This is a genomic window from Bacillus cereus group sp. N11 (assembly GCF_016483605.1).
In the GTDB taxonomy this organism is placed as follows: Bacteria; Bacillota; Bacilli; order Bacillales; family Bacillaceae_G; genus Bacillus_A; species Bacillus_A toyonensis.
Window position 1 is genome coordinate 1 of record NZ_JAEHBN010000029.1, and the last position, 55427, is coordinate 55427.

The window sequence follows — 55427 nt, forward strand, 5'->3', positions numbered from 1 at the left end:
ACTTCTTGCGTTCCATTCGTAATGTTTTCCGCTGGCTTTTCTTCTTGTTTTCCTGCTTCTAACTTCACAAACTCTAACGAAACATAGCCTTCTTTTCCTTGATAGCTGATTTTCGCCCAGCCGTTTGCTTTTCCTAGTACTGTTACTTTTTCACCATTTTTTAAGTTTCCTAGAACCGAGCTACTTGTATTCGCCGCGCTTCTTACTCGGAGACTTGTCGCATTGATCGTTCCTACTTCTTGCGTTCCATTCGTAATGTTTTCCGCTGGCTTTTCTTCTTGTTTTCCTGCTTCTAACTTCACAAACTCTAACGAAACATAGCCTTCTTTTCCTTGATAGCTGATTTTCGCCCAGCCGTTTGCTTTTCCTAGTACTGTTACTTTTTCACCATTTTTTAAGTTTCCTAGAACCGAGCTACTTGTATTTGCCGCACTTCTTACTCGTAAGCTTGTCGCGTTAATTGTTCCTACTTCTTGCGTTCCATTTTTAATCGTTGCATCTGATGTTTTCGGTTGTTCCGGCTTTTTTATCTCTTCTGTGTTGCCATCAATTTTCACAAACTCTAACGATACATAACCTTCTTTTCCTTGATAGCTTATTTTTGCCCAACCATTCGCTTTTCCTAGTACTGTTACTTTTTCACCATTTTTTAGGTTCCCTAAAACCGAGCTACTTGTATTCGCTGCGCTTCTTACTCGTAAGCTTGTTGCATTGATTGTTCCTACTTCTTGTGCTCCATTTTTGATTGTTGGTTGCAGTTGCTTTTGGCCAGAAGTGTCAGGTGTTTGAATTGCATCTCCAAATTTTAAAAACTCTAAAGATACATATCCCTCTTTTCCTTTATATTCAATCTTTGCCCAGCCGTTCGCTTTTCCTAATACCGTTACTTTTTCATTTTTTTGAACATAGCCAATCATTGAACTACCTAGAGTTGGACTATTACGTACATTCAAACGAGTTGCCGTAACAATTCCCTCTTCTTTTTGTCCATTATTAATCGTTAATTGTTGTTTTTGTTCAACGTTTGGATTTCCATTCGAAAATCCTAAAAATTGTAATGTGACATACCCCTCTTTTCCATCATGAGAAATTTTAGCCCATTCTTTTTCCTTACTTAAAACTTGTACATTTGTTCCCTTTTTTACTGTTCCTATAACTTTCCCTTGAGTTGTAGGTTGTTCACGTATATTTAAATTTGTTGCATTTACTGTCGCTAAATTATCACTTTCTGCAAAGGCATGCGTCGAAATAAAAGATGTTGCTGTCGCTAGAAATGTACCTGTTATTATTTGTTTTGTTGTTTGTTTCATAATTTTTTATAAGAATATAAGAAATCCTATATTCTTCAGCCCTCCCTTTTTTATTCTTCTTACTATTAATCTTAACATATCATTCCGAAATATTTATTTTGAATATCTAAATATAGCCATAAAATTTGTGAACATCTTATCTATATAGTTTTTTGCATAAAACTATATCTCCTATGAAATATTACAAAGGGATGTATTTTAGATGGAATATTAATTTTTCAGGAGGAAAACAATGACGAAAATCTTCATTTTAGCATCAACACTTTCTTTATCTTTTTTTAGCGGCTTGAATATCGGTAATGCAGCCACGGAAAACTTCTCTCCAACAAACGCTATTGTACAAAACAGCGATCATTTAGCAGAAGGAAACTCAAAAGATAATAATAAACCTCCAGGAAGCAACGGTTCTGATGGCAGCGGTTCTGGTGGCAGTGGTTCTGGTGGCAGCGGCTCTGATGGCAGTGGTTCTGGTGGTAGCGGCTCTGATGGCAACGGTTCTGGCGGTAGCAGTTCTGATGGCAGTGGTTCTGGTGGCAACGGTTCTGGTGGCAACGGTTCTGGTGGCAATCGAGTTAAGGGCGATAGCAGTTTGCAAGATGGCAAAGGCTCCCAAGATGGCAATCGAGTTAAAGGGGATAGCAGTTCACAAGGTGGTAACGTAAAAGATAATGCGACAAAACAAGGTGATAAGTTACCTAATACTGCAGCACATTATCCTGCATCTATTTTAATAGGACTTTCAACATTCCTAATTGGTATGTTATTGTTTATTCGCCGTAAAAATGCAAAATAAAGACCAACATCCTTCCATCTAAAAAATACATGAAACCAATATAAAACTAAAAAGGGCTTTGGATTGCAGTTTATTATGCAACCCAAAGTCCTTTTGGCATCTATCAGAAAGCGTATTAATATGCTTTTCCCCAATAGACCATGTGCTTTGCTTCTTTACTACAGCAAATACATTCGTCAGCTAAATGTTCTTGCTCAAAAGGCATACAACGTGAAGATACTCCAACTTCTTCTTTTAATTTCTCTTCACAAGCTAGTTCTCCACACCACATCGCCTTAATAAACCCTTGCTTTTCATCAGCTGCTTTTTTCATCTCTTCGAAATTCGTCACACTATACGAATTCTCATCGCGAAATACTTTTGCTTTATTAAATAAAGAATGATGAATTTCCTCCAGTAATGATGGAATGCGTTCTTCTAATTGATCCATTGATATACATTCTTTTTCTTTCGTATCTCTTCTTACAAGTACAACTTGATTCTTTTCAATATCCTTTGGACCCACTTCTAATCGAATTGGAATTCCCTTCATTTCATACTCATTAAATTTCCAGCCCGGTGTTTTAGTGCTAGCATCTATTTTTACACGCGCAACCTTCTGAATACGTCCTTGTAACTCTGTTGCTTTTTCTAACACACCTTCTTTATGCTGAGCAATAGGTACAATAACAACTTGTACTGGAGCGACTTTTGGCGGTATTACAAGTCCGTTATTATCACTATGGACCATAATAAGTCCACCTATCATTCTCGTTGATACACCCCACGAAGTCTGGTGTACATATTGCCACTTACCGTTACGATCTAAAAACTTAATATCAAATGCTTCAGAGAAATTCGTTCCAAAGTTATGAGATGTTCCTGTTTGAAGTGCTTTTCCATCATGCATTAAACTTTCAATCGTATAAGTTGCCTTCGCTCCCGCAAACTTTTCTTTTTCTGTTTTTTGTCCTTTAATTACTGGTATCGCTAAGTATTCCTCACAGAAAGAGGCATATAGATTTAAAATATTTAACGTTTCAGCTTGCGATTCTTCTGCCGTTTCATGAATCGTATGGCCTTCTTGCCATAAAAATTCAGTCGTACGAAGGAATGGTCTCGTTGTCTTTTCCCAACGAACTACTGAACACCACTGATTATATAACTTTGGCAAATCATTATATGATTGAACAATCTTTGAGAAATGCTCACAGAATAAAGTTTCCGATGTAGGACGTACACAAAGTCTTTCCGCTAACTTTTCATCCCCGCCATGCGTAACCCATGCTACTTCAGGAGCAAATCCTTCAACATGATCCTTCTCTTTTTGCAATAAACTCTCTGGGATAAACATTGGCATATACACATTCTCATGACCAGTTTCTTTTAACTTTTCATCCATCACTTTCTGCATATTCTCCCATAAGGCATAACCGTACGGACGCAGAATCATACACCCTTTTACACTTGAATAGTCAACAAGTTCAGCTTTTTTTACAATATCGGTATACCACTGCGCAAAGTCCTCTTCCATCTTCGTAATGGCTTGCACTTGTTCTTTTGCCATAGTCAGTCTTCCTCCTTTTAGAAAATACAAAAAAGCCCGCGCCCCTAAATAGGGACCGAGCTTTGCCGGCGTTACCACCCTGATTCATACACAAAAATTGTATATGCTCTCTTTTTGATAACGGGAATTTCCCGCTGCATATGCAGAACTCAAAGGTAGGTTCCATATCGCCCTTTAAGAATCTTTCAGCCAAACGGATTCTCTCTCTGCAAAAAAGGTTGGACATGTACTAGTCCTTTTTCAGCGTTATAACGAAATAAATTTGTTGATTATCATAATACAAATTCTTTTTTAAAACAATAGCTAATTTTCTTATTTTTATATATTCTTTTCATTTTTTGTAGTTTTATACGTAGCTCTTTCGAACGATTTTCACAAGTTGATGTGCAACCATACCGATAAGTGTACCAAGTAGAACGAAGAAACAAATAAATCCATATCCCATTCCTTCCCACCCACCAATAGCTATCATTGTTACAGGAAAGAAAGCTAAACAAAGAAGTACTAAACTAAGTGAAAATATAATATCAAACTGTTTGTCTGGAAAACGTTTCTTTAGTAAATATGAAATAGCAAATACTAGGAGAATCGTGATTCCACCAATGATGTAAAAAATACCAAATCCATCTAGCCAGTCCATAGTATTCCCTCCTTTCATTGAATCCCTTATACTTATTATATGTTTAATTTTTCTGAAAATAAATAATAAATTTTATTCAGAAACATATTTTTATTACTAGGTATTAATAGTAATATATAAGAATAGGTTTTATATAATTAGGAGGATTACTTTATGGATAAAGCATTAACTAATCGTGTCATTATTTTATCATTCGACTGTTTATCAGCTTTAGATTTTCCTATACTACAAAAATTACCTAACTTCCAATCTCTAATAAAAAAGGGCGCGGTTGTAGAAAAAGTAGAACCAATTTATCCTTCTGTAACATATCCAAGCCACTCAACAATCGTTACTGGAAACTACCCTAATAAACATGGTGTTGTTACCAATACTTTACTTCAACCAGGACGTGAATCACCAGATTGGCATTGGTACCGAAAATCGATAAAAGGAACAACATTATATGATGAAGCACGCAAAGCAAATTTAACGACAGCAGCCCTTCTTTGGCCTGTTACTGGAAGAGCAAACATTGATTACAATTTACCGGAAATCTTTCCAAATAGACCGTGGCAAAATCAAATTTTAGTTTCATTATTTAGCGGTAGCCCGCTATACCAATTAGATTTAAATCGACGGTTCGGTCATATACGAAATGGATTATCACAACCTGAACTCGATGATTTCGTTCTTGCTTCTGCTGTACATACAATTCTTACAAAAAGGCCTAATGTCATGTTTGTGCATTTCACTGATTTAGACACACAAAGACACTATCATGGCTTTGAATCTAACGAAACAATAGCAGCTATCCATAGGCACGACGAACGTCTAGGAAAAATTATTCATGCATTAGAAGAAAGTGGAATATACGAAGAAAGTACAATTATTGCCCTTGGTGATCATAGCGCTTTAAGTGAAAACAAATCAATTCAATTAAATGTGCTATTCCATCAAAAAGAGCTTATATCTCTAAATAAAGAAGGTAAATTAGTAGACTGGAAGGCCTACTGTCAAAGTTGCGACGGTTCTGCCTATTTATATGTGAAAGACAAAAACGATACGGATACCATTCGGGAAGTACAACTACTTCTTGAAGAACTGCTTCAAAATAAACAAAATGGCATTGAATTTATACTTCATGATGAAGCGGCGAAAGAATCCGGTGCAGATGGTAATTGTTTATTTATGTTGGAAGCACAAGAGGGGTATTATTTCACTGAAAATTATACCGGTGATTTTATAAAAGAAATTACTAAAAAAGATGTTACTTCTAGTAAAAAATATACATTTGGAACTCATGGTTACTCCCCAACAAAGCCTAACTATGAAACAATTTTTATCGCTGCTGGAAAAGGTATTCAAAGTGGCGTTACAATCCCGTATATGAGACTTATTGATGAAGGTCCGACTATCGCAAGATTACTCGGTTTGCACTTAGGCGAAACAGACGGATCCATTATAGAGGATTTACTACAATTGTAAAGAACTGTGTATATATGTAAAAGTTATGTAAAAATCATCACTGTTTCTCTTTTTATAATTTTTATTTTTGTACACTGTTAGTAGAACAATTTAAGGGGGAACATTATATGAAAAAAATGTCCAGACAAGAAAAAAGCTGGATATTATATGATTGGGCGAATTCGGTATATTCGCTCGTCATTACAACTGCACTATTCCCAATTTACTTTAAAGCAGCTGCAAAAGAAGCTGGACTATCTGGTGCAACTTCAACAGCATATTGGGGATATGCAAACTCATTCGCTACACTTTTAATTTCTATACTTGCTCCTATTCTCGGCACAGTTGCTGATTATAAAGGGTTTAAAAAACGATTTTTCACATTCTTCTTTGGACTCGGCATCGTATTTACAAGTATGCTAGCAGTCGTCCCAACATCCCAGTGGTACTTATTACTAGGTTGCTATATGCTAGCACTAGTCGGTTTTGCTGGAGCAAACATTTTTTATGATGCATTTTTAGTAGATGTTACCTCTAAAGATAGAATGGATCGAATTTCTACACGAGGCTTTGCATTAGGCTATATTGGGAGCACAATTCCTTTTATCGGTTGTATCGCTCTTATTATTCTTGCTCAAAAAGGCACTATCCCTTTATCAGTCGGCATTGCCAGTCAAATTTCATTCGCAATAACAGCTCTTTGGTGGGGATTATTTACAATTCCAATGCTAAAAAACGTAGAGCAAACACATTATATTGAACGCCATCCAAGACCAATTGCAATGAGCTTCAAACGCCTTGCTGATACTTTTAAAAATATTAAAGAATATAAAACAGTCTTTATGTTCCTAATCGCCTATTTCTTCTACATTGACGGGGTCGATACAATTATTACTATGTCTACCGCTTACGGAACAGATCTCGGTATTAGTGCAACGAATCTATTAATCATCTTATTTGTCACACAAATTGTAGCTTGTCCATTCGCTTTATTATACGGAAAATTATCAGAAACATTTACAGGGAAAAAAATGCTATATGTTGGTATTATTATTTATATCATCATTTGCACATATGCTTATTTCTTAAAAACGACACTCGATTTCTGGATTTTAGCAATGTTAGTTGCCACTTCTCAAGGTGGTATTCAAGCACTTAGTCGTTCCTATTTTGCAAAACTAGTACCTAAAGAATCGGCAAATGAATTCTTCGGATTTTATAATATATTTGGCAAGTTTGCCGCGATCATGGGTCCAGTATTAGTCGGTGTTACAACGCAATTAACGGGAAAAACAAACGCTGGTGTCCTTAGTATTATCGTATTGTTTATTATCGGTGGATTCTTATTAACTAGAGTTCCTGAAAATGATACACCCGTTACACCACCTAATCCGAAAACTAAAACGCTATAAAAAGAAGATCCCCTTCACACAAGAAGAGGATCTTTCTTTATTTTTAACGATAACGCTTTACAAGTAAAAACTCTACAGCTGGCTTTACAACTCTAGCAGCACATAACGTAAGTAAAAGCGGTACATCATGAAAATCTATCCATTTATTAAAACCTACCGATGCGAAAAAAAACCAAAAAATAAATACAATGCGTACATAATATGTAACATTTGCACTTGTTTTTCATACATGTTTTTCTAAATCTTTCTTCTCCTCATTTGCCCCTTCAACATTATGCGATGCTACAAATAAATAGTGCATACCAGTTTACTTGAAGTTCAATTAACCAATAGTAAAGTGCAAAATGCTAGCATACTTATAACTACTAATGTCGTAACTAAAAGACTTATTTTCTCTTTCCCCTACAGCTTATACAAAAATAGTTTATCAACAGTTGTTCCCAATACTTCCGCTAAACGAAAAGCTAACGCTAAGCTTGGATCATATTTATTATTCTCAATTGCATTTATCGTCTGTCTTGATACGCTACACTTATCAGCTAATGCACCTTGTGAAATATTATTTTCAGTGCGCAATTCATAGATTTGATTTTTCACATCGTTTCTCCTAACCTGTAAAATTATTTTTACAACATCAGTATATAGTTGGTACATTTCATTGTCAAAAGATTCCCATAGGAAAAGGGAGCAGTTCTGCTCCCTTACAATAGCTATTTCGAAGCGAATGAATTCGTTAGTTCCTCTTTATTAGCAACATCTTCTTTATCTAGTTGCATACGTAAAACCGGTCCTATCGCTAATAAAATAAGTGACATCGCTATACAAAATACAATAACTAATGAAGTCATTTCCTTCAATCCTCCAGCTAGTGATGTTCCAATTAACATTGCCCCCATAAACATTGGTAAAATGGTTCCATTTACTCTTCCAATCATATTTTCTGGTACAAGTTGAATCATAAGCGTACCGACAACGATATTAACACAAGCTAAACAAATACCTGTTCCAAATCGCATCAAACTAGTAATCCAAAATGATGTGGACAACCCTTCGACTAAAAATGAGATTGCTAATATACTCATACCAAATACAAACATCTTTTTCGGGTTTACTTTTGAAGCGAAAACCGCAGCAACAATACCACCGATTAGCATACCTATTCCATCCGCTGCTGCTAAATATTGAACTGCTTCCTTTTCCATTCCAAGACGTTCTATTACAAGAAACACCTCTAACGGATTCGTTAATCCAACAGCTAAGCCCATAATTGTGAAAGTGATCGTAATCATACGTAAATTTTTCGTATGAAGAACGTATTTCCATCCTTCTTTTATATCATTTTTTAATGATTCCTTCACTGCTTGCTCTTGTTCAATCCATTTCGGTAAAAATGAAAGGGCGATAGCAGATAATAAAAATAAAATGATTAAACTATATAGTGACGTAAATAAACCAAGTTGTGTATACACAAGCGATCCTACAACTGGTCCGAAAATCATAAACAATGACTGTAATGTTTGGTTAAATGCAATCGCATTTGCTACCTGTTCTTCCTTTACATAGCGCTTAAATATGCGTGAAGATGAAGGCTGAGAAAACTGACCTACAATTGCGGAAACGAGTGTCGCAAAAAATATTGCCTGCCAGTAATCAATCTTTAACAATAAAACAATCCCTATAATAGACAGTACACTTAACACATCCCCAGCAACCATTGTTCTTTTCGGGTTCCAGCGATCTGCTAAGGCGCCACCAATGAAAGAAAAAATAAAAATAGGTGCATATTCCATGACCGATAATAGTGACACTGAAACTGGATCATTATTCGTCCGCTCCATTATGAAATACAATAGGGCCATATTTCTGATCCAAATCGCAAATTGTTGTAAAATATCGGATGCCATAACGAGCATAAATGCTCGATTTTTAAATAAAGCTTTCATTTCCGCTCCTCCTTTTATAAACCGACCATTCGGTCTAATTCGTTTTAAAAGAAAAGCCGCTGACTTATTATTCAGCTGCCATCCCTTTTAACAATACATCTATTGCCTTTTTATAAACTCGCTTTAACTCGTTATAATCTAGCTCATAGTAAAGCACTCCAAGCCCTGATAATAAGCCATGTACAATATACATCAAATCGCGCGCATTTTCTTCACGAAACTCTCCAGACTGTATACCTGTTTCGATTAATCTCTCAAACATAACATATGATTCTCTAGTTAAAGCTAATAATTCATCTAGAACCTCTTTGCTCACAACTTGGCTCATAGAAAATTCCTCTATTGCACTCGAAATAGGTTGTTGTATATCCTCTACATAATATTCTGCGAGACCATATAATTTTTCAATACTAGTACTATACAACTTCTCTTTTTCATTCCATTTTTCAAGCCAATCATACGTATGCTGTTTTACTACAAATAAAAATAATTCTTCTTTACTTTTAAAATGGTAATAAATACTCCCTTTACTTCGCTCTGTAATTTCACAAATATCTTCCATAGATGTGGCTGCATAGCCTTTTTGTGAAAACAGATTTTCTGCTTTGTATGCAATTTCCTTCTTTATCTCTTCTGCGCTTTTTCTCATACTCACACCTCTTTAAACCGACCGTTCAGTCTAATGATAACAAATGAAAAACCTCTTTCGCAAGAGGCTATATTCCTTATTTACGAAAACGTACTTTCAAACCAAGTTCGGATCATATGTATTGTTCCAAATTTAAATCCAAGTTTAACAAGAAATACACCTCCAGCAACTAATAAAAACAATGCTATTTTCCCTTTATTTTTCACTTTCGGTTCCCTTCCCATTTCTATTCTCCTAATCATGTTAAAAATATTAAACAAACGTTTATTTAACTGTTAGTGTGCGTATGTAAGCCAACTAATCAAACGTTTGTTTAAAAAAGAAATACGCCTATATAAGGCGTATTCTTATCAATCACCGCCACCACCGCAACTACCTCCACTATCTCCTCCAAAAGACCCTCCACAGTCATGTGAACTGCTATCATGTGAGCTGTCATTATTATCAGATCCAGCAAAGAAAAAAAGCGGTGATGAGTTATTAGACGAATTATGTATGTTATTTTGTTTCGTAAGGTTTACTTTCTTTTTATTTGATCGAACAGCTATTACAATTATTCCAATGACAACAAATAATAGTATGACAATAATAAATTCCATATAAAAACCTCCCTAATTCTCGAATAATTGAATGGTTCTCTCTAAATTTTCAAGTGAAATAAAGCGCGATTCACGAAGGATCTCTTTTCCATTATGAAATAACAAAATTGTCGGCCCTGTAAATACTGCATATCGCCCCGCAACTTCTTGCATGTCTTGTAGTAATATCTCTATTTTCTCTACGTAATCATAATTCTCTAATACGTAATTTACTTTCCTTAACATGACATCACAAACACCACAATTTTCTGTTTTAATAAATAGAAGTACTAATTGCTGTTCTTCAATATATGTTGCTAATTCTTCTATCGTTTCAAATGTATTCATCTTATCCCTCTTAACTTAATTTACGAAATGCTGAACTATCTTTCTCTTTTCCATTACCTGCTGAAAACACAACGTTTTTGCTGTTAACCCTTCTTGTAATTTTTTCCTCTCTACTTCATCATAACAGTAAGCAATTAAATCTTCTATTTTTAATATATCTTTTGTAAGTCCATTTCTGCTGGAATCATTCCCGCATTTTTTAAATTTTATAGCTCATCCTTAACTCTAGAGGTACCATTAAAAGATCTTCTAATTGTAGTGGTTTTCCTTTTCCCGAAATATAATCCAAATCACCATTCCAGATTGCTTGTCGAACCTTTTCTTCAGCAATGTTCAAAAACACATCCACACTATCCTCTTTCTTACATATTTTTACTATTATTTTATATGAAATTTCACCATCTTACCACCCCATTACAAGTTGACTTCATACAATTTTTTCTCAAATTTATTTATAATAAGCTATTTTCTTCCTCACCGGTCTTTCATTTTCATATGCAGTTTGTATTAAAGCCTTTTTGTATTGAGAAAGTCTTTCTTCATACAATAAAGCGTTTACACTAAATCTTACATTTGTTACGATTTAATCACCCCAGCTCCCTTGTATAGACTTCGTGATGTCTGATCATTTTTATCTAGACGTTTCATATGTCGAGATTCACTTTGATTTATCGGCAAATGCCTTTAAATATATCTTTTACCTTGAAAGGGGAAATGACTATGAGGTCAAAAAAATTCACATTACTATTGCTATCTCTACTACTCTTCTTACCTCTTTTTCTCGCAAATTTTATTACTCCAAATCTCGCATCAGCAAATTCACCAACGCAAAACCAAAAAATTATTGGGTACTTTCCTTCGTGGGGCATCTACGGACGTAATTATCAAGTTGCAGACATCGATGCATCAAAGCTCACTCATTTAAACTATGCGTTTGCTGATATTTGCTGGAATGGAAAACATGGAAATCCTTCTACACATCCCGATAATCCAAATAAACAAACATGGAACTGTAAAGAATCTGGTGTACCATTGCAAAATAAAGAAGTTCCTAATGGTACTCTCGTATTAGGTGAGCCCTGGGCTGATGTCACAAAATCTTATCCAGGATCAGGTACCACTTGGGAAGATTGTGATAAATATGCCCGTTGTGGCAACTTCGGAGAATTAAAACGACTAAAAGCTAAATACCCTCATTTAAAAACCATTATTTCCGTCGGAGGCTGGACTTGGTCTAATCGATTTTCTGATATGGCAGCTGATGAAAAAACTAGAAAAGTATTCGCAGAATCAACAGTCGATTTCCTACGTGCATACGGATTTGACGGCGTCGATTTAGACTGGGAATATCCAGGTGTTGAAACGATTCCTGGTGGTAGTTACCGTCCTGAAGATAAACAAAATTTCACGCTCCTTCTTCAAGATGTCCGAAATGCTTTAAATAAAGCCGGTACTGAAGATGGAAAACAATATTTATTAACAATTGCTTCAGGGGCAAGTCAACGTTATGCCGATCATACAGAGTTAAAGAAAATCTCTCAAATACTCGATTGGATTAATATTATGACATATGATTTCCACGGCGGTTGGGAAGCAACTTCTAACCATAATGCCGCATTATATAAAGATCCGAATGATCCAGCAGCTGATACGAAATTTTACGTAGATGGAGCTATTGACGTTTATAAAAATGAAGGTGTACCAGCTGATAAACTCGTATTAGGCGTACCATTTTACGGACGTGGTTGGAAAAGTTGTGGAAAAGATAATAATGGGCAATATCAACCATGTAAACCAGGTAGTGATGGCAAACTAGCATCTAAAGGTACTTGGGATGATTATTCTACTGGTGATACGGGTGTTTATGATTACGGTGATTTAGCAGCGAATTACGTAAACAAAAATGGTTTTGTACGCTATTGGAATGATACAGCTAAAGTACCTTATTTATACAATGCTACTACAGGCACATTTATTAGCTACGATGACAATGAATCTATGAAATATAAAACAGATTATATAAAAACGAAAGGTTTAAGTGGAGCAATGTTTTGGGAACTTAGTGGTGACTGTCGCACAAGTCCAAAATATAGCTGTAGTGGTCCAAAATTGCTTGATACGTTAGTAACCGAATTACTTGGTGGACCTATCAGTCAAAAAGATACTGAATCACCAACGAACGTAAAAAACATGGTGGTTACTAATAAAAACTCAAGCTTAGTCCAATTAAGCTGGACTGCATCTACTGATAATGTAGGAGTTACTGAATATGAAGTTACTGCTGGGGAAGAAAAATGGAGTACAACATCAAATAGCATTACAATTAAAAATTTGAAACCTAATACGGAATACACTTTTTCAATACTAGCAAAGGACGCTGCCGGGAATAAATCACAACCTAATTCTATTATTGTAAAAACTGATGATGCTAACACAACGCCTCCTGATGGTAATGGTAAGGCTACATTTTCAGTTACTTCAAATTGGGGAAGTGGCTATAACTTCTCAATTGTAATTAAAAATAACGGCACAAGCCCTATTAAAAACTGGAAGTTAGAATTTGATTATAACGGCAATTTAACACAAGTTTGGGATTCTAAAATTAGTAGTAAAACAAATAATCATTATATAATTACAAATGCCGGATGGAACGGTGAAATTCCTCCTGGTGGATCCATTACAATAGGAGGTGCAGGAACAGGTAACCCTGCCGAACTTTTAAATGCCGTTATTAGCGAAAACTAGACGTAACATTCTTTAATTGTTTCACTAAAGTTTGAATTTAGGTTTGAATAATCTTTCCTAAATTCAAACTTTTAATTTTGCGAAAAATCACAAATTAAAATTACAATAACCGATTATAATTATATTTAGTTTTCAATATGAAGTTTGCGTGAAGTTCATCTGAATTTTACATGAATTTCCTTTAATTTCTATTGTCTTCCCATACTAATCACCTTATTCTTTATATATAGGAATAATTTTCATTCCATTTCAAGCTATCTATATATACAAAAAAGATAGTTGCCTATTAGGGAAAGGCGTCTAATATTATTATAAATATAAACATAATCGCAGAAAAAGCACGCTTATAAGCGCACCATAAGAGTGCTTCTTCATACAATTCTCATGTAAGAGTTCTCGAAAATCATGTTAATCACAAAGAAAAGGCCGTAGCTTATATAAGCTACGGCCTTTTCTTTGTGATTATTTTTAAACGTTCCATTCTTCGATATTCCATACTTTCGTTATCCACGTTTCATAGAAAGAAGCTCATGTGAAACGATTAAAACTGTTAAAAGACTTTTTCTATTTTTTCATATAAGGAGCTAATACACTTAAAATTTCTTCCTTATCCTTCTTTAACTCCAATGATGTTAACATATCCATCGTTCGAGGACGAGGTAATTTCACTTGCACTTCACCAACTATTGATGCTGGTCTTTGAGATAAAATAAATACGCGATCAGAAAGTAAAATTGCTTCATCTAAGTCGTGTGTAACCATAACAATTGTTTGCTTTTCTTGATGCCAAGAATTTAAAAGCCAACTGTGTACTTCCATTTTTGTAAATGCATCTAATTTTCCAAAAGGCTCATCAAGTAGCATAATTGGCTTCTCACATAAGTATGTACGAAGAAAGCTAATTCTTTGGCGCATACCACCAGATAATGCATCAGGATAATGATCCGCATATTCATCTAACTCAAACTGCTTTAATGCTTCCATTCCTTCTGTTAACCTTTGTTTTTTAGATTTCCCCTCAATTTCTAATGGAAGAACAATATTTTGTAAAGCCGATCGCCACGGTAATAATAAATCTTGTTGTGGCATATAGCTTACAACATCTTGTTTTCTCACATGTTCCTCATTATAAAATACCTCTCCACTCGTTGGCTCTTCAACACTCGCAATCATATTTAACAATGTGCTTTTCCCACAACCACTCGGACCGACAAAAGAGACAAACTCTCCCTCCTGTATAGAGGCACTAATATTTGCTAATACATTCTTTCCATCGAAAGATTTCACAATATCTTTTATTTGTAATCCGCTCATTTTTCACTTGGAAGGAATTCATTTGTAAAAGCATCTTTTACATCAATTTTCTTTTTAATAACTTTGTTGTCGTATAAGAAATTCATGTAATTCGTCCAAACTTCTTCCTTCTGTACTCCCCAGGCTTTTGCATCATCTTGATACTTCGTACTTAACCACTTTTGACTTTCTTGTACTAATTCCTTATTCACATCTGGAACAGCTTTAATTAAAATATCAGCAGCTTCTTTCGGCTCTTTAATTGCAAAATTATAACCTTCTGTCGTTGCAGTCATAAACTTTTTCACGAAGTCTTTATCTTGCTTCGTATGTTTTTCACTCGTAATAATAACAGGACTATAGAAATCAAGCGCTGGATCTAAGTCTTTCACCATAATCGTATTTAACTCTTTTCCTTGACGCTTCGCTTCAATGCCATCCCATCCATAATAAATCCATTCAAAGTCCGCATCACGACCGATTGATTTGAAGAAGTCTGTTTGTCCTAAGATGATTTTTTCGACTTTATTAAAATCAGCTTGATGTTTCTCCATAATTGTTTTTAACGTCGCTTCTTCTGCTGGTCCTCCCCAGCCACCATAACGTTTACCTTCAAAGTCTTTCGGTGACGTCATATTCTCTTTTTTTAGTGATGCAAAAGCAGAGGTATTATGCTGAATAATTGCACCAACAGAAACAACTGGGATTCCTTCAACACGAGCTAATGTTACATTTTCCTGTGCGCTTATCGCAAAATCTGCTTTCCCAGAAGCAATCATCTGCTCTGCTGTGACATTATCACCAGGCTGGATAATTTCTACATCAAGCCCTTGTTTTTTGTAATAGTCTTTCGTTTTCGCTACATATAAGCCAGTATGATTCGTATTTGGAAACCAATCTAAAACAACTTTTACTTTTTTATCTTTACTTGCACTTTCTTCTTTCTTCGCCGGATTACACCCAGCCACACTTACTGCTAATAAAGCAGCTAACATAATTTTTAAACCTTTTTTCATTTTCTGCCGTCCTTTCTATATATCCATGGTGCTGTTATTCTTGCCATAAACTCCACGATAAAATACAGGCATAATGTCACCATGACGATAATTGCTGCAACACCAAATACTCGAGCAGTTAAAAAGGATTTTGTAGCTCTCGTAAGCATAACCCCTAACCCTTCACTTGCACCGAGCCATTCTCCGATAATTGCCCCCATCACGCTATATGTAACTGCAATTTTTAAACCCGAGAAAAAGTATGGGAGCACTGCCGGAAACTTTACTTTCTGGTAAATTTGCCATTTCGTTGCTTTCATTGTTTGCAACAATTTCAACATATTTTTATCTACAGTTTGAAAACCTTCTAAAATACTAAGCGCAATTGGGAAGAAACAAACGAGTATGACGACCATTACTTTCGGCAACATCCCATATCCAAACCAAATAATAAATAACGGTGCAAGTACAACGATTGGAATCGTTTGCGAAATAACGAGCAACGGATTTATTAAAATACGAAATAAAGGTATCACGTCCATAATAATTGCAATACTCGTCCCAAGTAAAATCGCAAAAAATAGTCCGATTATAACTTCCTGCAGTGTTTGCATCGTATTTGGTAATAGTAAATCCTTCATTCCAATTAATTCTTGAACAATGGCAGAAGGCTTTGGTAAAATCCACGGTTCGATTTTAAATAATGAAACAGATCCTTCCCATATCGCAATGAGAAGGATAAGCCAAATTGTTGTAATAAGTTTAGATTGCTTCTGGTTTTGCATATTCATCACGGTACTTCCAAACCTTTTCATCTATCGTTACACCAGTGCTTGGACGATAATGGATTTTAATAGAAGTAATCACTTCTTCAGCTCCAGCATCGACGCAAGCTTGCTGCGCACGTTTCACGACATCAAGAAGTACATCTAATTCTCCTTCCAACGTTGTTTCCATTGCTCCTACTTCATAACGAACTCCCGATTGTTGTACAACTTCAATTGCTTTATCAACAACAGAATATACATCTTTTGTTTTTGCTTGCGGTACTACTGAAAATGACATTGTAACTTGTTGTGACATAATAAAAATCCCCCTTATAAAATATGTTTCCAAAAAAAGAAAAGGCTTTCCTACCATGTAGGAAAGCCTTGTATACAAGTTATTCTATAATAACTTATGCTACATCACTTTAAAGTAACTCCCTACGCTGGCATTATCCAGATCAGGTTGAGGGTCGATGTATACTTACATCCTCTCAGCCAATTGGCTCCCCGGTTCTTAATTCGTTCTCATTGTAGCATGATTTATTTTATTGAACAAACAAAAGCGTACATAATCATTTCATTACTTTTGGAAAATATCCAACTTTTTCACCATGAGCTAATAACAGCTGAATAAATTCTTTATTAATCGCTGGCACTATCAGCTCTTTTTTCTTAATCCATTCATTTGTTCTACGAGTACCCATGACAATTTCAGATTGCTGTGCTCCATCTCCTGCAACTTGAGAAGCAATTAACTCTGCTATTTCTTCATTTCCTTTTGCTAATTCAAGCCCGATATTTACATATCCCGAAAGTGGAACCATTTCAAGATTGTATCCACACCCCTCAATTAGCTTTATAAAATGTTCAAATTCAACTTGATGTGGATGACAAATATGTAACGTCTCTCCTACAATTTTTGGATCTTGTAAATACGATACAATCGACTTACTGGCAAAGTCAATTGGTGTAAAATCAACTTTCCACTTCACATTTGGTGCCTTTCCAATTAGAAGCATCGTTTTAATAAGACGATAAAATGCATTTCCTTCAATGTTTTGTTGGAACGAACCCGTTTCTGAATGACATGCTAGGTTACCTGCACGATAAATATTCCCTCGTATGCCGCTCTTCAAAGCTTCACGAACAAGATTTTCCGCCTGTAGTTTACTATCGGAATACACATTCTCTAACTCTACATTATAATTGAAATCACCTGTTTCCATATATGTATCCCATTGCTCTACCGCTAATTCTATCGGAATACCAATTGTAGAAATAAAGTGGAATATAGCACCATTCTCGGCTAACGCTAGCATACGGCTCGTGCCTTGGACGTTCACATTTTTAAATTGTTTTACATCTCCAAAATGTCTTACATCTGCACCGCAATGAATTACCGTATCGACCTTAGAACTAATTAAAATAAATTCCTCTTCGCTCATCCCAAGATACTCTTCTCCCAAATCACCAGGTACAGCCTGTATACGCTGTAACCACTCTTCACATATATCATTAAAGTAGCTTGTTAATGTATCGATAATTCTTTGTTGCACATCTTTTGTCGGTCTTACTAAACAATAAATGGTAGCAGATGTATCTCTCAATAATTCATATAATATGTGCGACCCCAAATAACCAGTAGCTCCTGTTAAAAAGACATTTGAGATGTTAATGTCTTCTAAAACATTCGAATAAGTAATAGTATTCGGTTCGTGAATCACCTTATATTCACGAAATACTTCTTCTGTCTCTACTTTTACTTCTCTCTCAATTCTAGCTAATCCATATATCGTTCTTTCTTTAAAGAAATCTTGAATTGTTAAATGTGAAAAATCTTCTTTTAACAATGTTAAGACTCTCAATACTTTCAACGAATGTCCACCAATTGTAAAGAAATCATCATACACTCCAATTTTTGAAATTCCTAATACCTCTGCCCAAGCTTTTGCTATTTGTTTCTCTGCTTTATTAGAAGGTGCAACATATTCTTGTAGACGAACCGGTTCATACTTTTCTTCTAACTGAGCTAACTTTTTAACATCAACCTTTTTATTTGGTGTAAGTGGTAGTTCATTAATATAAATTAATTTAGATGGTACCATATAATCCGGTAACTGCTCTTGTAACTGATAAACTAATTCTGGTATTTCCTTTTTGTTCAAAGTTGTATAGAATGCGATTAAATATTGGCTACCTTCCTTGCTCTTCTTAGCAAAAACAGCATTTTCTTTTATATTATGATTTTGAGAAATTTTACTTTGGATTTCTCCTAGTTCAATACGATGTCCTCTAATTTTTACTTGATCATCTTTCCGATGTAAAAACTCTATATTTCCATCCTCTAGCAACTTAACGATATCACCTGTTTTATATATATTAACTATAGGATTAAAGAGGTTCGGAATAAAAGCTTCAATTGTTTTATTAGGCTTATTAAAATACCCTTTTGCTAATCCTACTGAATCTATATATAATTCACCAGGTACACCAATTGGACAAAGATTCATATTCTCATCCAAAATCATAACTTGATAATTAGCACATGGTTTACCAATGGGAATACTCGCAACATCCTCATTTAACTGATTAGGTATTTTATAGGTTGTCGTCACTACAGTACATTCTGTCGGTCCGTATACATTATGAATTTCAACATTTGTATTTATTCTTTCTCTCCACAATTTAATAACCTCTACAGGCAACATTTCACCGCCAATCGCAATTCTTTTCAGGGAAGCTAGCTTATATATATCTTCTTCTGCTAAATAAGTTGCTACTTGTCGAACAAAAATTGTCGCTAATGCCAAGATCGAAGTTGCTTTCACTTTATAGATTGCATTTGCAAATGCTTCTACAGACAATCGCTCTTCCTCTAATAATACATACAAGTTTCCTCCGCAGAATAAAGAAGCAAATGACTCCCATACAGAAGCATCGAAACTAAAGGAAGGAAATTGGGCAAATACATCCTCTTCTGTCAATTCATATTGCTTTTGCATCCAAGTGTACAGATTAACAACGCCTCTATGTGCTAACATCGTTCCCTTTGGATTCCCTGTTGAACCAGATGTATAAATCATATAAGCTACATCATCACAATGAATAGACAACTGTACATCTATATCTTCATAAGTTTCACTATCATACATTGAAACTGTTTGAACCCCATCACATGTTATAGGCGTCTCTTTCATCAATATAACTTTCGCTTGGCTATCTTGAATAATGTACTGTATTCTACTTTCCGGATAATCTGGATCAATCGGAACATACGCTGCACCAGCTTTTAATATAGCTACCATACTTACTACTGTGTCTATGCTACGTTTCATAAATATTCCAACATAGTCTCCTAATTGGACGCCGTTTTTCATTAACATATGAGCTATTTGATTACTTTTTTTATTTAGCTCCTCATAAGTTAAAGTACCTTCCCTTGAAGATAAAGCTATACGATTTGGAAATTGAGTAACAGTATTATAGAACATATCGACGATACTTTTCTCAGGATATACTGCTGTCGTATCATTCACTTGACTATAAAGTGCCATCTCGGCCTCTGTAATAATATCAAAATGTTTTATGTGTTTATTCGCATTTTGTGATGAATCAATTAAAATACCTTGTATTTGTTGTGCATAACGAGTAATCGTTGTCTCTTTCCAATTAACACTATTATATATTATTTCTACACTTTGCATATTTTTACCAAATACAAATTGTAATGTATTTGTGTCTTGTAGCTCATAATATGTTTCACCAATAATAATAGGTGACATTTCATATAATGTATTACCGTTTTGAAACTCTTCTATTTCTTCCTCATTCATTTCTTTAATTTGTTCCAGCTGCTCTTCAATCTGCAAATTCAAACTTTCATAGGAGAGAAAATTAGAAACTTCAATAGTAATCGGAAATAAACTTCCTCTTACATGATATAGCACGACAATATGTTTTTCTTTAGAAACATGATATAACCACGTCGCGGCTGCTCCTATTAAATCTACAATATGAGTCAATTTTGGAAATGGTATAGTTTTTCTTTTTATTCCAAACTCTATCTTTTGCGCATCTTTAGGTATTTGAATACTCCCTTCTACTTTCCCTAAAAATTCTTTTACCATCTCATTATAAGAAATCGCTAATTTCATATTTATGTAAATTCCTCTCCTAAATATAATAAAGGTGTGAAAATTCACACCTTTTTTATCCCGTATTAACGGGCAGATTTGTTCAACTCATAATCAAGGGGGCTGCCCCCTTGATTAAAATTTCACTTTTCCTTATTCGCTTTTAAACTCACCAATTAGCTCTTGCAATTCCTGAGAAAGCCAACTTAAAGAAGTCGCTAATTCTGCAATATCTTGTACTGATATTTCTTGCTCCTTCATGCTTTCTTCAACATTACTACTACTATTCGCATAAGTATTTGCAATATGTGATAATTCATTTACGACTTGAACGATATTCTGGCTATTTTGTAAAATATCACTCGAATTGCCAGAAACAGCTTTCACTTGATTTTTAACAGATTGTGCTGATTTTGAAATTTTTTCAAAGAAAGCACCACTACTTTGAACAAGTGAAATTCCAGATTCTACTTCTTTTGAACCTTTTTGCATTGAAACTACAGCCTCTTCTGTTTCAGCTTGTGTTTCACTAATTAATTTTGCTATATCTTTCGCTGACGTTTCAGTTTGTTCTGCTAATTTACGTACTTCATCAGCAACAACTGCAAATCCTCTTCCAGCTGCTCCAGCACGAGAAGCTTCAATAGAAGCATTTAAAGCTAATAAATTTGTTTGATTTGAAATACCTGTAATTACAGTTACAATATCACTAATTTCTTTTGATCTTGTTTCTAACGAATAAATAATAGAAGATAAATCTTTCACTGCATTTTGGATTAAACTCATTTGATTAATAATTTGTCCAATCACTTCATTACCTTCAATTGAATGTTGCTCCATACCTTCTGAGGCAACCGCAACTTGTTTCGCAGCTCCAGTTATCTCTTCTACCTTATCTTCCATTCCATGCACAATTCCTAAGCATTGTTGGACTGAAGTTTCTTGAGACTGTGCCCCTACTCTTAAACCTTCAATAGAACTTGCAATCTCTTGAACTGCCATGCTATTTTCCTCTGTGCTTGCCGACAATTCATGTGAAGAAGAAGAAACTTGCTCAGCGGTCTGCCTAACTTTATCTATAATCCCTTTAAATTTCTCAATTGTATCATTGAAATAAACATTAATAATTCCAATATCATCTGGTCTTTCTTTTAATTTAATACTTAAGTCACCTTCACCAATCTTACGTAATCCCTCTCGTAAATCTTTTAATGGAGCTAACGAGTTACGTACGATAAAGAATTGAGCAATAGTCGCGATTGCTAATGAAATAATAATAAAGAGTAAACCTTGTATCATAAAATTCTTCTTTGTACTAGGAACGATAGAAGCATCTAAATCAGCCGCAACAATTGCAACAATATTGTTTTCTCCATCTTTAATTGGTTCTAATATTGTCACCCACGAACCTAATTCATCTTCATATACTTCTGTCATTTGGGCCTTTTTCGTGTCCATCACTTTATCATATGCATCCATCCAATGAGTCGGTTGTTCATAATAATCTCCCGGCTTTACAGGCACTGCATTTGTTAGCTCTGTAGTCAAACCAACGAGTTGTAATTCTCGTTTTTCATTCGGCTTTGCTCCTGTAACATACGTTTGTCCCACACTTTTTAAACCTTTTGTCACTTCATCTAATTGCTCTGTTAACTTTTCTTTTTTCACTCTTTCGGTTGTAGGATCTTTCGCCATATCTTTAACTAATTCTGTATCCAAGTCATGTACTACTATCTCTCCGGTTTCAATAGACTGCCTTTCAAATAAAGACATCATACTATTTTGAAACAAATTGAAACTTAACGCGCCCATACTTCCAACAAGCGTCAAAATAACTAATACAGTTAATAAGACGTTCTTTTGAAGAAACGATAACTTATGCCAATACTTTTTCATCAATATTCACCTTCCTTAATTACTTAAAACAAAAAAACAAAATATATCAATATTTTGTTTGGAATGATTCTCAATATGTTCGAGAATAAAAAAAGACCAATGTAAAAAGCATTGGTCAAGACCAACCCTATCCGTCCGGTAACTGGCTAGCATAGCCTTTCGACCTTAGCCCCTATAGTTTTGCGCCCTCATGTTTCCATCAGTTTGCCTTTCTCGCTGAACGAGTTGAACGATATGGGAGTTCTATGAGAATTAAATTATTCTCTTTCCAAGGTTACAACATTTAAATTAAAATGTCTACTTATTTAGAGATATAAATATAAAATTCCAATGTATTATTTTTTCGAAATAATTTAACAAAATACGTGAATGTTACTTTTTTTATGTTATATAATAAAAAACGTATATAAATCAAAGATCCCTTCGGATATTTCACTAATTTTCATTTAAATTAAATTATTCGAATATATCTTAACTTATGAATTTCGGAGGTAATTTATCATGTTTTGGCTACAATTTCTTACCTTATTACTCTGCATTTTTATTGGTGCACGCCTAGGCGGAGTTGGCTTAGGAGTAATGGGTGGAGTTGGTATGGCAATACTCGTTTTTGTCTTCCACTTACAACCAACCGCTCCTCCTATCGATGTAATGCTTATGATTTTAGCAGTAATTACTGCCGCTGGTGCTTTGCAAGCCGCTGGAGGAATGGACTATCTTGTTCATCTAGCTGAGAAAGCTTTACGAAAAAATCCAAAGCGCATTACATTTTTCGCTCCAATTGTTACTTATTTGTTCACACTATGTGCTGGCACTGGTCACGTTGCCTATTCTGTACTTCCTGTTATCGCAGAAGTCTCTCGTGAATCAGGAATTAGACCAGAGCGACCAATGTCAATTGCCGTAATCGCTTCTCAACAAGCAATTACAGCTAGTCCCATTTCAGCTGCCACAGTTGCCCTTTTAGCAATGTTAGCTGACTATAAAATTACTTTATTAGATATTTTAAAAGTAAGTATCCCTTCTACTTTCATCGCTTGTATGGTAGCTGCATTCGTTGCTAGTAAAATGGGGAAAGAACTAAATGAAGACCCTGAATACTTAAAACGATTAAAAGAAGGTATGATTCCTAAGCTTGAAAAGAAAAAAGAATTTGTAGGTGTAAAAGGCGCTAAATTATCAGTTATTCTTTTCCTAGTAGGAACTTTCCTTGTCGTACTTCTTGGTTCATTTGAAGCACTTCGTCCGGGATGGATGGTTGACGGGAAGTTAGTTCGTCTTTCCATGCCAAACACAATTGAAATGGTTACGTTAACCATCGCAGCTCTTATTATTATTTTCTGTAAACCAAATGTAGAAAGCATTGTGTCTGGTAACGTCTTTAAAGCTGGAGCAACAGCGGTTGTTGCTATTTTCGGTATCGCTTGGATGGGAGATACTTTCTTTAACGGAAACTTAAATATGATTCAAGGATCAATTCAGCACTTAGTTACAAGTGCACCATGGCTATTTGCTATCGCATTATTCATTCTATCTATTTTACTGTACAGCCAAGCAGCAACAGTTCGTGCCTTAATGCCACTTGGACTATCTCTTGGTATTCCGCCAGCATTACTGATTGCTATGTTCCCTGCAGTAAACGGATACTTCTTCATTCCAAACTATGGAACAATTGTTGCTGCCATTAACTTCGACCGCACTGGTACAACAGGTATCGGTAAATATGTTTTAAATCATAGTTTCATGATTCCCGGCTTAATCGCAACCTTTACTTCTATCGGAATTGGAATGCTCTTAATTTCAATTATGTTTTAAGTAAAAAGCACAAACCTATAATTTAAAAGGGTTTGTGCTTTTTTAATTAAACGTTTGTTTAATTTTTTCAATCAATAACTTCTACAACATACCCTTTCTTTTTTAAACCACTCAATATTTCTTCAATATGATTTCTATCTTTCGTTTCTAATGACAAGTGCAATTGCGCATATCCTGGAAATACCTTTGTACCAATCCGTTCTAAATGTATATTTAATACATTCGCTTCAAAATTTGTTACAATCTCGAGCAAATGGTGCAAATAGCCTGGCTTATCTTTAATCATTGTCGCGATGTGAATGAAGCGTCCTGCTTCAACCATTCCATGCTCAATAATACGCGAAATAAAGTTTACATCGACATTTCCACCACTTAGTACGGATACGACCTTTTTTTCTTTTATTGGGACTTTGTGATAAAGCAAAGAAGCTAATGAGCTCGCACCAGACCCTTCAACCAACAATTTGTTCCGTTCAAGAAGCATTAACATCGTTCGTGCAATTTCCATTTCATCTACACAAAACACATCATCCACATAACGTTGTACAAGTTCAAAAGTCAAATCACCTGGCCTTTTAACCGCGATTCCATCCGCCATAGTTGGCGTCGACTCTACTGTTATTACCTTCTTTTCCTCAAGTGACTGTTTCATTCCCGGACAAGCAAGTGTCTGCACCCCATATATTTTCACTGATGGCTTTTGTTCTTTAATTGCCATCGCAACTCCTGCAATTAGTCCTCCACCTCCAATAGGACAAATAACAGCCTCTACATCTTCCAGCTGTTGTAATATTTCCAGACCGACTGTACCTTGACCAGCAATTACTGCTTCATCATCAAATGGATGTACAAATTTCGCTCCTGTCTTCTCTTTTAAATCTAGTGCATAAGCTAATGCATCATCAAATACATCACCTTGTAATTCTACATGTGCACCGTACCTTTTTGTCGCAAGCACCTTACTTAACGGAGCACCTTTTGGCATCACAATCGTACAAGGAATACTAAGCATATTACTAGAATAAGCGACTCCTTGCGCATGATTTCCAGCAGATGCCGCAACAACACCATTTTCTAAATCACCTTTCTCAAGAGAAACCATTTTATTATAAGAACCACGTACTTTAAAAGAGCCTGTCTTTTGTAAATTCTCCAGCTTTAAATACACTTCATTCTGTGATAACTCACTAAATGTACTTGAATAATCTAATGGGGTCATATGTACAATGCCCTTCATTTTCTCATAAGCAGCTATAATATCCTGAAATACAATCATGCCTTCGCCTCCGAAACAATATATGTTTATACATACTAGTTTAGGCGGCATATTTTGTTTTATACGACAAAAGACCACGTAGTATTTTCATACTACGTGGTCTTTTATCTACAAACACTTATTTACTTCCCGAGCTAATCGCTTCGTACTTTCATACGCAGAATCCGCTAGACTAATTGCAGAAATAACTGAAACACCATCAGCACCCGCTTCTATAACGGCAGCAGTATTTTCAATTGTAATCCCACCGATACCAACAATCGGCACTATAATTCCTTGTTCTCTAAAATGAGCTAATCCTTTCGTTCCTTGAACCGCTTTCGTATCTTTTTTCGTACTTGTTGGAAAAATAGGCCCAACTCCTAAATAATCTGCTCCGTTTTCAATCGCCCATTTTGCTTCTTCAATTGTATGTGTAGATACACCGATAATTTTATCTCCCATCTTTTCACGAACAGATGTAATCCCTTCATCATCTTGTCCCACATGAACACCATCTGCATCTAATTCAATGGCCAATTCTACATCATCATTTACAATGAAAGGAACACCATATCCCTTGCAAAGCGCCTGCAATTTCTTTGCAAAACGCACTCTATCCTCTCCAGTTAAAGCCCCTTCTCCCTTTTCACGAAATTGAAAAAGTGTCACTCCACCGTCTAACGCTTCTTTCAATATAGCTAACGGATCCTTCGTGCAATTATTGCTTCCCATAATAAAATACACTTGTAATAGGTTAGACATTTTCTTGGTTTCAATGCGCATCATGTGTTTCATCCCCTTACTCTAACTCCTCAATCTTCCCATACTTCTCAATATCACCGGAAGTTGTATTCGCTAATTGATTTAAAAATTCAATTTGGAAACTACCAGGCCCTTTTTCTACCGTCTTAGCAGCTGCTAGCTCCGCAGCTACACCATAAAATGTTACTGCTGCTACTGCTGCCTTTACATAATCTTTTTCTACCGCAACAAATGCTCCTATTACAGAAGTTAGTAAACAACCCGTTCCAGTAACCTTTGTTAAAATAGAGTGGCCGTTTCGAATAAGAATCGTTCGCTCTCCATCTGTAACGACATCTTCTTTTCCAGTAATGACCGCAACTGTATTCAATTCCTCTGCTGCCTGTTTTGCAATATTTACAACATTGCCATTTCCAGTACCAGCATCTACCCCTTTAATTTCCCATCTCTCATTAATAACGTTAGCTACTTCAGCTGCATTCCCACGAGTTATCGCTAGATCTATTTCAGCTGGAATATGTCTCGCAACTTCTGTTCGATACGATGTTGCTCCTGCGCCAACAGGATCAAACAATACTGGTACATCATTCGTATTAGCCGACTTACCAGCAAGTAACATCGCTTCTACTTCCTCGGGACGAAGTGTTCCCATATTTAATACTAATGCTCCCGCAATGCTAGCCATTTCTGCTACTTCTTCTTTTGCATACGCCATTACAGGCGATGCCCCTAGTGCTAACAAACCGTTCGCTGTAAAGTTTGTTACAACAACATTTGTAATATTATGAACGAGCGGATTAGATTCCCTCACTAAATCCACTACTTTACTAATTTCTTTCCTATTCATCCTTTTCATCTCCTAACTATAATGATGGGAGATACACAAAAAGGCACTTTGCGCGTATGCAAAGTGCCTGAACATGTGCTTTTACACTCTCCCTACGCTGGCATTATCCAACAGGTTCAAATGGTCAATGACGGATTAGTCATACTCTCAGTTTGCATCCACAAACTCCCATGTGTTTCTTATTCATCTACTTCAAAGTCTACTCTTATTCTAGTAAAATAACAAGTTCTTTACTTTTCCGTATAAAGTGAAACTTTAATCAGTGGGAGTTTTGTTCATTCCACTAAAACAGCTCAAACCTCGAGCGAAACTGAATCTCAAGAAAATGTATGCTATATTTAACTTATGGAAATTTGAAAGGATGTTTTTAATATGTCAAAAAGCGTTGTAATCGCTGAAAAACCTTCCGTTGCGCGAGATATTGCTCGTGTACTGAAGTGTGATAAAAAAGGAAACGGCTATCTTGAAGGTAGTAAATATATTGTAACTTGGGCTTTAGGTCATCTCGTTACATTAGCAGATCCAGAAAGCTATGATGTGAAATATAAAAAATGGAATTTAGAAGACTTACCGATGCTACCGGAGCGTTTGAAATTAACGGTTATTAAACAAACTGGTAAACAGTTTAATGCTGTGAAAAGCCAGCTACTTAGAAAAGATGTAAATGAAATTATTGTAGCGACAGATGCTGGACGTGAAGGCGAATTAGTCGCACGCTGGATTATCGATAAAGTTAAGCTCAATAAACCAATTAAACGTTTATGGATTTCTTCTGTAACCGATAAAGCAATTAAAGATGGTTTTGCAAATTTAAAACCAGGTAAGGCATATGACAATTTATACGCTTCAGCAGTTGCACGTTCAGAAGCTGACTGGTATATCGGCCTTAACGCGACTCGGGCTTTAACAACTCGCTTTAACGCTCAACTAAATTGCGGTCGTGTACAAACGCCTACTGTCGCTATGATCGCTAGTCGTGAAGATGAAATAAAGAACTTTAAGGCTCAAACTTACTATGGTATCGAAGCCCTAACAACTGATAAGTTAAAACTAACTTGGCAAGATGCAAACGGTAATAGCCGTAGTTTTAATAAAGAAAAAATTGATGGTATTGTAAAAAATCTAGATAAACAAAATGCCACTGTTGTGGAAATTGATAAAAAACAGAAGAAGTCATTCTCTCCTGGCCTTTACGATTTAACTGAATTACAACGTGATGCAAATAAAAAGTTTGGTTACTCTGCTAAAGAAACATTAAACATTATGCAGAAATTATATGAACAACATAAAGTGTTGACGTATCCTCGTACAGATTCACGCTACATTTCATCTGATATCGTTGGAACACTTCCAGAACGTCTAAAAGCGTGCGGTGTCGGGGAATATCGTCCGTTAGCACATAAAGTACTACAAAAGCCAATTAAGCCTAATAAATCATTTGTTGATGATAGTAAAGTAAGCGATCATCACGCAATTATTCCAACAGAAGGATACGTTAATTTCTCATCCTTTACAGATAAAGAGCGTAAAATTTATGATTTAGTTGTGAAACGTTTCTTAGCTGTTTTATTCCCAGCATTCGAATACGAGCAACTAACGTTACGCACAAAAGTTGGTAATGAAACGTTCATTGCACGCGGAAAAACGGTTTTACACGCTGGTTGGAAAGAAGTATACGAAAATCGCTTTGAAGACGATGATGTAACTGATGACGTAAAAGAGCAGCTTCTACCTCACATTGAAAAAGGTGATACATTAGCTGTAAAGTTAATTATGCAAACATCAGGTCAAACAAAGCCACCTGCACGATTTAATGAAGCGACTTTACTTTCAGCAATGGAGAATCCTACAAAATATATGGATACGCAAAATAAACAACTTGCTGATACGTTAAAATCGACTGGTGGATTAGGCACTGTAGCGACACGTGCAGATATTATCGACAAACTCTTCAATTCATTTTTACTTGAAAAGCGTGGTAAAGATATTCACATTACATCAAAAGGCCGTCAGTTACTTGATTTAGTACCAGAAGAGTTAAAATCTCCTACACTAACTGGTGAATGGGAACAAAAACTTGAGGCTATCGCAAAAGGTAAACTGAAAAAAGAAGTCTTCATTTCTGAAATGAAGAACTATACGAAAGAAATTGTTTCTGAAATTAAATCGAGCGATAAAAAATATAAACATGACAACATTTCAACAAAGTCTTGTCCAGACTGTGGTAAACCGATGCTAGAAGTAAACGGCAAAAAAGGAAAAATGCTCGTATGCCAAGACCGTGAATGTGGTCATCGTAAAAATGTATCTCGCACAACAAACGCTCGTTGTCCACAATGTAAGAAGAAACTAGAACTACGTGGTGAAGGTGAAGGTCAAATCTTTGCATGTAAATGTGGCTATCGCGAAAAATTATCGACATTCCAGGAGCGACGTAAAAAAGAATCTGGAAACAAAGCTGATAAGCGTGACGTTCAAAAATATTTGAAACAACAGAACAAAGAAGAAGAACCATTAAATAACCCGTTCGCAGAAGCATTAAAGAAATTAAAATTTGATTAAACAAAAAAGGTTCCTACCTCTATCGGTAGGAACCTTTTTTTAGTGAATAATTTTACTTCCTTTTGCATTCTCAACGAATTTTTCGCTTGATTTATTAATTGGCGTTTTCAGTAATAATGCAGCAACAATCATAACTACTACGAAAACACTTAGTACAAGTAAATCTCTTGTTACGATATCCCAAAGCATTCCACCCACTGTTTCACGAATTGCACTAATTGCGTATGTGAATGGTAAGAACGGATAAAGTGCTTGGAAGAACGCCGGTGTCATTTGAATTGGGAATGTTCCGCCCGATCCTGCTACTTGCAGTACAAGTAAAATGATCGCCATCGATTTCCCAACGTTTCCGAAAATAGAAACGAGTGAGTATACGATACAAACGAAGACCCCACCAATAAATAAACTAAATAATACAAACCAGAACTTATCGACTACGTACGTACCGAGTAAGAATATATCTCCCATCGATACGATAAACGCTTGTGAAAGACCTATCGTTAAGAATGTTAATAAACGTCCGAAGTAAACTTCATGGCTCTTATAATTTGCGCCCTCTTCATGTACTTCTACCGTTAATAATGAAACCATTAATAATGCGCCTACCCATAATGCAAGCACTGTATAGAATGGTGACATCGCTGAACCGTAGTTCGGCATCGCAAATAATTTATTCTCTTTTAAATTTACTGGATTCGCAAAGTAATCACTTTGCTTTTCAACATCATTTTTCAATAAGCGTATGATGTCTTTTAAATCTTCTTCAGATTCAAAATCACGAATTTTATCTGCTAATTCTTTAATCTTTTTCTCAGTCTCCGGCATTTCAGCTTTAATGTCTGTTAATTTCTTTTTACCGTCAACTAAACCTTTTGATGAATCTTCTAGTAACTTTTTAACGTCTGGAAGCTTTTTGTCTGCTTCGCTTAAAATTTGAGTTGTGTTTTTAGACATCTCTTTTGTACGAGCAATTGCTGCATTGAAATTCGGAGTAATTTCTGAATCATATTTAGCCAAAATATCGCCTAATTGTGCTGAAACATTTTTAGACACTTCATTAATACTCTCAATAACATCTGCTGCTGGTTTTTGACCTTTATTAATAGCGTCAATTCCTTTATCAGTTAAATCCATTCCTTTTTGCAAACCATCTTTTGCTTTATTTAACTTAGAAATTGTACCATTAAGGTTTTTATCACTATTCACATCCGCTAAAACTTTATTTGTACTTTCCAGAACTGGAATCATGTCATTAGCTAAATTCCAACTTGCTTTAAACTGCCCATTTAATTCATTTAAGGCTACTTTTGTAGAATCTAAGCCGTTAACACCTTTATTACTTAAATCTTCTTTTGCCTTTTCAAGACTAGTTTTTAGTTTTGCGTAATCCGCTACAGCCTGATCATAGTTCTCTCTACCATTGTTTAATATCTCATTAGCTTTATTTATATCTTGATTTAAATTGCCTCTAAGCTGCTGAGCATCTTCTTTTACATTATCAGCCTTATTTTTCAATTGTTCAGCTGTGCTTACTGCTTTTTCAAAATCCGCTACAAACGTCGCATTATAATCTGCTTCTGCTTGATTTACTAAGTTATTGATTGCATCTAACTTTTTATTAGTAGCATCTCTTACATCTTGTTTCACTTCTTGCCCTGTACCAATAATATTAGCGATATCTTTAACGCCACCATTTGCATTTTCAATAGCTGATTTAAGATTTGTTAATTTATCTATTCGTTTTTGGAAGAAGTCTTTTCCAGAATCAGTTGGTACAGATTCTTTAAATTTAGTAAAGACATCAATTACATACGAAACACTATCTGCACGACCTTGAAGAGTTTCAGAAACCTTGTTAAGATCTTGTTTCGCTTTTTCTGGGTCAAAATTACCATTTTGCAATCCGTTTATAACGCCTTGTGCATACGTTGTTCCAACACGTATTGAACTAAAAACATTATTTACAGTTTGATCAATATTTTTAGCAATATTTTTATATCCCTCGCCATTCACTTGCGGTAACTCTGGAAGCGTTGGTATTTGCGGGATAGTTATATTTGGCAATTCCGGGAACTTGGATGGATCTGGGAGTGCCAGATTGAAATCCAATGATGGATTCTTTAAGAAATCCGTAATTGCCGCAGCACCATCTAAACCTTTTTGCATTACAATTAAATTATTCTTAATAGTTCCTGGAGCACGTTGCAATGTTTCATCATTTCTTGCAAAGAACTTATCTAAATTCCCTAACGCTTCTTGACCATCATTAATAACACTTTCTACAACTGGCAGCTCTTTTTGCGCTACTTTCACAACATCCTCTGCTCGAGTCGCATCATCTAACGCCTTATCCATCAGTGTATTCATTTCTGGGAACTGCGCTTCTAACTTAAAGACAAGATCTTTTACTTTCTCGATGCTTGGTAAGTTTGTTTCTAAATCGATTCCAAGGTCATTGAAAATTTTAAAAATCTCACCATTCGCTGTTTTAACAAAGTTTTTACTAATTTCTTCTGTAATACCTGATGCACCTTTTGCTGTAATTTTCGGTGCAATCGCATTTACCTTTTCATTTACATAGTAATCAAGTTCTGGTTTCTGTGGATTTTCATCCAGAACAGTTGCAATTTTTTCAGAGAAGTCTTTCGGAATCGTAATGCTTGCATAATAATCTCCACGCTCAACTCCGTAAATTGCCTGTTTTTCGTCTACAAATTTCCAACCAAGGTTTTTGTTTTTCTTAAGAGAATCTACAATCTCTTTCCCGATATTGATATCTTTCCCTCTTAAATTAGAGCCTGCATCTTGGTTAGAAACTGCAATGGGAACCTCTTTTGTATTTCCATATGGATCCCAAGAAGCTTTAATGTTAAACCATGCATATAACGATGGTAAAATCATTAACCCTAAAACAATAACAATTGCAGCCCAATGTTTAGCTACATTCCGTAAATCTGTCTTATAAATACGCCAAATTTGTTTCATAGAAGTTATCACCTAATTATATATTTTTCCTTCTTTAGAAAATGATACATACATTTTGCAATTATATCACTTTCTACATCGTGGATTAAACGAAAACACACTATTTTTCCCATTAAATATTTCACTTACTTCATTATATAACGAAGTAAAAAAAGTATGCATACAAAATGACCAAATTAGTTTTACATTCAATAATAACAAATATATAGGAAATGTCATAAAAAATACAAGTATTTTCTCTTGGAAATACTTGTATTCCTAAAAAAAATCCTCACAGCTTTTCATCATCTGTGAGGATTTCTTCTATTATATATCTAATTGAACCTCTACACCGAAATGATCTGAAATTACATTTCGATTTGTACCATTAAAAATAACTTTAGAAGAACGAACTCTTTTACTTTGGTTACACACTATTAAATCGATTCGCAAATTATGTTTATTTTCATCCCAACCAGCAATCTCGCCTTGGACAGTTGTTCCTTCATCCTTCTCTATCGCTAGTTCGTATGTGTCGTACAAACCTTTTTGCATCAAATATTCATAACCTTCACCCTGCAAACGAGCATTATTATTAAAATCCCCCATTAAGAAGGAAAGTTCATTGCTATCTACACGCTCCATCAAACAATCCACTTGATCTTTAAATGATTCTTCTTCGTCATTCCACCAACCGAGGTGGCAAGAGTAAAACGTGATGTTCTTACCATTATAAGCAATTGTTGCACTTACAATTTTGCGTGTTTTCCAATACGTTGTATCCTTATTTTCTGATACAAAAAACATATCTTCTTTTATAACATTATGTTTCGTTAGAATCGCTAATCCTTCTTCATACACATCATAACCAATATGAGAGAAATCCCAAGTAATATTGTAATCTTTTACATGTAACGCTTTTAACTCTTCTAATAGTAAAAGTCCAAAATTATCTTTTTTCTTGTTACCGCATACATTTTCAGCTTGTATCGACTGACTGACTTCTTGCAATGCGATGACATCGTATTCTTCTTCTTGAATGACTTTAGCAAGATATTTTATCTTTTCCATTTGATTCTCTTCTTGCCAAGAGTGACAGTTTAAAGTTAGCAATTTCATATTATTACGCACCTAACATATCTTGAATGTCTGACTTTAATACGTCAGCTTTCGGACCATATACTGCTTGTACACCTTTATCTTTTACGATTAGCCCTAAAGCACCATTTTGTTTCCACTGCGCTTCTGGTGCAACAACATCTAAATCTTTTACTGTTACACGTAAACGCGTCATACAAGCATCTACGTCAGCAATATTTTCTTTTCCACCTAATAAATCAATAACTTTTGTTGCTAATGAACCATCTTGTACATTTCCTGTTCCTTCTGATGACTCATCTTCATTATCAATATAGTTACCTGCACGTCCTGGTGTTGGTAAATTGAACTTTTTAATTAAGAAATTGAATAATGTAAAGTTAAGACCGAAGAATACTAATGAAACGATAACGAAATTGATTAAATCTCTTGTTAGTCCTGCATTAACCATCATCGGTGTACGAGTAATTAACTCAATAAATCCAAATGCGTGAACACGTAAGTTGATTAAATCTGCTAATGCAAATGCAAGTCCTGTTGTAATAGCATATACAACATATAGTACTGGTGCAATAAACATGAACATGAATTCAATTGGTTCTGTTACACCTGTTAAAAATACTGCTAATGCTGCTGATAAGAACATTGGTTTATATTTTGCACGTTTTTCTTTATCAACATTACGGAACATCGCAAAAGCAATCCCCATTAACGCTGCTGTTGAGCCGATAACTTGTCCAGCTTTGAAACGAGCTGGTACAACGTTATTTAATAAATCGTTATATGCTTTCGTATCTCCACTTGCTAATAAATTATTTAAGTCTGTAATCCATGCAAGCCATAATGGATCTTGTCCTGCTACAATTTGTCCAACTTTTGAGCCAGTTAACATCGTATATGTTCCGCCTAGCTCTGTGTAATTCATCGGAATCGTTAACATATGATGTAATCCGAATGGTAATAATAAACGTTCTAACGTTCCATATACAAATGGCGCAACAACTGGCGCACTATCTTTAGATGCTGCAATCCAGCGACCAAATTCATTTAATCCACTTTGGATAAATGGCCATAAAAGTGATAATACAATCGCAGTGACTGTAGACCAAACAATTACAACGAATGGTACGAATCGTTTTCCATTAAAGAATGCTAATGCCTGTGGCAGTTTATTATAGTTATAGTATTTGTTATATAAAGTAGCTCCTAAGAAACCTGTGATAATCCCTACGAAAACTCCCATGTTTAATGCTGGTGCACCAAGTACAGAAGTAAAGTAATCTTTTACAACTAAATCTCCTGCTAATACTGAAGAAACTGTCGCTTTTGAATCCGCTAACATTTGAGCGTTTACGCCAAATATTGCTCCTGTAATTCGATTTGTTAAGACGAATGCTAATAGTGCTGCAAATGCACCACCTGCGCGATCCTTCGCCCAAGATCCCCCAATTGCTACTGCAAATAAAATGTGTAAATTTGTAATAATTGCCCAACCGATGTCTTCCATTACACGAGCAATAGTATGAACTGCGTTAATATCCCCAGCAGACATTCCAATTAGCTTACCGATGGAAATCATTAAACCAGCTGCTGGCATTACAGCTACAACAACTAATAATGCTTTCCCGAACTTTTGCCAAAAATCAAAAGACGTAATTTTCATCTGTTCTTCCTCCCCTTTATTTATAACAACATAATGATTTAAATTATAATTTCTGTTTCTCTTATGAAAACGATTCCTCATATTGCTTTATCTTTTTCCCGTTACGCAACCGTTTTCATAAATCTATTTTAATAAAAGCGTTTTCACATTGCAATAGAAATTTATTTTTTTTCATAAAAAAAGATGCTCAAGGAGCATCCTTTTGTATTATGAAATGCGATAAACCCTTGTTTCATAAGGTTTTAACGTGATTGTAGTTAATTGTTCATGTTCCGCAACTTCATAGTTATTTAAAAGCAAACGTTTGCGTTCTAGTGCGAATAATGGCTCATTATACACAGCTTCCTCTTTTGAGATATTACTAATTACAATGACTTTTTCATCCTGTAACGTACGTGTATATGCATAAATTTGTGGATCGTCCTCTAAAAGTAAATCGTACGTACCATAATTCAATACATCGTGCTCTTTTTTCAAGGCAATCATTGTCTTATAGAAATTGAAAATAGACTTTTCGTCATTTTTTTGCTTTTCAACATTAATTTCTTTGTAATTTGGATTCATGCCAAACCAAGGTGCACTTGTTGTGAAACCAGCATTCATCTCATCGTTCCATTGCATAGGTGTACGTGAATTATCACGGCAAGAAGCCCATATAATTTCCATCATATCTTGATGTGATACGCCTTCTGCAATTTTCTCTCGATATAAATTTTTAATTGCTACATCATCGTAATCTTCAATATTTGGTAACTGAACATTTGTCATACCAATTTCTTGTCCTTGATAAATAAACGGTGTACCGTGCATAAAGAAATACATCGCTCCTAGAGCTGTTGCACTTTCACGCCAATATTGTTTATCATCTCCCCACGTTGAAACGATACGTGGCTTATCGTGATTCTCGATATATAAAGCATTCCATCCTTTATTCTCTAATCCTTTTTGCCATTTCGTTAATACCTTTTTCAATCCTACAACATCAAGGTCTTTCTTCTTTTCTGCATCCCATAAGCTTAAATGTTCAAACTGGAATACCATATTGAATTTACCTTGCTCTTCTCCAACCCAAAGCTCAGCATCTTCAATCTTAACGCCATTCGCTTCACCAACAGTCATAATATCGTACTTAGAAAATGTATTTTCTTTTAACTCTTCTAATAAAGGTTGAATACCATCCACATTCATATGTTTATCAAAAGATGGTACATACTTTAATTCTTTTGGATTTGGCATATCGTTGAAGCCATCTTCTTTTTTAATATGGCTAATTGCATCAACACGGAAACCATCAATTCCCTTATCAAGCCACCAATTAACTGTATCGTATAACACTTCACGAACTTCTTTATTCTCCCAGTTTAAATCTGGTTGTTTACGTGAGAATAAATGTAAATAATATTGTTCTGTTACTTCATCATATTCCCATGCCGAACCATTAAAAATACTTTCCCAGTTGTTTGGTTCCGCACCATCTTTACCATCATGCCAAATGTACCAATCACGCTTCGGATTGTCTTTAGATGAACGAGATTCAATAAACCATGGATGTTCATCACTCGTATGATTAATAACTAAATCAATAATAAGCTTCATGTCACGCTTATGAACTTCATCTAATAAAGCATCAAAATCCGCCATTGTACCAAACTCATCCATAATATCTTGATAATCACTAATATCATAACCATTATCATCATTGGGAGACTTATACATTGGACAAATCCAAATTACATCTATACCTAAATCTTTTAAATAATCCAGCTTTGCAATAATACCTTGTAAATCTCCAATACCATCACCATTTGAATCCATAAAGCTTCGTGGATAAATTTGATAAGCAACTGCTTCTTTCCACCATGTCTTATTCATAGTCATTCTCTCCTTTTGCATCCCATCGGAAATTTTATGCAAACGTTTTCGTAACACTATCATAACAAAATATGAATAGTTTGCAACTGTTTTCATTGAACTCTATGTAGATTCCTTATTCTTATGCTTTATCCCGCTATTGGCCGAGCAGTAAGAACCCCACCTCAAAATTCAGCGAAAGCAAAGAAGTTCGGTGGGGATCGGGCTGCCCGTTAAAGTCCGATTGGTGAAGGCTAATAATCAGTGGGGGAGGAACAAAACTCCCACTGATTATTAGCCTTCACTTTATTTATTTCTCACAAAGGTAAATCTCATTCTTATCTGCTCTTGTCCACGCACGTTACATACGCTTTTCATATATTAATAAAAAGCACTGCTTATTTTAGAAAGGAGTGATAAATTGAAACAAACAAAATTAACAGGTCGTATCGTTGTTCCCTCAGATCCTGACTATGACGTGGCCCGAATGAATTTAAATTTAAGTATTCCAAAACTCCCTTGTATTATTGTTTTTTGCCAAAATAAAACTGATGTGTGTAATGCCTTAAAATGGGCACGTGAACGTCATATACCATTTCGCTTAAGAAGCGGACGTCATAGCTATGAAAATTTTTCTCTTTTAAATAGAGGACTTATTATTGATGTGAGTGAAATGCATCGCATTACTGTTAATACAAATAAATTAACAGCAACAATTGAAGCTGGTGCAAATCTTGGTACGGTTTATAAAGAACTTTGGAATTATGGTGTTACAATACCGGCTGGTACAAGTGCAAGTGTTGGAATTGTTGGATTAACACTTGGTGGTGGTATCGGTATGCTTTCACGCTTATTTGGATTAACATGTGATCAATTAGTAGAAGTTGAAATGGTACAAGCATGCGGTAAATTGGGCGCAAAAATCATTCGTGCAAACGAACAAGAAAACCCTAACTTGTTTTGGGCGTGCCGCGGCGGTGGTGGTGGAAACTTCGGAATTGTTACTTCTTTAACTTTTCGAGTACATCCTATAAAAAATGTATCAATCTTCTCCATCACATGGGAATGGGAAGATTTTATCGCTGCATTTCAAGCTTGGCAAAACTGGGCGCCTTATATAGATGAACGTCTCACTTCATCAATTGAATTATTCGCAAAGCAACAAAATAAAATTGAAGCACAAGGTGAGTTTGTTGGCTCTCCCTCTGAACTCCATTCCTTATTATCACCACTTCTTGAAACCGGTACCCCCTCTCTCTTTATAGATGAAGTTCCTTATATAAAGGCTGTTGAATTTTTTAACAGTGGTAACATCCCTGAAAACTTCAAGCGCTCCGGTTCCTACGTATATAAACCTATCCCTCTTAAAGGCATTCAGATTATGCAATATTTTCTTTCTCATGCACCAAATAAAGATGCGAGTATTTGGCACCAATCGCTCGTAGGTGCTGTAGAAAATATTTCGCCTACTGAAACAGCTTATTTCCATCGCAAAGCAATTATTGCGCAAGAATATATTACCTCTTGGAAATGCGATGATGAAGAAAATCGAAATATACGCTGGGTTAAAGATTTAAGAGAAAGCTTAGATCCTTATACACTAGGTGATTATGTCAATTGGCCCGATATCGACATTAAAAATTGGCAAACTAGTTACTATGGCTCTAACTTTCACAGATTACGTAAAGTGAAAACTATATATGATCCTTGCAATGTTTTTCGTTTTCAACAAAGTATCCCACCCTTTCATACGTAAAAAAGGGGATAAAATAAAAAATCATCCAATATGCCGTTACCTCGCAGCATGTTGGATGATTCAAGTTGATTTTCTATATCTTTTCAAATTATTGCTCCTACTCATAAACTTTCAATTACGGATTAATTGTATTTCTCATCATTTTTATGCAATGAATGTAATTTAATATTTGGTACTTTATCTTTTTCAATACCGCTATTATAAGCAACAGGAATTTGAAATTCCAATTGCTTTGTCTCATGTTTTTGTAAATAGACTGGTTTCGGTACTGGATAACTTTTGGAAGTCTCTGTTGCATTATCATATAAAACAATTTTTAATGCTTGTGAATGATTACGATAATTTTTTAAAGTAACAATGCACTTTTGTTCAATATCCCCTTCATTCTTCTCCATTCTACATTGACTATCTTCTTTTTTATATTCTATCGCCTCTACCCCTGTTTTTCCTGCGTAGTACCATGTTTTATTCAATGTCTGGAGGATGTTATTTAGCATAAACGGCATCATTAAAATCAAAATACTAATGCCTACTACTTTTATCTTATTCATTGTTCTAAATGTACTAGATTTCTTTTTTACTAACCATTTTACAAATAATATAAATGCGATTACATGTAGTATGAAAGAAACGATTACTATATTTGAGACTTTATAATCCATATAAGTATATGTATATACCGGAACATTAAAGAAATTGAATAGTTTTTCCCCAATTAATTCATTATCGTTTGGAATTTTTAATAATAACAAAACCCCTATACTGTAACAAATAGCTACTAATCGATCATACTCAATTCGGACCATTCTTTCTCTCCTTCCCCTTACTTTTTTATTATCGATTTTAGCTATTATTACCATGCTATACAATCTTTTTATAGAGGATAACGTAAAAAAGCTCCTTATAAATATATAAAGAACTTTATTAATATACAGTATGAATTAGAAAATCCATATGCAATTTTCACATAGAGACTTCCTCAAAATATGTTGGATTATGTATTGTAATTTTCTTATCCAGAATCGTAACAATACTATCGTTTTTTAATTGTTTTAATACGCCGCTAACCGTCTCTCGAGACGTACCAGATATTTTCGATATTTCAATTGTTGTAAGTGGGCAGGAAATTACAATCGTTTCGCCACTCTGTTCTCCTAAATCTTGCATTAAATAATTTAATGTTTGAATGACTCGATCTTGTGCATTAGGAATTGTAATGTTTTGCACTCGATTTTCGTTTAGTTTTAATATTGATGATAATTGCTGAACAACGTACATTAATTGCGTCCTACTAGATTTCACCATATCTTCAAAAATTACTGTCGGAATATAATATACCTCTACATCTGTCATCGCTTCTGCCGTATAGTTATATCCTCTGTCTGTAAACATACCACCATAAGGAAAAATAGAATACCGCTTTACATAGTCATCATATAATAAATTTCCACTTTGATTTACCCGCTCTAACTTTACAAAACCATCTAACATGAAGTAAATTCTTTCTCTTGAATCCCCTTCTAAAAATAAAAATTGACCCTTTTTATAAGTTCGCCAATAGACAAACTCCGTCAAACCTTTCAATTTCTTTTCTGTTAAATGAGCAAATAATTCAAATTGCTTTAAATCTTTAACTACGTTCCGTCTATTCATAAAATTCCCTCTCTCTTGCTGTATGTTGGAGCGAAAAATCAAGAAAGCGTATTCAAATTTAATTTTATCATAACTAACTTATATATTCAGATTTCATCATGAAAACTTTATGAACAATGAGTACAAAAAATATTAATACATAAAAAGAATGAAGTTACTAACTCCATTCTTTTTTACTAATAAATAGCGTACATAATTATTTAAACATACATGCATACATTCTGTTTAGAAATAATAGTACCAGCTTTTTCTTCTAGTGCTTCATATACTTTTTCTAAAGACGTAATAATTGTTTTTCTTTTTGGATTTGTATTAACAAAATTAATAGCAGATTCAATTTTTGGAAGCATACTTCCCGCAGCAAATTGTTGTTCTTCCATGTATTCTTCTAATTGATTCACTGTGACATGCTCTAATTTCTTTTGATTCAGTTGATTATAATTTACATACACATGATCAACTGCAGTTAAAATTACGAGCGTATCGGCATCTACTAATTCAGCTAATTTCTGCGCAGCGAAATCTTTATCGATAACCGCTTCAGTTCCTTTTAACCCTTCTTCAGAATCAATTACTGGAATTCCACCACCACCAACAGCTATCACTATATTTCCATCCTCAACTAAAGAATTAATTACTTTATGTTCATGAATACTTACAGGCTTCGGTGATGGAACAACACGTCTCCACCCTCTGCCAGCATCTTCTTTAAACACTGCTTTTGTTTCTTCCATTAATCTTCTGGCCTCTTCTTCTGTATAAAAAGGACCAATTGGTTTAGTTGGATTTTTAAATGCCTCATCTTTTTCATCCACGACAACGCGTGTTATAACCGTTGCTACGTCTTTTTTTATATTCCTTTTTTTCAATGCCTTTTCAATCGCATTTTCCATCCAATATCCAATCATCCCTTGGCTCATTGCACCACAAGTATCTAATGGCATTGCAGGTGTCTTTTCCGTTTCTGCAGCTTTTTGCTGTAATAAAATATTTCCCACTTGTGGACCATTTCCATGCGCAATTACTATATCTACATCATTTTCCATTATTTTCACAAGTTGTTCCGCTGTTTTTTCTAACGCTTCTTGCTGTGCTCCCGCAGTAGCTTTTCCAGACTGTATCGCATTTCCCCCTAGTGCAACTACAATTTTTCTTCGTGCCATATTTCAGCCCTCCAGTTGATTTCGATTTCACAACGCTTTATAAAGTAATATTGCCTGTAATTAATCCATAAATCGCAAAGAATGCTAAAGCACCAATTGCTACCGATGATGCTAATTCCACTCGAGTAAATATTTGCTTCGAACTCTTTTGCCTTTGAACATTGTAAAAAATAAAAATACCTGGCGCATATAAAGTCATTGTTAATAATAAATACTCTAAACCAGCTGCATAAACTAACCACACACCGTACATACTTGCTATCAAACCAATTATTATATTTTTATTTCGATCCGCTTCTTCAGACTTTAAGCTATGCTTCAGTTGATAAAATGCTGAAAAAGCATATGGGATTAAAATAGCTGAAGATGCTAATGAGAATGCAAAGTTATACGCCTGATCGGAAACGACGAATGTTAATAAGAACATTTGAATTAAGCCATTTGTTATCCATAATGAATTTATTGGAGCTTTATTTTTATTTTCTTTTGCAAACCATTTTGGAAATACTCCGTCTTTAGCCGCCAAATACGGAATTTCAGATGCGAGTAAAGTCCAACCTAACCAAGCACCTAATACAGAGATAACTAAACCTAAATTAATAAAGATAGCACCCCATTTTCCAACAACACTTTCAAATAAATAAGCCATAGACGGATTTTTTAAATTAGCAATATCTGCTTGCTGCATAAGTCCAAGAGACAGTACTGTAATTAAAATGTAAATGATGAGTGTACCAATTAAGCCAATAACCGTTGCTTTCCCTACATCACTTCTATTTTTTGCTCGACTTGATAAAACAACAGCCCCTTCTACCCCAATGAACACCCATAAAGTTACAAGCATTGTACTTTTAACTTGGCTGCCAACTGCTCCCCATGAAAAAGAACCAGTTTGTCCCCAAAATCCATCTAGGAACGTATCAATATGAAACGCGAAGATTCCTATAACAATAAATACAAATACAGGTACTAATTTTGCGATTGTAGTTACTAAATTCACAAGTGCTGCTGATTGAACTCCACGTAAAATTAACATGTGAACACACCATAATAATACGCTTGCACCAATAATGGATGCTACATTTTGACCGCCCTCAAAGATTGGGAAGAAATACCCTAATGAAGAAAACAATAATGTGCCGTAAGCTACATTACCAAGCCAGGCAGATAGCCAATATCCCCACGCACTATTAAATCCCATAAAATTCCCAAATCCTGCTTTTGCATAACTAAAAATACCACCATCTAAATCTGGCCGTTTTACAGTTAGATTTTGAAAAGATAATCCAAGCGCAATCATACCAATTCCTGTTATAACCCAACCAATAATAATGGCTCCAGCACCAGCACCTTTTGCCATATCACTTGCTAAATTAAATGCTCCACCGCCAATCATAGACCCCACTACAAGCGCCGTTAATGTAAACAACCCTAATTTCTTATCTTCACCCATTCCACTCACCTCTCTTTAATTGCAATAACAATACGAAAGCAATAGTGAATGATAGTGTCTAAAGGAGGAGAAAGAAGAAAGGAAGACTCCCTTTCTTCTTTACTCCATGTTTCCTAAAGTAGCTGCCATAACCGCTTTAATTGTATGCATTCTATTTTCAGCCTGATCAAATACTTTTGAATGTTTACTGCGGAATACTTCGTCAGTTACCTCCATTTCTCTCAGCCCATATTTCTCATAAACTTCCTCACCATACATCGTTTCAACATCATGGAATGCGGGTAAACAATGCAAGAAAATCACGTTTTCATTCCCTGTTTCTTTAATCATTTTCATATTTACTTGATAAGGTTTCAATAACTCGACACGTTCAGCAAATTTTTCTTCTTCTCCCATAGACACCCATACATCTGTATAAATTACATCTGCATTCGCAACAGCTTCTTCCACATTACTTGTTATCATTACCTGTTCATTATATTTTTTTGCTAAATCAATTACTTCTTGCTCTGGCCATAAAGATTCCGGTGTACAAATACGTACATCCAATCCAACAATCGCTCCACCAACTAGTAAGCTATTAGCAACATTATTTCGTCCATCTCCAACGTAAACGAGCTTCACATTTTTTAATTTCCCTACATGTTCTTTAATTGTTAATAAATCTGCAAGTGTTTGTGTTGGATGCCACATATCTGTTAATCCATTCCAAACCGGTACACCAGAATTTTGTGCTAAAGATTCTACAGTTTCATGATTAAATCCACGAAACTCAATTCCGTCAAACATACGTCCTAACACTTTTGCTGTATCCTCAACGGATTCTTTTTTTCCAAGCTGAATATCACCTTTCCCTAAATATTCAGGGTTCGCACCTAAATCTGTACATGCTACTGTAAATGCACATCGCGTACGAGTAGAGGTTTTTTCAAATAATAGCGCTACATTTTTACCTTCTAAATAATGATGTGGGACACCGTTTTTCTTTTTCTCTTTTAATTCTGCTGCTAAATCTAGAAAATATAACAATTCTTCTTGTGTAAAATCTTTTTCAGCTAGAAAACTTCTTCCTTTTAAATTTGGTCTAGTCATTAACATACTTCATCCCTACTTTCTCCGTTATTTATACTAAATATCTTTACGAACAATTGGCATACTCATGCAACGTGGACCCCCACGCCCACGAGATAATTCCGAACTTAGCACCTCAATGACTTCTATACCGTGTTCCCGCAATAACGTATTGGATACATAGTTGCGATCATATGTAACAACTACACCTGGCGCAATTGCTAATGTATTAGAACCATCATTCCATTGTTCACGAGCGGAAGCAATTGCATCTCCTCCTCCACAAGGAATAAGAACTAATTCACTTAAACCTAATACCTCTTTTAATGCTTCCATTAAAGAAGTGCGATGTGTAATTTTAAGAGTTTCCACATCTGGACCTTTTTCTAAAATATAAATATTCATATTTCCTTTTGGCCCTTGAATGGCTGGGTGAATTGTAAACTTGTCATAATCAACCATTGTAAACACTGTATCTAAATGCATAAATGCTCGGCATTTTGGAATTTCTATTGCTAACACTTTCTTAATTTTATTTTGTCGACTAAAAAGATTTTTAGCTAAACGTTCAATTGCTTTAGCTGACGTACGGGCAGATACTCCAATTGCAATTGTTTCTTCATTTAAAATTAGCTCATCGCCACCTTCAATTGGAAACTTATAATCACGATCTAGCCAAATTGGCACATTGTGATTTGCAAATCTTGGATGATATTTAATGATGTACTCCATGAATAATGATTCACGTCTACGCGCCGGTTCTCTCATCTTATTTATCGTTAATCCATCACCCACGCTAGCTGCTGGATCACGAGTAAAATATAAATTAGGCATTGGGTCTAAGTAAAACGGATAATGATCTTCCATTAATTCATATAAATGTGTCTTCTTACTTGTTTCAATCTCGTTTTTCCGTACACCACCCATAATTTTTTGAATTAATTCTTCATTTGAAAAGGAAAGTAAATATTCTTTTAAAGTTTGATGTGCAACATTTACGTCAGCCTGTCCTTCTTCTAAAATACGATCAACAAATTCTTCTCGAAGTTTTTTATCTACTAATGCCTCAGCAGCTAGTTTTTCTAAATAAAGAACTTCAACACCCCGATTGCGTAATGTTTGTGCAAAATAATCATGCTCTTTTTGAATAATTGGTAAGTATGGAATATCGTCAAATAATAATTGTTGTAAATAATCTGGCGTTAAGTTTTCCACTTCTTTACCAGGTCGTTTTAATAAAACTGTTTGTAATTCCCCAATCTCTGAAGTAACATGTATCGGATGCTTCATTTGTTGTACCTCCTTTTAAATATGTTTGATGTCTTACAAGTACATAATAAATGCTACGCGCCTTCATCTTTGTGAAAGCATCCACATTATCATTGTGAAATATTAAACAAGTTATTTTTTTAAAATCATATGAATTTGTATTTTTATAACACTTCATCCCGATTTTTCAATAAAAAAACACATATATTACGCATATATGTTGAATATTTAACTTCCGTATTTAAACAAAAATCCTGTTTTTAATTTTTATTAAAAACAGGATTTTGCATCTAAATAATTAAATTTAACCTTTCTTCTAAAATCTCCCTATCTGATTTTGACTGAGAAATGATAAGGCATGTATCATTTCCACATACACATCCTATTTTTTCTTTCCAATCTAACTCATCAAACAAAACACCAATAACATGTGCATTACCGGGTAATGTTTTAATAACCATTAATTGATCTACACAATCAATTTTTACAACAACCTCTCGTAATTTTTTCTTTAACTTTATATCAGTTTGTAAATGCTCTTCTGAGAAAAATTTATATATCATTAATCCTTCTTGAGAAGGTACCTTCGTTAAATTTAACTCACGAATATCTCGAGAAACTGTAGCTTGTGTTACTAATACATCTTTTTTTGCTAACAATTCTACTAATCTTTCTTGCTTCTCTATTTCATACTCCTTTACAAATTGTTTAATTAATCGTTGTCTTTTTTCTTTTTTCATAAAAGACACCCCTTTTAATATTATAGCTCGCTATAATTTTCATCCGAAAGGGACAGAAAAGAATGTTGCGGAAACGTTCATAGTTTATACTTTTTAACTGTAGATATTAAATCTAGCTAAAAAAAGAGAAGAACAGCATTCTGTTCTTCTCTTTTACATTGAAAACCGTTCAATTGTTTGTTTTAAATCCGCTGATTGCTTCTCTAAGTCTTTTAATAATTGATCGATTGCTATCATATTTTGAGACTGTTGCAACGTCACACGTGCCACTTCTTGTGAACCAGCTGACGTTTCTTCCGCAATTGCTGCTACAGCCTTTGTTTGTGCTCCTGTTTGATGAATGTGATTCACTTGTTCATTCATATAACTACTAATTTGCTTAGTTGCATCGGCTACTTCCATAACACTTAATGACATTTCTTTTAAAATTAATTCTGTAGCTTCTCCGCGTTTCGCCTCTTCTTTAGCTGTCTTCACCTGCTCTGTCATTTTCAATGCGACTTGCTGTACTTCATCTTGCATATTCCGTAATAACTGCGATATGTTTCTTGCGGAATGATCACTTTCATCAGCAAGTTTACGTACTTCTTCTGCTACAACCGCAAAGCCCCTTCCATGCTCCCCTGCACGAGCTGCCTCAATAGAAGCGTTGAGTGCTAATAAATTTGTTTGGCTAGCAATCTCACTCACAACAGAAACAATGTGTTCAACTTGTTTCATTCGCTCTTCTAATTTCTGTACATTTTCCATCGAATCTTCATTTTCTCTCGCCAATGTTTGAATACCTTGAATTAAAGAAGTAAAGACACGTGTACTTTGTCCTAAAGCTTGAACCATTTCTGAAGACAACTCGTCAGACTGTTTTGCTTTTCCTTCTACTTCATTTGCAATAGAAGTCGTTGTATCAACAGTAGAAACGATCGCTTGAATCGATGCTGCTGATTGCTCGGCACCGGAAGAAATCTCCGCAAGGGTTTCAGACACACCTTGTGCTTGCTTTGTCGCTTCACCTGTTTGTTTTCTAATTTGCTGAACTTGATTATTTGTATACGAAAATGTAGTATCGATATTTTTTACCATGCCCCTTAAGTTCCCTAGCATCATATTAAATGCAACACTTAAAGATTTTATCTCATCATCGATCTTTGGCAATGGGACATCTTCACGAATATCACCTTCAGCCGCTTTCCTTGCTGCTTCTTCCAACTTTCGAAGTGGTTTAATTAAAAATATTGCTGCCCCATACGCTAAAATTCCAGACCATACTACACCTAATAACATAACGATAATATTATAAACAGTTTGACTTACATAACTTTGAAAATAATCATATATAACGTAAATGAAAATTAAACTTGTTGAATATGTAATGAAAGCTAGAATTGTAGTAAATAACATAAGCTGTATACGCAAGCCAAAGGAAAATGTTTTTCTTTCTTTTCCCATCTCTTCTTTCCCCCTTCTTATAAGCAATATATGTACTACCTATATATTATTATCCATATTTTCGTTATAGAAAGATATAGGGATTTTAAAAATCATTATTTCTTTGAATATTAAATCCCCCTGAAAAAAATAAAGGATTCTGACAATTTATGACTAATAACAGAAATAAGGGGCAACATTTGTAAAATATATTTTTGACTGGGGGTTTTGTATGATTCAAGTTCGAAATCTAGTAAAATCATTTGGCTCACTTGATGTTTTAAAAGGAATTGATTTAGAAGTAAAAGAAAAAGAAGTTGTTGTTTTAATCGGTGCCAGTGGTTCCGGCAAAAGTACATTACTTCGTTGTCTTAACTTTTTAGAAATGTACGATGAAGGTGAAATTCACTTACAAGGTGAACGAATTGATCCAAAGCATTCAAATTTAAACAAAGTCCGTGAAAATGTCGGTATGGTTTTTCAACACTTTAACCTCTTTCCTCATATGACCTCACTAGAAAACATCATAGAAGCACCTATTCACGTAAAAAAATTGGAAACAGCAGACGCGAAGGACGTTGGGAATCAACTCCTACAAAAAGTCGGCCTACAAGATAAGGCGGATGTAACTCCTCACCTACTTTCAGGTGGTCAAAAACAACGCGTTGCGATTGCACGAGCTCTTGCTATGAATCCTAAAATTATGCTATTTGATGAACCTACCTCAGCCTTAGACCCTGAACTCGTTGGAGAAGTATTGCAAGTTATGAAAGAACTTGCTGAAGAAGGAATGACAATGGTTATTGTTACTCATGAAATGAATTTCGCAAGAGATGTAGCTGATCGCGTCATCTTTATGGATGACGGAAAAATTGTAGAGGATGCTCCGCCAGCGCAATTCTTTTCAGCTCCATCACATGAACGAGCAAAACAGTTTTTACGTAACGTTTTATAATGTAACTTCTATTTCAAACGTAAAGAAATACATTTATACGGTGCACAACTAATTGTCCAAATAAAATATCTCGATAACATACTTAAAACCATCCGTATGATCAATATATAGGAGGGGTCTTATGAAAAGAAAACTATTAACCATTGTTGCGAGTATTACACTATGTACATCATTCATACTGGGAGCCTGTAGTAAGGAAAGCTCGACTACTTCATCAAATGGTGAAAAGGAATTTCGTTATGCGATGAGTGGATTATACAAACCTTTTAACTATAAAGAAAATGACGGAAAACTTGCCGGATTTGATGTAGAAATAGGTGAGGCGCTCGCGAAAAAGATGGGAATGAAACCCGCTCCTATTACAAATCCGTGGGAAACGCTAATTCAAGGTCTACAATCAAAAAAATATGATGCAATCTTAGGAAGTATGGCCATTACAGAAGAACGATTAAAAGCTGTTAGTTTCTCAAACCCATATTATCGCTCTGGTGCCCAGATTTTCGTAGCTAAAAAGAATACATCTATCTCTTCTCCAGAAGATTTGAAAGGAAAGAAAATTGGTGTTGTAAAAGCTAGTACCTTTAAAACTCTTGTTTCAAAACATACAGATCAAATTACAGAATACGATAGTGATATTACCGCTCTTATGGACTTAGAGCCTGGGCGTGTGGACGCAGTAATCACTGATCAAATGGTTGGTCTTCGAATGATTAAAGAAGGTAAATCAAATATAAAAGAAGCTGGAAAACCATTAAATCTTGATGAAATGGGAATTGCTATTCGCAAAGATGATAAAGAAATGGTTAAGAAAGTAAATAAGGCTTTAGATGAAATCATTAAAGATGGTACGTACGAAAAGATTAGTAAAAAATGGTTTGGTCGTAATATTCTTGGAGAAGAGGCAAAAACGAAGTAAGTTAACTATTCAAAGATTCCATAAATCATGCCCCACTTTTTATGTGGGGTATTTCATTCCCTACTAAAATCTATACACTATGAGGTGAAACGCATGTTTGAAATTTTTATCTCTACCTACCCCACACTCTTAAAAGCTACTATTGTCACATTACAATTAACATTAACTTCCCTACTACTCGGCTCATTAATTGGATTACTATTCGCTTTCTTTCGAATCTCTAACAATAAAGTTCTAAATAGTATCGCTCATGTCTACATCGCCATTATTCGTGGTACACCTTTAATTGTTCAAATCGCAATTCTCTATTTTGGTATTACATCTGTTGTTGTGTTCACCCCTTTTTGGGCAGGAGCAATTGCTTTAGCAATTCATAACGGTGCATATATTACCGAAATTTTCCGTGGATCCATTCAATCCGTTGACCGTGGACAATTAGAAGCTGCTCGCTCTTTAGGCATGCCTTACCCTTTGGCGATGCGCCGAATTATATTACCACAAGCATTTCGTCTATCTCTTCCTCCTCTAGGTAATCAATTTATTATTGGATTGAAAGATTCCTCACTTGTTGCTTACGTAGGACTGTCCGAATTATGGGGATCGGGTTTATCAATTGCCGCAAGTAACTTCCAACAATTAGATACATATGTAATCGTTGGTTTATATTATCTCGTACTCGTTCTCCTATTTACTTATTTTGTTAACCTTTTAGAAAAACGATTACAGCGCAAAGAGACAAACTCTATCCAAGTCCATACAAAGAATAAAAAAGAAGTTTCTTTATAAAAAAAAGCAAGCCTGAGATGGCTTGCTTTTTCACTGCAAAATATATCAACTTTTACTGATTTACTTTTTTAATATTCTCTTTTTCTTCTATATGTTCCTCACGATATGAAATATTATGAGGGTCTAATCCATTTCCTAAAGAACCGTAGAAATGTTCTCTATGCGGATCAACTAATTCACTTCCATGATAATACACACGTGGTGTATTCCAAAGTGCTGCCAATGCTTTTGTCATCGGCATTTCGTGATAGCGTTCCGGCCACATTTCTTTAATCTTCTCTTTTACTAACGGATAGTATTTAGAGCTCATAGCAGGGAACAGATGATGTTCTGTATGATACGAGAAATTGAAATGTAAAACGTCTACCCAGCGCGGCACTGTTACTGATAAACAGTTTGCTAACGGATCATTTACTGGAACAATTGGATTTAAGCGGTGATTTGTTGCGATATATGCCATTACAATAAAGTTAGCAATTAACAACGGAATTACATATGCAAATAACCATTTTCCAGGTCCCATAATAAATAATAAACTAATCCAAACTGTCCAAGGCAAAAGAAGTTGAAGCCATACAGATTTTTGATTCGATGACTTAAATTCTTTTATAAAATGAAAGAACATTCGAGTTGAATGCAATGTAAATTGAATTGTTAGTGACAGGAAACTAAAGAATGAACGTACATGAAGAGGCATACGATATACCCAACTTAAAAACTTACTTTTTTTAAGCTTCTCAAGTGTCGGCCATGCATCTGGATCATTCTCTTCATGCTGTGTATGAACATGATGCGTTGCATTATGCCACTTTCTCCAAAGCTTTGGTCCTGTTGATAATGGCATAAATGCAATCGCGCCTAAGAAATCACGAAGCCATGCCTTTCTTACAACTGTTCCATGTAAAATTTCATGCCCTAAAAACCCAAGTGAAGCAAAACATAGTCCGAGAACAATCGCAATTCCTAGATTTGCCCACACATTCAATTCAAATACACCAATCGCTATTAACCCCGCTAATGCCACAAGTAAATAAGCCAGTCCACCAAATAAACGAGTAGGAACTGGTTTAAATGCTTTTTTTGGCAAATGTGGTGATACACGTGCTGCATACCACCCAAACGTATGAAGCTCCTTCATCCTTTTGCCCCTTTCTTATGCCGCGCCCTGCGCAACTTGCATATATTAATTCTTGCTTCCAGATTGATTTTACTAGGTGATCCAAAAAGCATTTATTATAAGGAAAATATACTCACTCTATCGTCACTTATTTTTCGCTTTTATTATCAATGAAAAACATTTCTCTTTTTACTCTCTATCAACCTTTCCACATGATGAATCATAACAATAGAATTTCTATATTGTCAACAACTTTTATGACCTAGTAATAAAAGTTGGTTATGTTTTTATAATCATACTTTATTTCACTAAAGAAAAAGTGTAGATTCCATAAGGATTCACCTACTATATATAGACATTTTCTTAAACGCCATAGACTCTATCTCATTCAATAACTCTCTATGTAATCAACAAACAGAATCACTTAAATTTAGTTTTATATAAATCCTACTTCTTCATAATGCCCCACCTAATTAATTATATTAAAATAATTTATAACCTCTTTTAATAAAGATAGACTACTTCTAAAACAATACACATGAATTTCATATAATATGGAAATATTAAAAGGAAAATTGTTCTAAAATTAGGAGGTTTCCGCAATGACAAGTGATACATTTCCACAACTGCCGCTATCTTATTGGATTGAATCTACTCAGTTTCCTACTTTCTCTCGTTTATCCGAAAATATAAAGACGAAAGTTGCTATTATCGGTGCTGGTATTACAGGTATTACTACTGCCTATTTACTTGCAAAAGAAGGCATCGACGTTGTTTTAATTGATTCTGGTCGTATTTTAAACGGAACGACTGGGCATACAACAGCAAAAGTAACAGCACAACATGATCTTATTTATGATGAATTAATAAATCATTTCGGTGTAGAAAAGGCCAGGCTTTACTACGAATCAAATAATCATGCTCTACAATTCATAAATAACACTGTGCAAACATATAAAATCGACTGTAATTTCTCAAATGAAGATTCCTATTTATATACAACTACTGATAACGGATTAAGAAATTTATCGAAAGAATATGAAGCTTATCAAAAATTAAATATACCTTGTGACTATGTTCAATCTCTATCGATTCCTATTCCAGTACAATCTGCACTTATAATGAAAAATCAAGCGCAATTCCACCCCCTCCTTTATTTGAAAACACTTTTAGAAAAGTTTGTGGAGATGGGAGGAAAGGTCTATGAACAAACAACAGCTATGGATGTGGAAAAAGGAGATTATCCACAAGTAATTACAAAGGAGGGGCATCGCATTACTTGTGAATATGTCGTCTCTTGTTCTCACTTTCCTTTTTATGATGCGAATAGCTTTTTCTTTACGCGAATGTACGCAGAACGCTCCTATGCTCTTGCAATAAAAGCAAAAACGGATTATCCAGGTGGCATGTATTTAAGTATTGATGATCCAAAACGCTCCTTACGCTATATAACAAACAATGGAGAAAAGTTGATTTTGATTGGCGGAGAGAGTCATAAAACGGGACAGGGAATAAATACAATGCTTCATTATGAAGCACTCTATTCTTTTGCTGAAGCAACTTTTGGAGTAGATGAAGTTCCCTATAGATGGTCAGCGCAAGATTTGATTACGCTAGACAAGCTCCCTTATATCGGACATATTAACGAAAGCAATCCAAATATATTTGTTGCAACTGGATATCGCAAATGGGGAATGACAACAGGAACTGCTGCAGCTCATTTACTGAAGGATTCCATTCTAAAAGTCCACAGCCCATATAAAGAGCTGTTTGCACCATCACGCTTTCATGCAAATCCAGATATAAAAACATTCCTTTCTCAAAACATTGATGTTGCTAAACATTTAATTGAAGGGAAACTTGAAACTTCATTACGTAAACCAGAGGATCTTGAAGTTGGCGAAGGATCCGTTGTACATGTCAACGGTAAACGAGCAGGTGCTTATAAAGATAAAGAAGGAAAACTACATATCGTCGATACGACTTGTACACACCTCGGCTGTGAAGTTGAATGGAATAACGGTGATTGTACTTGGGATTGTCCTTGCCACGGTTCTCGTTTTTCAATTGATGGCGATGTTATGGAAGGGCCAGCAGATCAACCATTAAAACGAGTTGATAACGAATAAAAAAACAAAGAAGTTCAACAAGAATCCTGTTGAACTTCTTTGTTTTTCATGACACCTTTTCATATAAATTTCGACATAAGAAGGGAAATATTAACAGTAAATAAAATAATATATTCATCTACAAATAAAAGGGGGGAATACTATGCAACCTTCTGCTCCACCTCATCTAGAATCTACAGAAACTATCTTTTCAAGCTCTATTACAAAACTTGTTGTTTTTATTTGTTGGCTCGCCATTCTAGCTGACGGATATGATTTAGGTATTTACGGTGCCGTTCTGCCAAAGCTTTTAGAAGACAACAGCTGGGCACTATCACCAGCTCAAGCTGGAACAATTGCCAGCTATGCTCTATTTGGGATGTTTATTGGCGCTATTCTAGTCGGAACCATTACAGATTTAATTGGACGAAAGTGGACACTTATATGCTGTTTAGTTCTTTTTTCTATCACAATGGGCTTAGCTGCAATTGCTCCTTCTCCTGAATTATTTGGGCTATCTCGATTTATCGGAGGAATCGGATTAGGCGGTGTTATCCCAACAGCTTCCGCACTTACTGTTGAATATTCACCAAAAAAACGACAATCTTTTATTTATGCTCTTATGTTTACCGGCTATCCTTTAGGTATCGTGTTAGGTGCTATTTTATCCATGTTTATGTTAGAAGATTTCGGATGGAGAATTATGTTTGGCATCGGCATGATTCCGCTACTCCTCATTCCTTTCATTATTCGTTATTTACCTGAGTCCATTCAATTTTTATTGTCGCGGAATCGACAAGAAGAAGTGAACAAAATTCTTAATCGCTTTCAAATTGAATTCCATGTAAAAGATGAAATTTCCGAAGCACCATCTAATATACAAAAGAAAAATGGATTTCTTACGTTATTCTCAAAAGAATACATAAAAGCAACGCTACTTTTTTGGATCACTTATATAATGGGAATGTTTTTAATATACGGTTTAAATACTTGGTTACCACAGATGATGCGTCAGGCAGGATATCCTCTTGGATCTAGTTTATCATTTCTACTTATGCTAAATATTACTGCAGCTATCGGCGCATTATTTGCCGGGGCGATTGCCGATCGTATAGGAGCAAAAATTGTTATTAGCATCTCCTATCTTATGGCAGCCATATGTATTGGACTACTAACAATTAAACCATCTGTTACAATCATTTATCTTTTAATTGGTCTTGCTGGAATTGGATCAGTCGGTATTACTCAAATATTAAATGCTTATGTAACACAATACTTCCCATCACATATACGAGCTACCTCCTTAGGCTGGGGACTTGGACTTGGCCGAGTTGGTGCAATTGCTGGACCTATTCTTGTCGGTATTATTATGACAATGCAATATGACTTAGCATGGAATTTTTACTTATTCTCTTTTGCAGGTCTTATCGCAGCTATATCTGTTTTCTTTATTCCTACAAAATAAAGTGAAACTTTAATCAGTGTTGAAGTGCATCCCCAGCTGATTATTAGTCCACACCAATCAGGCGTTTACGGGCAGTAAGGCTCCCACAAATAGCGGGATAAAAAAAGAGCACAAATTTTGAACTGCACCCCAATTGTTAGACACCGTCTAACAATTGGAGGTGCAGTTTTTCTATGGTTAAATTTACAGCTGATGAAAAAATACACATCGTTCAACGTTATTTGAACGGAAATGAA

Annotated in this window: 43 protein-coding genes, 3 pseudogenes, 3 riboswitches and 1 other annotated feature; of the genes and pseudogenes, 12 read left to right on the plus strand and 34 right to left on the minus strand. The window is 35.1% G+C overall.

Annotation, left to right across the window (positions count from 1 at the left end):
- On the minus strand, nucleotides 1-1310 hold a 1310-nt coding region (locus JDS98_RS28075; protein WP_199634539.1), incomplete at its 3' end, for an SH3 domain-containing protein.
- A gap of 232 nt (nucleotides 1311-1542) precedes the next feature.
- Here JDS98_RS28075 and JDS98_RS28080 point away from each other — a divergent pair.
- Entirely contained in the window at nucleotides 1543-2103 is a 561-nt protein-coding gene (locus JDS98_RS28080) for an LPXTG cell wall anchor domain-containing protein (RefSeq protein WP_199634540.1), read from the plus strand.
- 115 nt (nucleotides 2104-2218) lie between these two features.
- Here the strand turns inward: JDS98_RS28080 and proS are convergent, their stop codons facing one another.
- Together proS and JDS98_RS28090 are read right to left on the minus strand one after the other, a co-directional pair.
- Complete coding sequence (gene proS / locus JDS98_RS28085; protein WP_199634541.1) at nucleotides 2219-3649, minus strand: proline--tRNA ligase; 1431 nt, start codon at nucleotides 3647-3649, stop codon at nucleotides 2219-2221.
- Between the two features lie 47 nt (nucleotides 3650-3696).
- Nucleotides 3697-3902 (minus strand) — a binding site (T-box leader).
- A 93-nt stretch (nucleotides 3903-3995) separates the two neighbouring features.
- Complete coding sequence (locus JDS98_RS28090) at nucleotides 3996-4289, minus strand: YesK-like family protein (protein ID WP_000383863.1); 294 nt, start codon at nucleotides 4287-4289, stop codon at nucleotides 3996-3998.
- Nucleotides 4290-4442: 153 nt separating this feature from the next.
- On the opposite strand from JDS98_RS28090, the gene JDS98_RS28095 reads away from it, so the two are divergent.
- Both JDS98_RS28095 and JDS98_RS28100 read left to right on the plus strand, forming a co-directional pair.
- Nucleotides 4443-5756 (plus strand): alkaline phosphatase family protein, encoded by a 1314-nt coding sequence (locus JDS98_RS28095; protein ID WP_199634542.1) that lies wholly within the window; start codon nucleotides 4443-4445, stop codon nucleotides 5754-5756.
- Between the two features lie 107 nt (nucleotides 5757-5863).
- Complete coding sequence (locus tag JDS98_RS28100; RefSeq protein WP_000738837.1) at nucleotides 5864-7147, plus strand: MFS transporter; 1284 nt, start codon at nucleotides 5864-5866, stop codon at nucleotides 7145-7147.
- A 43-nt stretch (nucleotides 7148-7190) separates the two neighbouring features.
- On the opposite strand, the pseudogene JDS98_RS28105 reads toward JDS98_RS28100, so the two are convergent.
- From JDS98_RS28105 to JDS98_RS28140, 8 genes and pseudogenes are all read right to left on the minus strand, one after another.
- Nucleotides 7191-7501 (minus strand): annotated as a pseudogene (locus JDS98_RS28105) (hypothetical protein).
- Between the two features lie 48 nt (nucleotides 7502-7549).
- Nucleotides 7550-7801 carry a helix-turn-helix transcriptional regulator gene (locus tag JDS98_RS28110; protein WP_073990719.1) on the minus strand — a complete coding sequence of 84 codons (252 nt, stop codon included), beginning with the start codon at nucleotides 7799-7801 and terminating at the stop codon, nucleotides 7550-7552.
- Nucleotides 7802-7857: 56 nt separating this feature from the next.
- Nucleotides 7858-9090 carry an MFS transporter gene (locus JDS98_RS28115; protein ID WP_000645354.1) on the minus strand — a complete coding sequence of 411 codons (1233 nt, stop codon included), beginning with the start codon at nucleotides 9088-9090 and terminating at the stop codon, nucleotides 7858-7860.
- Nucleotides 9091-9157: 67 nt separating this feature from the next.
- Complete coding sequence (locus JDS98_RS28120) at nucleotides 9158-9739, minus strand: TetR/AcrR family transcriptional regulator (RefSeq protein ID WP_001231936.1); 582 nt, start codon at nucleotides 9737-9739, stop codon at nucleotides 9158-9160.
- Between the two features lie 80 nt (nucleotides 9740-9819).
- Complete coding sequence (locus JDS98_RS28125) at nucleotides 9820-9963, minus strand: hypothetical protein (RefSeq protein WP_000532279.1); 144 nt, start codon at nucleotides 9961-9963, stop codon at nucleotides 9820-9822.
- A gap of 126 nt (nucleotides 9964-10089) precedes the next feature.
- Nucleotides 10090-10338, minus strand: coding sequence for a hypothetical protein (locus tag JDS98_RS28130; RefSeq protein WP_000394360.1), 249 nt, complete (start codon nucleotides 10336-10338; stop codon nucleotides 10090-10092).
- 12 nt (nucleotides 10339-10350) lie between these two features.
- Nucleotides 10351-10665 (minus strand): thioredoxin family protein, encoded by a 315-nt coding sequence (locus JDS98_RS28135; RefSeq protein ID WP_001091216.1) that lies wholly within the window; start codon nucleotides 10663-10665, stop codon nucleotides 10351-10353.
- Between the two features lie 15 nt (nucleotides 10666-10680).
- A pseudogene (locus JDS98_RS28140) lies at nucleotides 10681-11014 on the minus strand (DnaJ family domain-containing protein).
- 371 nt (nucleotides 11015-11385) lie between these two features.
- Here JDS98_RS28140 and JDS98_RS28145 point away from each other — a divergent pair.
- Nucleotides 11386-13410 (plus strand): glycosyl hydrolase family 18 protein, encoded by a 2025-nt coding sequence (locus tag JDS98_RS28145; RefSeq protein WP_199634543.1) that lies wholly within the window; start codon nucleotides 11386-11388, stop codon nucleotides 13408-13410.
- Nucleotides 13411-13974: 564 nt separating this feature from the next.
- Here the strand turns inward: JDS98_RS28145 and JDS98_RS28150 are convergent.
- From JDS98_RS28150 to JDS98_RS28175, 6 genes are all read right to left on the minus strand, one after another.
- The gene (locus JDS98_RS28150; RefSeq protein WP_000016055.1) at nucleotides 13975-14724 is read right to left on the minus strand and encodes an ABC transporter ATP-binding protein; all 750 of its coding nucleotides are present in this window, start codon (nucleotides 14722-14724) and stop codon (nucleotides 13975-13977) included.
- Complete coding sequence (locus JDS98_RS28155; protein ID WP_199634544.1) at nucleotides 14721-15719, minus strand: ABC transporter substrate-binding protein; 999 nt, start codon at nucleotides 15717-15719, stop codon at nucleotides 14721-14723. The genes JDS98_RS28150 and JDS98_RS28155 overlap by 4 nt, the downstream gene beginning before the upstream one ends.
- Nucleotides 15716-16489 (minus strand): ABC transporter permease, encoded by a 774-nt coding sequence (locus tag JDS98_RS28160; protein WP_140158441.1) that lies wholly within the window; start codon nucleotides 16487-16489, stop codon nucleotides 15716-15718. Before JDS98_RS28160 ends, JDS98_RS28155 begins: the two co-directional genes overlap by 4 nt.
- Entirely contained in the window at nucleotides 16461-16781 is a 321-nt protein-coding gene (locus JDS98_RS28165) for an MTH1187 family thiamine-binding protein (protein ID WP_000082906.1), read from the minus strand. The genes JDS98_RS28160 and JDS98_RS28165 overlap by 29 nt, the downstream gene beginning before the upstream one ends.
- A gap of 102 nt (nucleotides 16782-16883) precedes the next feature.
- Nucleotides 16884-16985: riboswitch (TPP riboswitch) on the minus strand.
- Between the two features lie 52 nt (nucleotides 16986-17037).
- The gene (locus JDS98_RS28170; RefSeq protein WP_199634545.1) at nucleotides 17038-20619 is read right to left on the minus strand and encodes a non-ribosomal peptide synthetase family protein; all 3582 of its coding nucleotides are present in this window, start codon (nucleotides 20617-20619) and stop codon (nucleotides 17038-17040) included.
- Between the two features lie 132 nt (nucleotides 20620-20751).
- The gene (locus JDS98_RS28175; protein WP_173781370.1) at nucleotides 20752-22494 is read right to left on the minus strand and encodes a methyl-accepting chemotaxis protein; all 1743 of its coding nucleotides are present in this window, start codon (nucleotides 22492-22494) and stop codon (nucleotides 20752-20754) included.
- Between the two features lie 134 nt (nucleotides 22495-22628).
- Nucleotides 22629-22713: riboswitch (cyclic di-GMP riboswitch) on the minus strand.
- 282 nt (nucleotides 22714-22995) lie between these two features.
- Between JDS98_RS28175 and JDS98_RS28180 the strand changes: the two genes are divergently transcribed.
- Entirely contained in the window at nucleotides 22996-24309 is a 1314-nt protein-coding gene (locus tag JDS98_RS28180) for an anaerobic C4-dicarboxylate transporter family protein (RefSeq protein ID WP_199634546.1), read from the plus strand.
- Nucleotides 24310-24376: 67 nt separating this feature from the next.
- Here JDS98_RS28180 and ilvA read toward each other — a convergent pair whose 3' ends face one another.
- From ilvA to thiM, 3 genes are all read right to left on the minus strand, one after another.
- Nucleotides 24377-25585: a threonine ammonia-lyase gene (gene ilvA, locus JDS98_RS28185; protein ID WP_000634742.1), complete on the minus strand. Its 1209-nt coding sequence runs from the start codon at nucleotides 25583-25585 to the stop codon at nucleotides 24377-24379.
- Nucleotides 25586-25693: 108 nt separating this feature from the next.
- A complete protein-coding gene (thiE, locus tag JDS98_RS28190; protein WP_199634547.1) occupies nucleotides 25694-26353 on the minus strand; it encodes a thiamine phosphate synthase in 660 nt (219 codons plus the stop codon).
- Nucleotides 26354-26366: 13 nt separating this feature from the next.
- Nucleotides 26367-27176 carry a hydroxyethylthiazole kinase gene (gene thiM / locus JDS98_RS28195; RefSeq protein ID WP_098911408.1) on the minus strand — a complete coding sequence of 270 codons (810 nt, stop codon included), beginning with the start codon at nucleotides 27174-27176 and terminating at the stop codon, nucleotides 26367-26369.
- Between the two features lie 72 nt (nucleotides 27177-27248).
- A riboswitch (TPP riboswitch) is annotated at nucleotides 27249-27358 on the minus strand.
- Between the two features lie 190 nt (nucleotides 27359-27548).
- Between thiM and topB the strand changes: the two genes are divergently transcribed.
- Nucleotides 27549-29738: a DNA topoisomerase III gene (gene topB / locus JDS98_RS28200; RefSeq protein ID WP_097958251.1), complete on the plus strand. Its 2190-nt coding sequence runs from the start codon at nucleotides 27549-27551 to the stop codon at nucleotides 29736-29738.
- A gap of 39 nt (nucleotides 29739-29777) precedes the next feature.
- On the opposite strand, the gene JDS98_RS28205 is transcribed toward topB, so the two are convergent.
- The 4 genes from JDS98_RS28205 to JDS98_RS28220 form a co-directional block, all read right to left on the minus strand.
- The gene (locus tag JDS98_RS28205; protein ID WP_199634548.1) at nucleotides 29778-32723 is read right to left on the minus strand and encodes a YhgE/Pip domain-containing protein; all 2946 of its coding nucleotides are present in this window, start codon (nucleotides 32721-32723) and stop codon (nucleotides 29778-29780) included.
- 306 nt (nucleotides 32724-33029) lie between these two features.
- Complete coding sequence (locus JDS98_RS28210; protein ID WP_199634549.1) at nucleotides 33030-33821, minus strand: endonuclease/exonuclease/phosphatase family protein; 792 nt, start codon at nucleotides 33819-33821, stop codon at nucleotides 33030-33032.
- Nucleotides 33822-33825: 4 nt separating this feature from the next.
- Nucleotides 33826-35463, minus strand: a complete 1638-nt coding sequence (locus JDS98_RS28215; protein WP_000705554.1) for a PTS transporter subunit IIBC — start codon at nucleotides 35461-35463, stop codon at nucleotides 33826-33828.
- Nucleotides 35464-35670: 207 nt separating this feature from the next.
- A complete protein-coding gene (locus JDS98_RS28220; protein WP_016107445.1) occupies nucleotides 35671-37335 on the minus strand; it encodes a glycoside hydrolase family 13 protein in 1665 nt (554 codons plus the stop codon).
- Between the two features lie 400 nt (nucleotides 37336-37735).
- Here JDS98_RS28220 and JDS98_RS28225 point away from each other — a divergent pair, with 400 nt between their 5' ends.
- Nucleotides 37736-39070 carry an FAD-binding oxidoreductase gene (locus tag JDS98_RS28225; RefSeq protein WP_098711082.1) on the plus strand — a complete coding sequence of 445 codons (1335 nt, stop codon included), beginning with the start codon at nucleotides 37736-37738 and terminating at the stop codon, nucleotides 39068-39070.
- 122 nt (nucleotides 39071-39192) lie between these two features.
- Here JDS98_RS28225 and JDS98_RS28230 read toward each other — a convergent pair whose 3' ends face one another.
- The 9 genes and pseudogenes from JDS98_RS28230 to JDS98_RS30905 form a co-directional block, all read right to left on the minus strand.
- Nucleotides 39193-39876: an ABC transporter permease gene (locus JDS98_RS28230; RefSeq protein ID WP_199632185.1), complete on the minus strand. Its 684-nt coding sequence runs from the start codon at nucleotides 39874-39876 to the stop codon at nucleotides 39193-39195.
- A gap of 157 nt (nucleotides 39877-40033) precedes the next feature.
- Nucleotides 40034-40723: a Crp/Fnr family transcriptional regulator gene (locus JDS98_RS28235; RefSeq protein ID WP_001081910.1), complete on the minus strand. Its 690-nt coding sequence runs from the start codon at nucleotides 40721-40723 to the stop codon at nucleotides 40034-40036.
- A gap of 200 nt (nucleotides 40724-40923) precedes the next feature.
- On the minus strand, nucleotides 40924-41886 hold the full coding sequence (gene arcC, locus JDS98_RS28240; RefSeq protein ID WP_199634550.1) for a carbamate kinase: 963 nt from the start codon (nucleotides 41884-41886) through the stop codon (nucleotides 40924-40926).
- Between the two features lie 37 nt (nucleotides 41887-41923).
- Nucleotides 41924-43339 carry an arginine-ornithine antiporter gene (arcD, locus tag JDS98_RS28245; protein ID WP_097958241.1) on the minus strand — a complete coding sequence of 472 codons (1416 nt, stop codon included), beginning with the start codon at nucleotides 43337-43339 and terminating at the stop codon, nucleotides 41924-41926.
- A gap of 99 nt (nucleotides 43340-43438) precedes the next feature.
- On the minus strand, nucleotides 43439-44437 hold the full coding sequence (gene argF, locus JDS98_RS28250; RefSeq protein ID WP_097958240.1) for an ornithine carbamoyltransferase: 999 nt from the start codon (nucleotides 44435-44437) through the stop codon (nucleotides 43439-43441).
- A gap of 30 nt (nucleotides 44438-44467) precedes the next feature.
- On the minus strand, nucleotides 44468-45700 hold the full coding sequence (gene arcA / locus JDS98_RS28255) for an arginine deiminase (protein ID WP_000682324.1): 1233 nt from the start codon (nucleotides 45698-45700) through the stop codon (nucleotides 44468-44470).
- Between the two features lie 269 nt (nucleotides 45701-45969).
- Nucleotides 45970-46419 carry an arginine repressor gene (gene argR / locus JDS98_RS28260; protein ID WP_000711836.1) on the minus strand — a complete coding sequence of 150 codons (450 nt, stop codon included), beginning with the start codon at nucleotides 46417-46419 and terminating at the stop codon, nucleotides 45970-45972.
- 153 nt (nucleotides 46420-46572) lie between these two features.
- Nucleotides 46573-47523 carry a methyl-accepting chemotaxis protein gene (locus tag JDS98_RS28265; RefSeq protein ID WP_472926321.1) on the minus strand — a complete coding sequence of 317 codons (951 nt, stop codon included), beginning with the start codon at nucleotides 47521-47523 and terminating at the stop codon, nucleotides 46573-46575.
- Nucleotides 47515-47865, minus strand: a pseudogene (locus JDS98_RS30905) (HAMP domain-containing protein); the annotation flags it as partial. The gene JDS98_RS28265 and the pseudogene JDS98_RS30905, both read right to left, overlap by 9 nt.
- 211 nt (nucleotides 47866-48076) lie before the next feature.
- Between JDS98_RS30905 and JDS98_RS28270 the strand changes: the two are divergent.
- The 3 genes from JDS98_RS28270 (at nucleotide 48077) to JDS98_RS28280 (ending at nucleotide 50501) form a co-directional block, all read left to right on the plus strand.
- Nucleotides 48077-48799, plus strand: coding sequence for an amino acid ABC transporter ATP-binding protein (locus JDS98_RS28270; protein WP_000616929.1), 723 nt, complete (start codon nucleotides 48077-48079; stop codon nucleotides 48797-48799).
- Between the two features lie 121 nt (nucleotides 48800-48920).
- Nucleotides 48921-49715, plus strand: coding sequence for an ABC transporter substrate-binding protein (locus tag JDS98_RS28275; RefSeq protein WP_000823745.1), 795 nt, complete (start codon nucleotides 48921-48923; stop codon nucleotides 49713-49715).
- Nucleotides 49716-49808: 93 nt separating this feature from the next.
- A complete protein-coding gene (locus JDS98_RS28280; RefSeq protein WP_242480995.1) occupies nucleotides 49809-50501 on the plus strand; it encodes an amino acid ABC transporter permease in 693 nt (230 codons plus the stop codon).
- A 52-nt stretch (nucleotides 50502-50553) separates the two neighbouring features.
- Here the strand turns inward: JDS98_RS28280 and desB are convergent, their stop codons facing one another.
- Entirely contained in the window at nucleotides 50554-51639 is a 1086-nt protein-coding gene (gene desB, locus JDS98_RS28285; protein WP_000661207.1) for a Delta(10) desaturase DesB, read from the minus strand.
- A 581-nt stretch (nucleotides 51640-52220) separates the two neighbouring features.
- Between desB and JDS98_RS28290 the strand changes: the two genes are divergently transcribed.
- Complete coding sequence (locus JDS98_RS28290) at nucleotides 52221-53747, plus strand: FAD-dependent oxidoreductase (RefSeq protein WP_199634553.1); 1527 nt, start codon at nucleotides 52221-52223, stop codon at nucleotides 53745-53747.
- A gap of 142 nt (nucleotides 53748-53889) precedes the next feature.
- Complete coding sequence (locus tag JDS98_RS28295; RefSeq protein WP_098163023.1) at nucleotides 53890-55191, plus strand: MFS transporter; 1302 nt, start codon at nucleotides 53890-53892, stop codon at nucleotides 55189-55191.
- The last annotated feature ends 236 nt before the right edge of the window (nucleotides 55192-55427 follow it).

What these genes read in the sequence shown, in the direction of transcription:
- proS (WP_199634541.1), bottom strand. Translation starts at nt 3,649, where the DNA reads ATGGCAAAAGAACAAGTGCAAGCCATTACGAAGATGGAAGAGGACTTT.
- JDS98_RS28115 (WP_000645354.1), bottom strand. Translation starts at nt 9,090, where the DNA reads ATGAAAGCTTTATTTAAAAATCGAGCATTTATGCTCGTTATGGCATCC.
- JDS98_RS28080 (WP_199634540.1), top strand. Translation starts at nt 1,543, where the DNA reads ATGACGAAAATCTTCATTTTAGCATCAACACTTTCTTTATCTTTTTTT.
- JDS98_RS28135 (WP_001091216.1), bottom strand. Translation starts at nt 10,665, where the DNA reads ATGAATACATTTGAAACGATAGAAGAATTAGCAACATATATTGAAGAA.
- thiM (WP_098911408.1), bottom strand. Translation starts at nt 27,176, where the DNA reads ATGAATAGGAAAGAAATTAGTAAAGTAGTGGATTTAGTGAGGGAATCT.
- JDS98_RS28280 (WP_242480995.1), top strand. Translation starts at nt 49,809, where the DNA reads ATGTTTGAAATTTTTATCTCTACCTACCCCACACTCTTAAAAGCTACT.
- JDS98_RS28230 (WP_199632185.1), bottom strand. Translation starts at nt 39,876, where the DNA reads ATGGTCCGAATTGAGTATGATCGATTAGTAGCTATTTGTTACAGTATA.
- JDS98_RS28210 (WP_199634549.1), bottom strand. Translation starts at nt 33,821, where the DNA reads ATGAAATTGCTAACTTTAAACTGTCACTCTTGGCAAGAAGAGAATCAA.
- JDS98_RS28110 (WP_073990719.1), bottom strand. Translation starts at nt 7,801, where the DNA reads ATGTACCAACTATATACTGATGTTGTAAAAATAATTTTACAGGTTAGG.
- JDS98_RS28270 (WP_000616929.1), top strand. Translation starts at nt 48,077, where the DNA reads ATGATTCAAGTTCGAAATCTAGTAAAATCATTTGGCTCACTTGATGTT.
- JDS98_RS28170 (WP_199634545.1), bottom strand. Translation starts at nt 20,619, where the DNA reads ATGAAATTAGCGATTTCTTATAATGAGATGGTAAAAGAATTTTTAGGG.
- JDS98_RS28130 (WP_000394360.1), bottom strand. Translation starts at nt 10,338, where the DNA reads ATGGAATTTATTATTGTCATACTATTATTTGTTGTCATTGGAATAATT.
- JDS98_RS28220 (WP_016107445.1), bottom strand. Translation starts at nt 37,335, where the DNA reads ATGAATAAGACATGGTGGAAAGAAGCAGTTGCTTATCAAATTTATCCA.
- JDS98_RS28120 (WP_001231936.1), bottom strand. Translation starts at nt 9,739, where the DNA reads ATGAGAAAAAGCGCAGAAGAGATAAAGAAGGAAATTGCATACAAAGCA.
- JDS98_RS28215 (WP_000705554.1), bottom strand. Translation starts at nt 35,463, where the DNA reads ATGAAAATTACGTCTTTTGATTTTTGGCAAAAGTTCGGGAAAGCATTA.
- arcC (WP_199634550.1), bottom strand. Translation starts at nt 41,886, where the DNA reads ATGGCACGAAGAAAAATTGTAGTTGCACTAGGGGGAAATGCGATACAG.
- JDS98_RS28290 (WP_199634553.1), top strand. Translation starts at nt 52,221, where the DNA reads ATGACAAGTGATACATTTCCACAACTGCCGCTATCTTATTGGATTGAA.
- thiE (WP_199634547.1), bottom strand. Translation starts at nt 26,353, where the DNA reads ATGATGCGCATTGAAACCAAGAAAATGTCTAACCTATTACAAGTGTAT.
- JDS98_RS28180 (WP_199634546.1), top strand. Translation starts at nt 22,996, where the DNA reads ATGTTTTGGCTACAATTTCTTACCTTATTACTCTGCATTTTTATTGGT.
- JDS98_RS28145 (WP_199634543.1), top strand. Translation starts at nt 11,386, where the DNA reads ATGAGGTCAAAAAAATTCACATTACTATTGCTATCTCTACTACTCTTC.
- JDS98_RS28275 (WP_000823745.1), top strand. Translation starts at nt 48,921, where the DNA reads ATGAAAAGAAAACTATTAACCATTGTTGCGAGTATTACACTATGTACA.
- JDS98_RS28205 (WP_199634548.1), bottom strand. Translation starts at nt 32,723, where the DNA reads ATGAAACAAATTTGGCGTATTTATAAGACAGATTTACGGAATGTAGCT.
- arcD (WP_097958241.1), bottom strand. Translation starts at nt 43,339, where the DNA reads ATGGGTGAAGATAAGAAATTAGGGTTGTTTACATTAACGGCGCTTGTA.
- desB (WP_000661207.1), bottom strand. Translation starts at nt 51,639, where the DNA reads ATGAAGGAGCTTCATACGTTTGGGTGGTATGCAGCACGTGTATCACCA.
- JDS98_RS28090 (WP_000383863.1), bottom strand. Translation starts at nt 4,289, where the DNA reads ATGGACTGGCTAGATGGATTTGGTATTTTTTACATCATTGGTGGAATC.
- arcA (WP_000682324.1), bottom strand. Translation starts at nt 45,700, where the DNA reads ATGAAGCATCCGATACATGTTACTTCAGAGATTGGGGAATTACAAACA.
- JDS98_RS28160 (WP_140158441.1), bottom strand. Translation starts at nt 16,489, where the DNA reads ATGAATATGCAAAACCAGAAGCAATCTAAACTTATTACAACAATTTGG.
- JDS98_RS28155 (WP_199634544.1), bottom strand. Translation starts at nt 15,719, where the DNA reads ATGAAAAAAGGTTTAAAAATTATGTTAGCTGCTTTATTAGCAGTAAGT.
- JDS98_RS28125 (WP_000532279.1), bottom strand. Translation starts at nt 9,963, where the DNA reads ATGGGAAGGGAACCGAAAGTGAAAAATAAAGGGAAAATAGCATTGTTT.
- JDS98_RS28235 (WP_001081910.1), bottom strand. Translation starts at nt 40,723, where the DNA reads ATGAATAGACGGAACGTAGTTAAAGATTTAAAGCAATTTGAATTATTT.
- JDS98_RS28100 (WP_000738837.1), top strand. Translation starts at nt 5,864, where the DNA reads ATGAAAAAAATGTCCAGACAAGAAAAAAGCTGGATATTATATGATTGG.
- JDS98_RS28165 (WP_000082906.1), bottom strand. Translation starts at nt 16,781, where the DNA reads ATGTCACAACAAGTTACAATGTCATTTTCAGTAGTACCGCAAGCAAAA.
- topB (WP_097958251.1), top strand. Translation starts at nt 27,549, where the DNA reads ATGTCAAAAAGCGTTGTAATCGCTGAAAAACCTTCCGTTGCGCGAGAT.
- JDS98_RS28150 (WP_000016055.1), bottom strand. Translation starts at nt 14,724, where the DNA reads ATGAGCGGATTACAAATAAAAGATATTGTGAAATCTTTCGATGGAAAG.
- JDS98_RS28095 (WP_199634542.1), top strand. Translation starts at nt 4,443, where the DNA reads ATGGATAAAGCATTAACTAATCGTGTCATTATTTTATCATTCGACTGT.
- JDS98_RS28265 (WP_472926321.1), bottom strand. Translation starts at nt 47,523, where the DNA reads ATGATGCTAGGGAACTTAAGGGGCATGGTAAAAAATATCGATACTACA.
- JDS98_RS28175 (WP_173781370.1), bottom strand. Translation starts at nt 22,494, where the DNA reads ATGAAAAAGTATTGGCATAAGTTATCGTTTCTTCAAAAGAACGTCTTA.
- JDS98_RS28295 (WP_098163023.1), top strand. Translation starts at nt 53,890, where the DNA reads ATGCAACCTTCTGCTCCACCTCATCTAGAATCTACAGAAACTATCTTT.
- argF (WP_097958240.1), bottom strand. Translation starts at nt 44,437, where the DNA reads ATGTTAATGACTAGACCAAATTTAAAAGGAAGAAGTTTTCTAGCTGAA.
- argR (WP_000711836.1), bottom strand. Translation starts at nt 46,419, where the DNA reads ATGAAAAAAGAAAAAAGACAACGATTAATTAAACAATTTGTAAAGGAG.
- ilvA (WP_000634742.1), bottom strand. Translation starts at nt 25,585, where the DNA reads ATGATTGTATTTCAGGATATTATAGCTGCTTATGAGAAAATGAAGGGC.